General features: G+C 45.7%; 51 protein-coding genes and 7 pseudogenes (1 of these 58 running past the window's edge). 34 read left to right on the forward strand and 24 right to left on the reverse strand.

Annotated elements, in window-relative coordinates; genetic code table 11:
• A pseudogene (locus DA100_RS13670) lies at positions 1-650 on the reverse strand (transposase); the annotation flags it as partial.
• Positions 651-732: 82 nt separating this feature from the next.
• Here DA100_RS13670 and DA100_RS13675 point away from each other — a divergent pair.
• A pseudogene (locus tag DA100_RS13675) lies at positions 733-1,212 on the forward strand (tyrosine-type recombinase/integrase); the annotation flags it as partial.
• Between the two features lie 115 nt (positions 1,213-1,327).
• Here DA100_RS13675 and DA100_RS13680 read toward each other — a convergent pair.
• Positions 1,328-3,172: an ABC transporter ATP-binding protein gene (locus DA100_RS13680; protein WP_138972656.1), complete on the reverse strand. Its 1,845-nt coding sequence runs from the start codon at positions 3,170-3,172 to the stop codon at positions 1,328-1,330.
• Positions 3,173-3,486: 314 nt separating this feature from the next.
• Here DA100_RS13680 and DA100_RS13685 point away from each other — a divergent pair, with 314 nt between their 5' ends.
• On the forward strand, positions 3,487-4,464 hold the full coding sequence (locus tag DA100_RS13685; RefSeq protein ID WP_138972657.1) for an arginine deiminase-related protein: 978 nt from the start codon (positions 3,487-3,489) through the stop codon (positions 4,462-4,464).
• Between the two features lie 100 nt (positions 4,465-4,564).
• Here the strand turns inward: DA100_RS13685 and DA100_RS13690 are convergent, their stop codons facing one another.
• Positions 4,565-5,230 (reverse strand): Crp/Fnr family transcriptional regulator, encoded by a 666-nt coding sequence (locus DA100_RS13690; protein ID WP_138972658.1) that lies wholly within the window; start codon positions 5,228-5,230, stop codon positions 4,565-4,567.
• A gap of 212 nt (positions 5,231-5,442) precedes the next feature.
• Here DA100_RS13690 and add point away from each other — a divergent pair, with 212 nt between their 5' ends.
• Entirely contained in the window at positions 5,443-6,435 is a 993-nt protein-coding gene (gene add / locus DA100_RS13695; RefSeq protein ID WP_138972659.1) for an adenosine deaminase, read from the forward strand.
• A gap of 77 nt (positions 6,436-6,512) precedes the next feature.
• Here the strand turns inward: add and DA100_RS13700 are convergent.
• The 3 genes and pseudogenes from DA100_RS13700 to DA100_RS13710 all read right to left on the reverse strand — a co-directional run.
• Positions 6,513-7,061: pseudogene (locus DA100_RS13700) on the reverse strand (TonB-dependent receptor); the annotation flags it as partial.
• A 114-nt stretch (positions 7,062-7,175) separates the two neighbouring features.
• A pseudogene (locus DA100_RS21355) lies at positions 7,176-7,301 on the reverse strand (siderophore ferric iron reductase); the annotation flags it as partial.
• Positions 7,302-7,322: 21 nt separating this feature from the next.
• Complete coding sequence (locus DA100_RS13710) at positions 7,323-8,243, reverse strand: DUF368 domain-containing protein (protein WP_138972660.1); 921 nt, start codon at positions 8,241-8,243, stop codon at positions 7,323-7,325.
• Positions 8,244-8,899: 656 nt separating this feature from the next.
• Between DA100_RS13710 and gltS the strand changes: the two genes are divergently transcribed.
• Positions 8,900-10,126 carry a sodium/glutamate symporter gene (gene gltS / locus DA100_RS13715; protein ID WP_138972661.1) on the forward strand — a complete coding sequence of 409 codons (1,227 nt, stop codon included), beginning with the start codon at positions 8,900-8,902 and terminating at the stop codon, positions 10,124-10,126.
• A gap of 60 nt (positions 10,127-10,186) precedes the next feature.
• On the opposite strand, the gene DA100_RS13720 is transcribed toward gltS, so the two are convergent.
• Positions 10,187-10,921, reverse strand: a complete 735-nt coding sequence (locus DA100_RS13720) for a flagellar brake protein (protein WP_138972662.1) — start codon at positions 10,919-10,921, stop codon at positions 10,187-10,189.
• A gap of 498 nt (positions 10,922-11,419) precedes the next feature.
• On the opposite strand from DA100_RS13720, the gene DA100_RS13725 reads away from it, so the two are divergent.
• Positions 11,420-12,598: an MFS transporter gene (locus DA100_RS13725; RefSeq protein WP_138972663.1), complete on the forward strand. Its 1,179-nt coding sequence runs from the start codon at positions 11,420-11,422 to the stop codon at positions 12,596-12,598.
• Positions 12,599-12,615: 17 nt separating this feature from the next.
• On the opposite strand, the gene DA100_RS13730 is transcribed toward DA100_RS13725, so the two are convergent.
• Complete coding sequence (locus DA100_RS13730; protein WP_138972664.1) at positions 12,616-13,539, reverse strand: LysR family transcriptional regulator; 924 nt, start codon at positions 13,537-13,539, stop codon at positions 12,616-12,618.
• Positions 13,540-13,762: 223 nt separating this feature from the next.
• Here DA100_RS13730 and DA100_RS13735 point away from each other — a divergent pair, with 223 nt between their 5' ends.
• The 4 genes from DA100_RS13735 (at position 13,763) to DA100_RS13750 (ending at position 17,845) form a co-directional block, all read left to right on the forward strand.
• Positions 13,763-14,557, forward strand: coding sequence for a 2OG-Fe dioxygenase family protein (locus DA100_RS13735; protein WP_138972665.1), 795 nt, complete (start codon positions 13,763-13,765; stop codon positions 14,555-14,557).
• Complete coding sequence (locus DA100_RS13740; RefSeq protein ID WP_138972666.1) at positions 14,502-15,407, forward strand: DMT family transporter; 906 nt, start codon at positions 14,502-14,504, stop codon at positions 15,405-15,407. Before DA100_RS13735 ends, DA100_RS13740 begins: the two co-directional genes overlap by 56 nt.
• 130 nt (positions 15,408-15,537) lie before the next feature.
• On the forward strand, positions 15,538-16,536 hold the full coding sequence (locus tag DA100_RS13745; protein WP_138972667.1) for a succinylglutamate desuccinylase/aspartoacylase family protein: 999 nt from the start codon (positions 15,538-15,540) through the stop codon (positions 16,534-16,536).
• A 211-nt stretch (positions 16,537-16,747) separates the two neighbouring features.
• The gene (locus tag DA100_RS13750) at positions 16,748-17,845 is read left to right on the forward strand and encodes a YdcF family protein (RefSeq protein WP_138972668.1); all 1,098 of its coding nucleotides are present in this window, start codon (positions 16,748-16,750) and stop codon (positions 17,843-17,845) included.
• Positions 17,846-18,049: 204 nt separating this feature from the next.
• Here DA100_RS13750 and DA100_RS13755 read toward each other — a convergent pair whose 3' ends face one another.
• Entirely contained in the window at positions 18,050-18,988 is a 939-nt protein-coding gene (locus tag DA100_RS13755) for a helix-turn-helix domain-containing protein (protein WP_138972669.1), read from the reverse strand.
• A gap of 123 nt (positions 18,989-19,111) precedes the next feature.
• Between DA100_RS13755 and DA100_RS13760 the strand changes: the two genes are divergently transcribed.
• From DA100_RS13760 to DA100_RS13780, 5 genes are all read left to right on the forward strand, one after another.
• Positions 19,112-19,522: a rhodanese-like domain-containing protein gene (locus tag DA100_RS13760; protein WP_138972670.1), complete on the forward strand. Its 411-nt coding sequence runs from the start codon at positions 19,112-19,114 to the stop codon at positions 19,520-19,522.
• Between the two features lie 106 nt (positions 19,523-19,628).
• On the forward strand, positions 19,629-19,808 hold the full coding sequence (locus tag DA100_RS13765; protein ID WP_138972671.1) for a hypothetical protein: 180 nt from the start codon (positions 19,629-19,631) through the stop codon (positions 19,806-19,808).
• A gap of 9 nt (positions 19,809-19,817) precedes the next feature.
• Complete coding sequence (locus tag DA100_RS13770) at positions 19,818-21,026, forward strand: MFS transporter (RefSeq protein WP_138972672.1); 1,209 nt, start codon at positions 19,818-19,820, stop codon at positions 21,024-21,026.
• A gap of 78 nt (positions 21,027-21,104) precedes the next feature.
• Positions 21,105-21,833, forward strand: coding sequence for a sulfite exporter TauE/SafE family protein (locus DA100_RS13775; RefSeq protein ID WP_138972673.1), 729 nt, complete (start codon positions 21,105-21,107; stop codon positions 21,831-21,833).
• 142 nt (positions 21,834-21,975) lie between these two features.
• Entirely contained in the window at positions 21,976-22,404 is a 429-nt protein-coding gene (locus DA100_RS13780) for a YccF domain-containing protein (RefSeq protein ID WP_138972674.1), read from the forward strand.
• Positions 22,405-22,654: 250 nt separating this feature from the next.
• On the opposite strand, the gene DA100_RS13785 is transcribed toward DA100_RS13780, so the two are convergent.
• The 3 genes from DA100_RS13785 to DA100_RS13795 form a co-directional block, all read right to left on the reverse strand.
• Positions 22,655-23,521, reverse strand: a complete 867-nt coding sequence (locus DA100_RS13785; protein ID WP_138972675.1) for a glycerol kinase — start codon at positions 23,519-23,521, stop codon at positions 22,655-22,657.
• A gap of 166 nt (positions 23,522-23,687) precedes the next feature.
• On the reverse strand, positions 23,688-24,824 hold the full coding sequence (gene nagA, locus DA100_RS13790) for an N-acetylglucosamine-6-phosphate deacetylase (protein WP_138972676.1): 1,137 nt from the start codon (positions 24,822-24,824) through the stop codon (positions 23,688-23,690).
• Between the two features lie 108 nt (positions 24,825-24,932).
• A complete protein-coding gene (locus tag DA100_RS13795; RefSeq protein ID WP_138972677.1) occupies positions 24,933-25,940 on the reverse strand; it encodes a benzoate/H(+) symporter BenE family transporter in 1,008 nt (335 codons plus the stop codon).
• A gap of 97 nt (positions 25,941-26,037) precedes the next feature.
• Between DA100_RS13795 and DA100_RS13800 the strand changes: the two are divergent.
• Positions 26,038-26,577: pseudogene (locus DA100_RS13800) on the forward strand (XRE family transcriptional regulator).
• A 36-nt stretch (positions 26,578-26,613) separates the two neighbouring features.
• Here the strand turns inward: DA100_RS13800 and DA100_RS13805 are convergent.
• Together DA100_RS13805 and glgX are read right to left on the reverse strand one after the other, a co-directional pair.
• Positions 26,614-28,320 (reverse strand): diguanylate cyclase, encoded by a 1,707-nt coding sequence (locus tag DA100_RS13805; RefSeq protein WP_240800927.1) that lies wholly within the window; start codon positions 28,318-28,320, stop codon positions 26,614-26,616.
• 209 nt (positions 28,321-28,529) lie between these two features.
• Positions 28,530-30,484, reverse strand: a pseudogene (gene glgX / locus DA100_RS13810) (glycogen debranching protein GlgX).
• Between the two features lie 437 nt (positions 30,485-30,921).
• On the opposite strand from glgX, the gene lamB reads away from it, so the two are divergent.
• The 4 genes from lamB (at position 30,922) to DA100_RS13830 (ending at position 35,433) form a co-directional block, all read left to right on the forward strand.
• Positions 30,922-32,217 (forward strand): maltoporin LamB, encoded by a 1,296-nt coding sequence (gene lamB, locus DA100_RS13815; RefSeq protein WP_138972679.1) that lies wholly within the window; start codon positions 30,922-30,924, stop codon positions 32,215-32,217.
• 80 nt (positions 32,218-32,297) lie between these two features.
• Complete coding sequence (locus DA100_RS13820) at positions 32,298-33,194, forward strand: MalM family protein (protein WP_138972680.1); 897 nt, start codon at positions 32,298-32,300, stop codon at positions 33,192-33,194.
• A gap of 415 nt (positions 33,195-33,609) precedes the next feature.
• Positions 33,610-34,626 carry a porin gene (locus tag DA100_RS13825; RefSeq protein ID WP_138972681.1) on the forward strand — a complete coding sequence of 339 codons (1,017 nt, stop codon included), beginning with the start codon at positions 33,610-33,612 and terminating at the stop codon, positions 34,624-34,626.
• A 192-nt stretch (positions 34,627-34,818) separates the two neighbouring features.
• A complete protein-coding gene (locus tag DA100_RS13830) occupies positions 34,819-35,433 on the forward strand; it encodes a fumarylacetoacetate hydrolase family protein (RefSeq protein ID WP_138972682.1) in 615 nt (204 codons plus the stop codon).
• Between the two features lie 105 nt (positions 35,434-35,538).
• Here the strand turns inward: DA100_RS13830 and DA100_RS13835 are convergent, their stop codons facing one another.
• The 3 genes from DA100_RS13835 to DA100_RS13845 all read right to left on the reverse strand — a co-directional run bounded on the left by DA100_RS13835 (position 35,539) and on the right by DA100_RS13845 (position 37,465).
• Positions 35,539-35,847: an AzlD domain-containing protein gene (locus DA100_RS13835; protein ID WP_138972683.1), complete on the reverse strand. Its 309-nt coding sequence runs from the start codon at positions 35,845-35,847 to the stop codon at positions 35,539-35,541.
• Positions 35,844-36,563 carry an AzlC family ABC transporter permease gene (locus DA100_RS13840; protein WP_138972684.1) on the reverse strand — a complete coding sequence of 240 codons (720 nt, stop codon included), beginning with the start codon at positions 36,561-36,563 and terminating at the stop codon, positions 35,844-35,846. Before DA100_RS13840 ends, DA100_RS13835 begins: the two co-directional genes overlap by 4 nt.
• Positions 36,564-36,640: 77 nt before the next feature.
• Positions 36,641-37,465: an AraC family transcriptional regulator gene (locus DA100_RS13845; RefSeq protein WP_138972685.1), complete on the reverse strand. Its 825-nt coding sequence runs from the start codon at positions 37,463-37,465 to the stop codon at positions 36,641-36,643.
• A 223-nt stretch (positions 37,466-37,688) separates the two neighbouring features.
• Here DA100_RS13845 and DA100_RS13850 point away from each other — a divergent pair, with 223 nt between their 5' ends.
• The 6 genes and pseudogenes from DA100_RS13850 to DA100_RS13875 all read left to right on the forward strand — a co-directional run bounded on the left by DA100_RS13850 (position 37,689) and on the right by DA100_RS13875 (position 42,431).
• Positions 37,689-38,321, forward strand: coding sequence for a LysE family translocator (locus DA100_RS13850; protein ID WP_138972686.1), 633 nt, complete (start codon positions 37,689-37,691; stop codon positions 38,319-38,321).
• Between the two features lie 69 nt (positions 38,322-38,390).
• A complete protein-coding gene (locus DA100_RS13855; protein WP_138972687.1) occupies positions 38,391-38,810 on the forward strand; it encodes a GNAT family N-acetyltransferase in 420 nt (139 codons plus the stop codon).
• Between the two features lie 129 nt (positions 38,811-38,939).
• Entirely contained in the window at positions 38,940-39,260 is a 321-nt protein-coding gene (locus DA100_RS13860) for a hypothetical protein (protein ID WP_138972688.1), read from the forward strand.
• Between the two features lie 86 nt (positions 39,261-39,346).
• Positions 39,347-41,455: a protein-disulfide reductase DsbD domain-containing protein gene (locus DA100_RS13865; protein WP_138972689.1), complete on the forward strand. Its 2,109-nt coding sequence runs from the start codon at positions 39,347-39,349 to the stop codon at positions 41,453-41,455.
• On the forward strand, positions 41,455-41,955 hold the full coding sequence (locus tag DA100_RS13870; protein ID WP_138972690.1) for a protein disulfide oxidoreductase: 501 nt from the start codon (positions 41,455-41,457) through the stop codon (positions 41,953-41,955). The genes DA100_RS13865 and DA100_RS13870 overlap by 1 nt, the downstream gene beginning before the upstream one ends.
• A 9-nt stretch (positions 41,956-41,964) precedes the next feature.
• A pseudogene (locus tag DA100_RS13875) lies at positions 41,965-42,431 on the forward strand (DsbA family protein).
• 83 nt (positions 42,432-42,514) lie between these two features.
• Here DA100_RS13875 and DA100_RS13880 read toward each other — a convergent pair.
• Complete coding sequence (locus DA100_RS13880) at positions 42,515-44,221, reverse strand: phospho-sugar mutase (RefSeq protein ID WP_138972691.1); 1,707 nt, start codon at positions 44,219-44,221, stop codon at positions 42,515-42,517.
• A 364-nt stretch (positions 44,222-44,585) separates the two neighbouring features.
• On the opposite strand from DA100_RS13880, the gene coxB reads away from it, so the two are divergent.
• Genes coxB through DA100_RS13900 form a run of 4 tightly spaced genes read left to right on the forward strand, consistent with a single transcriptional unit; the run spans position 44,586 to position 48,867 of the window.
• Positions 44,586-45,719, forward strand: coding sequence for a cytochrome c oxidase subunit II (gene coxB / locus DA100_RS13885; RefSeq protein ID WP_276608346.1), 1,134 nt, complete (start codon positions 44,586-44,588; stop codon positions 45,717-45,719).
• Entirely contained in the window at positions 45,716-47,374 is a 1,659-nt protein-coding gene (gene ctaD / locus DA100_RS13890; protein WP_006878455.1) for a cytochrome c oxidase subunit I, read from the forward strand. Before coxB ends, ctaD begins: the two co-directional genes overlap by 4 nt.
• A 9-nt stretch (positions 47,375-47,383) precedes the next feature.
• Entirely contained in the window at positions 47,384-47,986 is a 603-nt protein-coding gene (locus DA100_RS13895) for a cytochrome c oxidase assembly protein (RefSeq protein ID WP_138972693.1), read from the forward strand.
• Positions 47,983-48,867 (forward strand): cytochrome c oxidase subunit 3, encoded by an 885-nt coding sequence (locus DA100_RS13900; RefSeq protein ID WP_138972694.1) that lies wholly within the window; start codon positions 47,983-47,985, stop codon positions 48,865-48,867. Before DA100_RS13895 ends, DA100_RS13900 begins: the two co-directional genes overlap by 4 nt.
• Before the next feature lie 18 nt (positions 48,868-48,885).
• On the opposite strand, the gene DA100_RS13905 is transcribed toward DA100_RS13900, so the two are convergent.
• Positions 48,886-49,131 carry a DUF2909 family protein gene (locus DA100_RS13905; protein ID WP_138972695.1) on the reverse strand — a complete coding sequence of 82 codons (246 nt, stop codon included), beginning with the start codon at positions 49,129-49,131 and terminating at the stop codon, positions 48,886-48,888.
• Here DA100_RS13905 and DA100_RS13910 point away from each other — a divergent pair.
• The 4 genes from DA100_RS13910 to cyoE are packed head-to-tail and all read left to right on the forward strand — an operon-like array spanning position 49,130 to position 52,358.
• Positions 49,130-49,870 carry an SURF1 family protein gene (locus DA100_RS13910; protein WP_138972696.1) on the forward strand — a complete coding sequence of 247 codons (741 nt, stop codon included), beginning with the start codon at positions 49,130-49,132 and terminating at the stop codon, positions 49,868-49,870. The two genes, DA100_RS13905 and DA100_RS13910, sit on opposite strands and share 2 nt — an antisense overlap.
• Positions 49,863-50,411 (forward strand): hypothetical protein, encoded by a 549-nt coding sequence (locus tag DA100_RS13915; RefSeq protein ID WP_138972697.1) that lies wholly within the window; start codon positions 49,863-49,865, stop codon positions 50,409-50,411. The genes DA100_RS13910 and DA100_RS13915 overlap by 8 nt, the downstream gene beginning before the upstream one ends.
• A gap of 17 nt (positions 50,412-50,428) precedes the next feature.
• On the forward strand, positions 50,429-51,469 hold the full coding sequence (locus tag DA100_RS13920; protein ID WP_138972698.1) for a COX15/CtaA family protein: 1,041 nt from the start codon (positions 50,429-50,431) through the stop codon (positions 51,467-51,469).
• Positions 51,462-52,358 carry a heme o synthase gene (gene cyoE / locus DA100_RS13925; protein ID WP_138972699.1) on the forward strand — a complete coding sequence of 299 codons (897 nt, stop codon included), beginning with the start codon at positions 51,462-51,464 and terminating at the stop codon, positions 52,356-52,358. The genes DA100_RS13920 and cyoE overlap by 8 nt, the downstream gene beginning before the upstream one ends.
• A 23-nt stretch (positions 52,359-52,381) precedes the next feature.
• On the opposite strand, the gene DA100_RS13930 is transcribed toward cyoE, so the two are convergent.
• The 4 genes from DA100_RS13930 to DA100_RS13945 all read right to left on the reverse strand — a co-directional run bounded on the left by DA100_RS13930 (position 52,382) and on the right by DA100_RS13945 (position 55,712).
• Positions 52,382-53,293: an amino acid ABC transporter permease gene (locus DA100_RS13930; protein ID WP_138972700.1), complete on the reverse strand. Its 912-nt coding sequence runs from the start codon at positions 53,291-53,293 to the stop codon at positions 52,382-52,384.
• Between the two features lie 61 nt (positions 53,294-53,354).
• Positions 53,355-54,194, reverse strand: a complete 840-nt coding sequence (locus DA100_RS13935) for a transporter substrate-binding domain-containing protein (protein ID WP_006878464.1) — start codon at positions 54,192-54,194, stop codon at positions 53,355-53,357.
• Between the two features lie 12 nt (positions 54,195-54,206).
• On the reverse strand, positions 54,207-55,001 hold the full coding sequence (locus DA100_RS13940) for an amino acid ABC transporter permease (protein ID WP_138972701.1): 795 nt from the start codon (positions 54,999-55,001) through the stop codon (positions 54,207-54,209).
• 3 nt (positions 55,002-55,004) lie between these two features.
• Positions 55,005-55,712, reverse strand: coding sequence for an amino acid ABC transporter ATP-binding protein (locus DA100_RS13945; RefSeq protein WP_138972702.1), 708 nt, complete (start codon positions 55,710-55,712; stop codon positions 55,005-55,007).
• A gap of 308 nt (positions 55,713-56,020) precedes the next feature.
• Between DA100_RS13945 and aroG the strand changes: the two genes are divergently transcribed.
• Entirely contained in the window at positions 56,021-57,076 is a 1,056-nt protein-coding gene (gene aroG, locus DA100_RS13950; RefSeq protein ID WP_138972703.1) for a 3-deoxy-7-phosphoheptulonate synthase AroG, read from the forward strand.
• A gap of 93 nt (positions 57,077-57,169) precedes the next feature.
• Here the strand turns inward: aroG and DA100_RS13955 are convergent, their stop codons facing one another.
• Positions 57,170-57,413 carry the 3' portion of an alpha-amylase gene (locus tag DA100_RS13955; RefSeq protein WP_138972740.1) on the reverse strand. It continues 1,784 nt past the right edge of the window, so 244 of the gene's 2,028 nt are visible here — the last part of the coding sequence; the start codon falls outside the window, past its right edge — the gene reads right to left on this strand; the stop codon is at positions 57,170-57,172.

Genomic DNA, 57,413 nt, shown 5'->3' on the forward strand with positions numbered 1-57,413 from the left:
CTGTAAGCTGTCACTCATAAAGTCAATCGACCAACACTGGTTAGCTACCATAGGCACATTAAGCGGCTCAGGCGAACGAGTTGGTAAGCGTTTTTTCGCTTTACGACGCCTATTGAGTTTGAGTTCGCAGTAAATCCGATATATCCGTTTATGATTCCAGCCATGTCCCCAGCGACGAAGTATTTTGAGCAATTTGCTAAAACCGTAGGCTGGATAACGCTCAACCGCCTTTTGCAGTTCAACAATCACTTCATGATCGTTATTCGCTTTAGGCTGGTATCGATAAACCGAATCACTAATGCCAACTGCGCGACAAGCAAGACGTAAACTGGCATTGTGCCGTTGTCTGGCATACTCAACCAGTTCGCGTCTTATCGCTGGCTTTACAGCTTTTTTTCTACGATGTCTTTGAGACTTCGATGCTCTAAGCTCAACTCAGCAAACATGGCTTTCAAGCGACGATTCTCCTCTTCTAAGTCTTTAAGGCGTTTGACTTCAGAGGCTTCCATCCCACCGTATTTTGCTTTCCAGTTGTAGTAGGTGGCATCTGAAATGCCGTATTCACGGCACACTTCATTGACCTTACGACCCACTTCCACTTCTTTTAAGATTTTGACGATTTGTGTTTCTGAGTAACGTGATTTTTTCATCGCGGGTTCTCCTTCTATGCTCAGTCTAAGCCGAAGAACTCTAAAATGGTATGCCACTAGTTTAGGGGAGGTTTACACTTTTCTTGAGAAGGTGCGCCAAGATAACAGCCCTTCAGCGGAGCAAATTCAACTGGCTTGCAAAGTATGTTTAGCGACAGGGGCGAGAATAGGGGAGGCTCTGAACTTGAAGCGTTCTCAGGTCAGCCAGTACAAATTGCTGTTTACAGAAACGAAAGGGAAGAAGAACCGTTCTGTTCCGATATCTCGCGCTTTGTATAGTGAACTACTCGATGTTGCGGTGAGTGAATCAGCAGTGTTTGACGTGACTTACTATGCAGCTTGGGAGTGTGTGAAACGTGCCTTGCCAGAGCATGTTCCAAGTGGGCAAGCGACTCATATTTTGAGGCATACATTCGCTAGTCACTTTATGATGAATGGAGGTGATATACTGGTACTGCAGCGTATTCTAGGCCATAGCAAAATTGAACAAACCATGGCTTATGCGCACTTCTCACCAGACCATCTTATGCAGGCTGTTCAGCTAAATCCCCTCGAAAACTAACAGAGAAAAAGTGGCGACAAAGTGGCGACAACTGTCAGTTAACCTCGGTTTTTGTCGGTTATTGTCAGTAAATCGCCACTATTCAGTTAAGCTAGTTTTCAATTAAATCAGCTATTTACGCTACATCGGTCTCTTCTGCTATGAATCCACCCGTCTGATGAGCCCATAGCTGGGCGTAGATACCGCCACTTTCAACTAGCTCTTGGTGGGTGCCTTGTTCAACGATTTCGCCTTTATCTAACACGATTAAGCGATCCATTGCAGCGATGGTCGATAGTCGGTGAGCAATCGCAATTACAGTTTTGCCTTGCATAAGCTCGTTAAGACTCTCTTGGATTGCCGCTTCTACTTCCGAGTCGAGAGCAGAGGTGGCTTCATCAAGGATAAGCAGCGGCGCATCTTTGAGTAGCACGCGAGAGATTGCGATACGCTGGCGTTGGCCACCCGAAAGTTTCACGCCTCGTTCACCTACTTGAGCATCGTAGCCCGTGTTACCAAACGGGTCACTGAGCGCTTGAATAAATTCATCAGCATGGGCTTGTTTAGTCGCTTTTAGAAGGTCTTCTTCTGACGCGTCAGGGTTGCCATACAAGATGTTATCGCGAATCGAGCGGTGTAGCAGGGACGTATCTTGCGTCACCATACCAATCTTGCTACGTAGGGAATCTTGAGTGACGTCTGAGATCACCTGACCATCAATTTTAATCTTGCCGCTTTCAACATCGTGGAAGCGCAATAGCAAGTTGACTAAGGTGGATTTGCCCGCGCCCGAGCGACCCACTAGGCCCACTTTTTCACCCGGCTTGATATTGAGATTTAAGTGGTTAATGACCCCTTTCTTTTTATCGCCGTAATGAAAACTGACGTCCTCAAATTCAATACCGCCTTGCTTAACTTCCAACGGCAGAGCGTTTGGCTTATCTTGGATATCAATTGGCTTCGCCATGGTTTTCATGCCGTCCACTACCGTACCCATATTTTCGAACAGTGCACCGACTTCCCACATGATCCACATCGACATACCGTTGATACGCAGAGCGAGGGCGATCGCAATCGCGATAGCGCCGATACTGATTGAGTTGTCCATCCATAGATAGATCGATAGGGCACCAATTGAGAAGACTAAGATGTAGTTAGTAATTTCAACCGCGACATCAAAGCCAGTGACCAGTCTCATTTGGCGATAAACAGTGTCAAGGAAACCCGTCATGCCTTTTTCAGCATATTCAGTTTCCCTTTTGCTGTGTGAAAACAGCTTAACAGTAGCGATGTTGGTGTAACTATCTACGATACGTCCTGTCATAGTTGAACGGGCGTCTGCTTGTTCCGACGCGACTTGCTTCAGCTTTGGTACAAAATAAATTTGGATGCAGATATAGCAAGCTAGCCAGATCACCATTGGGATCATCAGACGCCAGTCAGCTTGAGCAAGTAAGACGACGATAGAGGTAAAGTAGACCGAAACGTAGACGAACACATCCATCGACTTCATTACCGTTTCTCGCACCGCAAGAGAGGTCTGCATGACTTTCGTTGCCACACGACCAGCAAAGTCATCTTGATAAAAGTTGAGACTCTGTTTGAGCAGATAACGGTGTGTGAGCCAACGAATCGACATTGGGTAGTTACCCAGTAATGTCTGGTGTACCAAAAGTGAGTAACAGACAACAAGAATAGGCATCACTACCAGAAGCAACATTCCGTAGAAAATGAGCGCGCTCTGGTTATCTTGCCAAAATGTCTCTGGGTTACTGTTTGACAGCCAGTCAACCAGATTGCCCATCGCGCCAAACAGGGATACTTCGACGATCGCAACAATGGTTGACATGATCGACATGATAATCAGCGGGATTTCAAACCCTCGAGTATAGTGACGGCAAAAGGCAAAGATGCCCGTTGGCGGCTGATCTGGCTCCTGTTGTGGGAAAGGCTGAGTAAAGCCTTCGAACTTCTTAAACATATGTATTTCCTAAACACGCAAATAAAGCAGAAGAGATGCCGTAAGGCACGAGCGTTCGTCCATAAATAGGAAGGGTTCGGTTATGGTATACCCTCGTTCTATGAAATGTAACCAGTTTATTATTCTTTCCCTTGCATAATATTCATCGACCTCTGGATGAGTTTTGTTCTGGCAGTAACTTTAACTGTTATACGTGGCTGGCTCAGTTAAACTTACTGAAATGAATGCATAATAACAGGTCAATTCAGTAATCTTTCGTTTAACAATATGTCTACAATTGGCGTTAGTGAGTGAGATTAATTGAGTTTGTCACAATGTTGAAACAGCAAGCCATACTAAAAACTAAACCATCTTCAGTACAGAACGCTAACTGCGTGGTCATGGTTCCACCTAAAGAATTTGCGTTTAATGCTGAAACGGCAAAAGACAATGAATTCCAGCATCAAGTGTCGGAATCGACCAGTCAAGTGCGTGAAAAAGCAATGCAAGAGTTCACGACTATGGTCGATACGTTGCGCAAAGCGGGTGTTCAGGTTGTGGTATTTGATTATCCGCTCGGTGGTGTCGAAACACCTGATGCGGTGTTCCCAAACAATTGGTTTAGTACCACCGCAGACGGAACGCTTTACACGTTTCCTATGGCTTGTAAAAACCGTCAGCAAGAAGTTAAGACCGATGCTTTGGTTGAAGCGTTAGAGTTCGCGGGTCGCACTGTTTTAGGTCAGGATAGCCTGACTTCTTACCTAGCTCATGATGCTCATTTAGAGAGCACAGGTGTCATGGTAAAAGATCATGTTAATAAAACTGTCTACGCGGCGCTATCTCAACGTTGTGATCGCGAAGTTCTTGAAGACTACGCACAACGTATCGGTTATGACCGTGTGGTCTCTTTCCAAACCGCGCTGCCGTCAGGTAAGCCTATTTATCATACCAATGTGATGATGGCGATTGGTGAGAGCTTCTGTGTCGTTTGTGATGAAGTGATCCCTGAATTTGAGCGTCGTTTTGTGATTAAATCGCTGGCGAAAGATAAGCAGGTGATTTCAATCTCGATTGATCAGATGAACCAGTTCTGTGGCAACATTCTTCAGCTAGAAACGGTCAACGGTGAAAAAGTGATTGCGATGTCTCAGTCTGCATACGATGCATTTTCGCCAGCGCAACGTGCTCAGTTATCGAGCCATGGTAAGCTGTTGCCATTCAACGTAAAGACGATTGAAAACATTGGTGGTGGTAGCGTTCGCTGTATGCTGGGTGAAGTGTTTTTACCAAGCCGTACCCATCAGCTTTAAGCTGGGAACCGCAAATGAAACAGACAAAATCGACGCTTTTAGGGCGTCGATTTTTTGTTTTTCTGGCGGACGAATGTGCTTCGGATACTGAGTGTTCGTACTACTGGTAGTATTTTTCAAGATAGTCGCGCAATACGTCAATATCGACGGGGACAATCCCGACTTTATCAGGCCCTTTAGCCACTAGTCCTTCGCTGATCAGTTCATGGATAATACGTGTATACGCTCTTTCGGTGCAGCCAAAGCGTTGTGCTTCCTGATACATATAGGTATGGCCGGATGAACGGGCGCTGTTACTGTATCGACTGACGAGATCTTTGATGATGTTAAATTTAAGCGGATACAGCGAACGCTCTATCGCAATATGCATAGTATTGAGATAGATGTTGGACATTCTATGTGTCATCCAAAATGCGACACTGCCGTCAGAAATCAGCAGTTCAGCAAACTTATCCCGTGGGATCACGATCAGTTGTGCATCTGTGGTGGCGATGACGCTGAATGGGCTGGGGGCATCGGAGAAAAACTCCATCTCACCAAAAAAGTTATCTTCAATGTAATAGTCACCCAAACTGAGTGTTTTGCCATTTTCAGCGGTGTGCAGAACAGAAAATTGTGCCGCCTCTGACCAATAGACATCATTGACTTCGCTATGCTGACGTATGATGTGGTCGCCTTTTTGCACTTGAATAGTTCGGTATTGTTCATCTTTCACTAACTGACGGATTTTGTTCAGTCCATCATTTAAAATCTTGTTCTTATCCATAGTGAATTTTCTTTATTCAACAAAGTGTTGAATGATTTAGCCTCTGACCGGACAATTGTCGTGTTACTTATGTTAGATAATCATATAACATGAATTTTATTGTAATCAAAAACAAAGGATAAAGTGTGTGAATCACGATTATTGCTATAGTTGCAATAGCGTGTTGTTTTACCTCTTTATCGTATAAGCAGTGAAAGTTAGGACTGAACCCGATGAACTATTTTGATCTCCCGAAAATTGATCTCCATTGCCACCTTGATGGTAGCCTTCGCCCACAAACGGTAATTGATTTAGCTGCCGAGCAGAACATCGAGCTGCCAAGTACCGATGCGGATGTCATCAAAGAGATGATGGTTGCTCCAGAGACTTGTCCCAACCTGCAAGAGTACTTAGATCGTTTTGCACTGCCAATTAAAGTGATGCAAACAGCCGAAGGTATTGAGCGTATTTCGTTCGAACTGTTCGAAGATGCCGCAAAAGAGAACGTAAAATACTTAGAAGTGCGTTTTGCGCCACACCTTCACATTCAAAATGGTCTTAGCCATGAGCAGATTATTGAAAGTGCAGTAAAAGGTATGAAGCGTGCGGAAGCGCTGTATGACATCAAAGGTAACTACATTTTGTCTGCGGTTAAGTTCCTACCTTCAGACACAATCCCTCCAGTATTGGATGCGGGTGAAAAGTTCCTAGGTGATGGTGTTGTGGCGTTTGACTTGGCTGGCAGTGAGTTGGACAACTTCGCCCACGATTATGTGACTTACACTCAATATGCTCGTGACAAAGGCTACCGCATTACTATTCACGCGGGCGAGCAGGGCTGCGGTCAGAACGTTTATGATGCCATTGAATTGCTAGGCGCTGAACGTATTGGTCACGGTGTTGCCATTAAAGACCATGCGCAAGCTTACCAACGCGTTAAGCAAGATGCAGTGGGTCTGGAAGCGTGTCCAAGCAGTAATGTGCAAACGAAAGCGATCTCTGAGCTTAAGCTTCATCCGCTGAAAGATTTCCACAAAGACGGCCTACCAGTAACGATCAATACTGACAACCGTACGGTTTCTAATACCACCATGACTCAAGAAGTTGAAAAAGTGATGGAACTGTTTGAGCTAACGGCAGAAGACTATGCGCAAATCTACCGCGCAAGTGTTGAGCAGTGTTTTGCTAGTGAAGAAGTGAAACAGAAGCTGATGCAGTACATTTAAACGCTGAGGCTGAAAAGTGAACATGAAAACCGCCCCAAACAGGGCGGTTTTTTTCTTTTAGGTGATTAGAACTTCACTTGGTGATCTTCCCATCCTGCATCGGTTTTGGTTTGTGTTACGACATAGTGGCCAGACAAACCAAGTTGCAGCATGTCTGTGGCCCAGTAGCTGACTTGAGCTTCTGCACCGTAGACACGTTTAGGATCGGCCAGTCCAGAGATAGAGAAATCATCTTCGTACTGAACTGTTGCGCTAGAGTGTGAGTAGTAAATCGCTGATTGCAGTGACAGATTATCTAGGTCATTGCGATAACCAATTTCGTAGCTGTCTGTTTTGATTCCTTCGAGTTTAGATGCCGCGACATCTTGCGTCGCACTCTTGCCATAGTAGCGATACAACTGAGGGATATCGAAACCTTGCGAGAAGTTAGCCCAAACTTGAGATGTTGGATCTAAGTGATAAATCGTACCAAGGTTGAAGAGACCTTCAGCGTAGTCGGTTGCACCACCAGGAACAAACGTCGAGCTTGGTTTAGCTTGAAAATCGGCAACATCAATGTCCATGTATTGGTAGCGGCCTTGGATGTCATTGATTACATGAACTAAGCCGCCGGTCGCTTCGTTGCTTGCATTTCGTGCAACGATATCCGCCAATTATCCAATATATCTTTGCGCCATGTTCGCTATCGCGATCGGCATCCTTGCCTACTTCTTTGGACGGACTGAAGAGCTAAAAGCGTATTAGCGTTTGTTGTCTGGATGCCTAGGGCAGTCGCTGAACAGTTGGCGTCCACTACATTTATAAACCAGGCAGCAGCTGGTTCTGGTCAGTTTCAGCTCGCGAGATTGCGGTAGGTATCGAAGTGAGTAAAGCCGCTTTAAATTTGATTACAGATCGCGGTTCTCGGCGAATTTTTCTAGTCCGAGAACTAGTCCGATCGCACATAGCATTAGAATGATCGCGATACCCAGTTGCGCAGGTTGGGAGGTGAGAGCTTCAAAATCTGACGGGGAGAGGTTGTGCTGAATTAAAGGAACCTGTTCTCCTTTGGAATTAACACGCCAACTGATGGTCTCTTTCCATGGCCAGATCTTTGGCAATGTACCGAGCATGAGGCCAGTCAAGAACACCAATGTAAGGTCTCGGAAGCGCTTTAGCAGCCAAGAAAGAACGTGAGAAAAGCTCAGAAGGCCAATCACACAGCCAGACAAAAACAGCAGTAGGATTGGCAGATCAAAGGATTTTACCGCGCCGAGTACTGGGGTATACATCCCGATCAGAAGCAGGATAAAGCTGCCAGAAATTCCCGGTAGGATCATCGCACAGATAGCAATGCCGCCTGCGAAAAGGACGTTGATATTGGTCGGCTCTAACTGAAGTGGATTTAACACCGTAATGCTGTAGGCGAATGCTACCCCTAACGCGAGGAAGACTAAGCGGCTTAGGCTACGTTGTTCGATCTGTTTGAGCATATGGAACACAGAAACCAGAATCAGACCAAAAAAGAATGACCACAAAGGAATTGGATGAGTCACCAACAGCCAAGAAATGAGTTTTGCCAATGTCGCAATACTGGTCAGTACCCCACCAAACAGTGAGATAAGAAACAAACCGTTAATATGTTGGAAAGCCGCTTTGAATCCATCTCGCTTCCAAATCCCGATTGCCGATGGGTTAATGCGTCGAATGCTCTCAAGCAAGGTGTCGTAGATGCCAGTGATAAACGCAATCGTACCGCCCGAGACTCCAGGTACAACATCAGCCGCGCCCATCGCGATGCCTTTTAGAAAAGTCGTTAGATAGTTCATTATTGAAGGTTAACTAAATTTTGGTGCAGAGAGTATATCGGCTAAGAGATGAAAAAAGTATGAAAAATCATACTAGAGCCAAGTATTGATAAGAGTGTAGTTTAATATGCATTTGCAAATTATTGCAAAATGCAATTTTCATTTTGCATTTTGAAATGGTTATTTGGGCAAAAAGTGTGCTTTAGAACAAAAAACAACGTGCTTTTAAAGTTGGCACGTTAAGTGCACATATTAGAGTGACCCTTCTTAAGCCGAGGGTCACCTAGCCAACTGACGTTGTTAGTGAATGTATTTTGTTCACACTATATATAAGCCAATCGCACTATTGCGGTTGGCTATTTTTTTGCCTGTTTTGTCAGTTTTTCCTGCATAAAGTGTTATTTTATTCCCGTTTTTACCTAAGTTTACATAGTCACAAAGTGTGAATTTTGCGTCTGCACTCGACAAGTAGGGGCAATATTATTGATAATGTGCGCTTTCATTTTCAAAACCCGCGTCGTTTTCGTTGGGTTAACTGTTGAATCGAGCATCTTGAGGCTGTTTGAATAAGGACAAATTTCAATAGAAAAGTTGAACCATTGAGCAATTGCTCCTCAGAGTCAAATAGGGCTCTGTACTCGTTAAGGAAGATGAGTGAATAACTAAAAAGAGGTTATATGAATCAGATAATTTCAGTTGGACCGCTAGAATCTTTCTTAATCGCAATCAGCGTTTTATTCCTAGGGCACTTTGTAAATTCCAAACTTCCAATCTTGAAGAAGTTTAATATCCCTGAGCCGATTGTTGGTGGTCTTATCGTCGCAGTTATCATCACAATAATGCACTTCAATGGCATTAATCTCGAGTTCTCTCTGCCGTTGCAAAAAGTCTTTATGCTAATGTTCTTTAGCACCGTTGGTCTCGCTGCCAATTACACTCAGTTGATGAAAGGTGGAGCGAAGGTATTCATCTTCCTTGCAGTCGCTTCGTTTTATATCATCATTCAGAACGGCGTTGGTGTCTCGATGGCGACCGCGCTAGGCCTAGATCCTTTAATGGGTCTTATTGCTGGCTCGATTACTCTGTCTGGCGGACATGGCACTGGTGCCGCTTGGTCACAAACCTTTTCCGATAACTACGGCCTGACTAATACTCTCGAAATCGCGATGGCTTCTGCCACTTTTGGTTTGATTATTGGCGGTATTATTGGTAGCCCGGTTGCGCAGAAGCTGATCAATAAAAATGGCTTTGAATCAGAGTATGGTTCAGGTACACAGACTCACGCGCGCTTTCCGGAACTCGTGACATACAACGAATATGAAGAAGATAAAGTGACGGCCAAAAAGGTCATCGAGATTCTATTTATTCTGCTAATTTGTGTCACTGGTGCCAAGTATTTGGAGCAGTGGGTCGTGAGTTTCAACATCAGTTGGCTGATGATACCTGACTTTGTTTATGCGCTGTTTATTGGCGTGTTTATTACCAATGTATTGGAAGTGAGCAAAACCCATAAGATTGATGCTGAAACCGTTGATATTTTGGGTACGGTTTCTCTGTCACTGTTTTTAGCAATGGCGCTGATGAGTCTGAAACTATGGAACATTTTTGACCTTGCGATTCCATTTTTAGTCATTCTCGCTGTGCAGTCTGTGGTGCTAGGGTTTTTCTCTTATTTTGTGACCTTTAAAGTGATGGGCTCTAACTATGATGCGGCAGTAATGGCTGGTGGACATTGTGGCTTTGGTCTTGGAGCGACACCGACCGCGGTAATGAATATGGGGTCTTTGGTCAATAAATACGGTCCATCGCCACAGGCATTTATGGTGGTTCCAATTGTTGGAGCGTTCTTTATCGACATAGTGAACTTAATCATTCTACAAGGCTACATCTCGTTTATCGGTTAAACAAATCGGTAATTAAAAAACGCCCTGCTAATTGAGCAGGGCGTTTTTTTATATGTGAGATTAGCGCAAGGTTAGTTTGGTGCCATTGAACTTTAAGTGACCTAGGAGGATCTTGGCATTGTTCTTCCCATCATCAGTGAATGCGACACCATAGCGTGCGTAATGGAGTGAACGTTGGAGGTTACACACCTTGCCAAATAGGGGCTCAAAGCGTGGGCCTTTGGGAGTATTTAGCTGAACATGAAGAGAAATCTCTTCGCCAACTTGAAAAGGTCGACTTAACGGCGCCGTGATAAAGCGACAACCGCCTTTCGACAAGTCTCGAATTTCGCACTCTAGCCTGTGAGTGTTAGCTTCGACACGTGCTGAAAGATTCACTTCGAAACGAGGCTCTTTGCGTAATTGTGTCACTTGCATCGTTTTAGGTACAGACAAAGCGACCATTGGCACTGGAGCCGTCAGTACATGTTGCAGTTGTCCACGGAAGTGCACGATAGCCCCTTCACCGCGAGGTGAGATCGCACGTACAGTTGCCCAGAAACCTTCTTGAAAGAAATACTCTAAGTCATCATCAGAAATCTTTGGCAGTTCTGCTAACACAATGTTGTTGGAATGCGTGCCAATAAAAGAGGTTTTACAACGAAAGCTTGTACCAACAGGCGTTGAAATCCCGATCGTCAACTCACCACCATGTTCAATCATGGCTAGCGCATCGGTACTATTTAAAATAGAAACATTCTTATCGTTTGAGGAGCGAACTGTATGCTCCTTATGCGCCACCGCTGAGTTATTCATCTAGCCTCCATTGCTCCCACAATCATTATTCTTTTTACGTGTGGGTCTTTTTTAGTCATCTGACCTGTGAATTTTATATGGTCGGATAGAGTCAATTCTATGTGTGGTTTGCTAATTGTTCAAACATCAAATCTGACAATAAATTAGACGTGCGTATCATTTTTGAGAGATTCATCCAGCCAAAAGTGCAAGTAGTATGAATAAAACTCACAGTTTTTGCATGGGTTAAGGGAGTTAGTCACGACAAGGCTTGCCCCAAATGGTAAGCCTAACGTGTATTTACGCTTTAATTCGCGCCATATAGTAGGTGTCGATTAGTTCACCATAACGGGATTTAGATTCGTGATAAAGGCTTGTTTTAACATTTTTTTGACAGACGATTGAGGCTGACAAGTACTTAGAGACGGGTTTTGAGCCCTAAAGTAAAATTTGCAAATCTGATTGTTTCTTCTCTGCAAGCGATCTAATGTAACAACTTGTTTACTTGAGGAACCCGTCATGAATCAATCTGCGAGTTGGAAAACACCGCAAAACTTCCTGCTACTTATCTCGATTGTTGTCCCCATTGCTTTTTCTAGCTGGATGGCCTTGCTGAACAACTTTGTTATTGAAAGGGCGAATTTTGACGGTTCAGATATTGGCCTTTTACAGAGTGTACGAGAGATCCCAGGTTTTCTAGCCTTCACTGCAGTCTTTGTGTTGCTGTTTATTCGAGAGCAACGTTTTATGTTACTGTCACTTGGCGCCTTGACTATCGGTACCGCGATCACCGGATTTTTCCCTTCGGTTTTTGGTCTGTTGTTGACCACGTTGCTGATGTCTACGGGTTTCCACTATTTTGAGACACTCAAGCAATCCCTCTCTTTGCAATGGCTGAGCAAAGAGGAGGCACCAGAGATGCTTGGTAAATTTATCTCTATCGGTGCACTGGCTTCATTGGTGACTTACGGCGCGCTATGGATTTGTCTAGAAGTTTTGGTGATGGACTTTCAATGGGTCTATCTCACTTTTGGTGGGACGGGCTTCTTACTGGTGATGTGGATGGCATTTGCTTTTCCTCAGTTTGAGACGCATGTACAGCAAAATAAAAAGTTAGTGCTGCGTAAGCGATACTGGCTCTACTATGCACTGACCTTTATGAGCGGTGCTCGCCGCCAGATCTTCACTGTGTTTGCTGGCTTTTTGATGGTAGAGAAGTTTGGCTATTCAGCGGCAGACGTAACCATGTTATTCCTGATTAACTATTTGTTTAACTTCTTGTTTGCCAAACGGATTGGTAAATTTATCGGTCAGGTGGGTGAGCGTAAAGCACTGATGTTTGAATATACGGGCTTGATTTGTGTGTTTGTTGGTTATGCGTTAGTGGAAAGCGCAGAGTGGGCCGCCGCTTTGTACGTGGTTGATCACCTATTCTTTGCCCTGGCACTCGCAATAAAAACCTATTTCCAGAAAATCGCCGATCCGGCGGATATGGCATCGACCGCTGGGGTTTCATTCACCATCAATCACATCGCCGCTGTGTTTATTCCAGTCACCTTCGGCTTTATTTGGCTAGTGTCACCCGCAGCAGTCTTTTACATTGGTGCGGTAATGGCTTTCGTTTCATTTATACTGTCGCTTAACATTCCTAAGTTGCCGCAAGAGGGCAACGAAGTCCGTATTTTGAATTGGAGTTAAACAGCGATGGAAAGTATCTAACTTGATGGTTCTTGGTTAAATCTCGTTTGAAGATAGTCTACAAACGCTTTGATCTGCTTAGGAATGAACTTTGATTGGGCATATTGTGCGATAACTTGTCCCTGATAATTGCCGCCGATATGCCACTCTTCGAGCAGTTCAACAACTTGACCTGAGTCGAGGTATTCTTGAATCGCAAATTCGGGAAACACCGAGATCCCAATTCCCCTCAATACCGCCTCGCGACGAATTTCACTGTGGTTAACCGCGAACGAGCCTCTAGCGTTGATCGAATACTTTTGTTCACCTTGGGTGAAATCCCATACACGGTCACGAGGGTTCTCCCCTAAGCACAGACAGTTATGAGCGTGTATATCTTCTGGATGCTCAGGGATGCCATTTTTTTCCACATAAGCCGGACTTGCACAGAGTACTAGACGGCACTGAGTCAGAGTTCGTGCTACCAGGCCTATGTTGGGTTTATCCGTAATATGGATGATGACATCGACTTCATCGCCAATGGGGTCGATATAGTGATCGGCCACTTTGAGCTGTAAACTGACCTTGGGATACGCTTCGATAAAGTCGAGAATCATTGGCATCAAAATCTGACGGGAGAGCGCTTTGGGGGCGGCAATTCTCAGTACGCCAGAGACTTCTGATTTGTCTGTTTGCGCCGCAGACACGGCCATTTTGGCCGAATACATCATATCGGCGCAAAGACTATACACTTCTTGTCCCGTTACGCTCAGACGCATCTGACGTGTTGTTCGCTCCAGTAACTTTTCTTCCAGTGTGTTCTCTAGGCGTGTAATCGAGCGGCTGACCGAAGAAGGGGAGACGCCAAGTTTCTTCGCCGTTTTGGAAAAGCTGCCAGACTCCACTACGTTGACGAAGATGGCCATTTCCGAGAGCAGTGGAATAAGCTTATTTGTGTCCATGGTGCAAAAATCCTTTGCAATGCAGCCATATTGTTTCACTTAAGTTACTTATGGATACTAGTGTAGTCAACAATGAAATCCCACTTATGGAGCGACATTGTGGACAAGTTAACGACTTACTCAGTGATCAATTTTTCAGGTGTTGTGTATCGCCTGGTGCGGGTAAGGCCAGGGTTGTCAGGGCATCAAGCCTCTACCGAGAATAAAATCGGTGGGGTGTGAGATGGATACAGATCTATTTGAACGCCACTTGATGGCGATTGCCGGATTGCTTGAGCATCACCACTACGTTTTCATTAGCGGTCGTCAAATGACTCATATGCTGGAAACGAATGTTGATGAGGTCATCCGTTTTAAGAAATGTTGGGACAATCTAGAGCTGGATAAGTATATCTCAGGTGGCGCAATGTATCGTCATCGTCGATACGGTCAGTTTACAAAGCGCGCGACGCTTGAGGAGCTTACGCTGCTGCCGCATCAACCCTTCTACCAGCCTACGTGTTTCAACTCGATCAGCGGAGGGATCGAGCGAACTTTTGCCCCGTTGACGCAAACATTTGTTCAGTCACCAGTCCTAAACAAACTCTTACTATTGCTGAGCGTTATTTTTGATTTAGCAGAGAGTAAACCAACGGATTGGGTGATCGGAGTACATCCTCAGCGAATAGTGGCTGAAGGAGTCAATCAGGGGTTATCTACGCCAGAGGGACTTCATCGCAACGGAGTAAGTTATATCGCGTCCATGCTGTTAAAAAGAAACAATGTTGTCGGTGGGGATACGACAGTTACCGATAGCAAACACAATCTATTGGAGTGCCTCGCTTTAGATAATCCCTTAGATATGGTGTTGGCTGACGATAGACATACCATGCATGAGGTGTCACCCATTGCCTCATTATGGCGAGAAAGATGCGCGTACCGGGATGTACTCGTAGTGACCTTTACCAAGATGGAGAATAAATATGACAGCCACAACGGATCAACTGGAAAAAGGAACTTTCAGGCTACCGTTAACTGAGTTGATGTTGCTTCTTGTCGCCATATTTTGGGGAACCAGCTATGGTCTGACGAAAAGTGCTCTAGTGTATACCAGTGTTTTGGTATTCATTTCTATCCGTTTTTCGATCACTTTTTTATGTATGCTACCTGTAGTGATTCGAGACTTTCGCCGAGGGTTGAATAAAGACTGGAAGATAGCCCTCCCCACCGGTCTTATCCTGTCGGCGATTTTTTTCTGTGAAGTGTTTGGGGTTTCACAAACCTCAGCATCCAATGCGGCGTTTTTGATCAGTTTGTCGGTGATATTGACGGCATTTGCGGAGCTGGTCATTAATAAGAAAAGAGTTAGCAATACTTTATGGCTGCTGACACTCTGTAGTGTTGTAGGTGTACTGCTATTGACCAGTAATCAAGGTATAGAATTATCGCTAAACAGTGGCGATTACTTTATTCTGGCTGCCGCTCTATTGCGTGCCTTGATGGTGACATTGACTAAGCGTTTTACTGAAGGTAAAGAGATCACCACCAGTACCTTAACCTCCCTTCAATCTTTGGTTGTTGCTTGTGTGGCTATCGTCTGCGCGGTGACGTATTTGCCCGCCTCTGAGTTTGTGATTCCAACCAGTCCAGAATTTTGGATGACAGTAGCATACCTTGTCTTATTCTGTACTCTGTTTGCGTTTTATGTGCAGAACTATGCTGTACGTCGAACTTCGCCAACGCGAGTCTCGCTACTGATGGGAAGCGAGCCATTATTTGGTGCGATTTTCGCAATGGTGTGGTTGCAAGAGTCTTTAACCACTTTGCAAGTGGCTGGTGGGTTACTGATCTTATTCAGTGTCATCGTGACGTCGACCAAAGAAAGCTAGTCCTCTAATATTCAGGAACAAAAATTCAGCGTTGATGACTACTCTATTACATGGTTCCATATTAAAGTAGTCTCCAATAACAAACATAAGGCGTGCACTGGATGTACGCCTTTCTTCGCTGAGGATGAAAATGACCAAACCGCTGAACGAATGTATTGTGCCTATGTATCCAACGATTCAGGCTTTGGATGTCAATGCGCTTGAACCAGGAGAGCATAAGTTCTGGTTTGCGGTTGCTACGGATGCGATTGGTCATCCACAAACCCTGCCTGTTCGGGTGTTTAAAGGGACCAAGCCGGGTAAACGTATCATGATCACAGCGGGCGTTCATGGCGATGAACAAAACGGTATATTGACTGCGCAGAAGTTAGCTCGCGAACTGGAGGGACAAGAACTTTCGGGGTGCGTGACGATTGTACCTGCGGTTAATTTATCGGGTATTGCTCGCCATAGCCGCGATTTTCATTCCGCTGCACCAGACAGTTCATCAGCCAACCTCAACCGAGTTTTTCCCGGTAACCCTCATGGTGATGATGCTAGCCGTTATGCGTATAGCCTGTGGGAAAACTTACTAAAACCCAATGCGGATCTGGCTATTGATCTCCACTCTCAAACCAGTGGTAGTGCTTATCCTCTTTATGCTTTTGCCGATTACCGTATTGAAGATGCTATTCGAATGGCACGACTCATCAACCCTGATGTGATTCTCAACGATCCGGGCGATCCTGGCATATTGGAAACGGTTTACAATCGCGCTGATATTCCATCCATTACCATTGAAGTGGGAGTGGGTCGGTACACTGATCTGGAGATGGTAGAACGTGCTACGACAGGTGTGCTCAATGTTTTGCGTTGTTACCAATTGCTTGATGGTGATGTTGCAGAGACAAACAGTGAGTGCGTGGAAGGCAATACGATTACCAGTGTCAGAGCAGAACAAGGGGGATTTGTAATTTGCCATGTTGAGTTGCTGGAAGCGGTCACACTCGGTCAGAAACTCGCGACTCAATACAACAGTTTTGGTGATGAAATACAGACCTACTACTCACCAACAGCGGGTGTGGTCATTAGCCATAACGTGGAATCTGTGCGTGCGCCAGGTTCTTTGGTCGTTCGATTGATCCACTAAGTTGGGGATGATAGTGCCGACTTTCTTCAATTCACTGGATAAGATCATCTTTGCCTCCACTCTGTCACTTTCGTGATCCTAATTCTGAAGTTGACCAATAGTGGAAAATCACCAAGCTGAGTTGAGAGTCCTTTCACAGTTTATTAATCGTTTGAATTTAAGCTACAAAATCACCTGTCTTACTATTCAAAATAAAAACTAGGATTTCTCTATGAAGAAAAAACTCCTTGCCCTCGCTCTTGGTAGCGTCATTTGCTTAGCTTCTGCCCCACACACTTTTGCTGCTAATGATAGAGCAATTGTCTCTGACAGTGACTACGCCCAACTTATCACTAAACGCCAAGTTGTAGACCAACTACTCAATGACGCAGTACAGGCGTTTAAATCCCCAGCCCGTATTTCTCATGCTGGGTTCACCGCCAAAATGCCAAGCAATATGGAAACCGTCACCGACCGTTTACTAGAAGCTTACCAACTGGAACCGTACCGTACTGATTTGCTTATCTCGGCAGCGAATGCGCAGATCTACAACAAGAATGTAGATAAAGCGATTGAGCTATTTGAACAAGCGCTATCCGTTGCGCCACAAGACGTCGACCTGCACGCTTACCTTGCGGTTTGGCAGCGCTTTAACAACAATCAAGCTGAGTCAGAGAAGCACATGGAGACACTCGCTAAGTTAAATGCAGGCAAAGCATCAGACATAAAGCGAATCTTTGAAACCGTTGATCGCGTGTTAGCTACCCCGCTTAAAAAACAAGCCAACAAAGGTCAACTAGGTGATCATGGTGCTATTGTCACTTTAGGTTATGCATTGAACCCAGATGGCTCTATGCATCAGATACTTATCGAGCGCCTAGAAACGACATTACAAATGGCGAAGGACAACCCAGACGCCTTAATTGTATTGACCGGTGGCGTGCCTAAAAATCATAAGACCGAAGGTAAGCTAATGGCTGACTGGTTAATTGAAAAAGGCATCAAGAAAGAACGAATTATTGAAGAAAATTACGCGACCAGCACGGTGGGTAATGCGCTCTTTAGTAGCTATGCACTAGCGCGCCACAATATTCAACATGCGACTATTATTAGCTCCGCAAGTCACGTTCGCCGTGGTCAAACTCTATTTGAGATTGCTAGTTGGCAGACTGGTCCACAAGACATTACTTTTGATACGGTCAGTTACCCAGACAAGCCACTTAAAGAGCTTGAACAAGCCAGTAACAGTGAACTCCTTGGAATCTATCGCGACGCTTTAAGAACATATGGTATGTGGAGTTATCGTTCATACCCACTTGAATCACGTTAAGCCGCACGGACGCTAAAAGAAAAAACCAGCCTCTTTCGGCTGGTTTTTTAATGCCCATACGCTTAACGCCACCCCTTTGATAATGAACTGAGTGAGAAACTCTGCCGCCTGGGGGGAATCTTTTCAATACGCCAATCTTGGTAACCCAGTTCACTCTGAGTTGATTTACTTGAATTGAACACGCGACAGAGGACTTGGTGGCTGCTACTTGCCATTGAACTGTGCTCGATACTGTTGTGGTGACACTCCAACAAGACGACGAAAGTGATGGCGTAAGGTCGTCGCATTTTCAAATCCAGACATGTTCGCGAGTCGCTCGATTGAATGTGCTTCTCCCTCCAACAGTCCTTTTGCTCGCTCGATACGTTGTTGAGTTAGCCACTCTTTAGGCGATAGGTTGAAGCTGGCGCGAAACTTACGGTCAAAAGTGCGTCGTGACATATTGGCTTTGTCAGCTAGGGTGTCAACCGTGATGCTTTTATCAAGCTGACTATTGGCCCAGTCGATTGCGGCTGAAAACTGATTGGGTACTTCTAACATAGGGGTTTCGACGAACTGTGCTTGTCCACCTAAACGGTGAGCCGAGATCACCAGTCGCTTTGCCACTTGATTGGCAATGTTATAGCCGTAGTCGCTACGAATTACAGCGAGGCCAAGGTCGAGTGCTGCCGCACTTCCCGCAGAACATCCAATGTTGTCGTCAAAGACGTAAAGCACATCTGGCTGATAGTGAACAAGAGGGAATTGCTGGCGAAACTTCTGCTCGTACATCCAATGTGTGGTTGCTGTTTTTCCATCAAGCAAACCTAATCGTGCTAGTAAAAATGAGCCAGAACATAGTGTGAGTACTTGCTTACCTTCTTGTATGAACAAGGTGATTTGTCGTTTGATTCTATCAGGAATCGGGTAATCCCAAGTGGGCCATCCAGGAATGATCAGCGTGTCGTAAGATTGCAGAGATTCAACGTATTGAGCGCGAAACAGCAAGTTTCCAGTGGTCTGAATGTCGCTGTCTTGCAAATTGACAACGTCAGTTTGGTACCAGTTTTCGAACTCAGGTCTTGGTAGAGCAAACAATTCTATCGCACACGACATTTCGAACAGAGTGACATGTGTATGGGCGAGGATCGCGACTTTTTTCATCTTCATTCCTTGAGATAACCAGCTTGGCTGAAAATTAACGATAACTGTCTTTTACGCCAATGTCACCTGCTACGATTTGACGGCAAGATAGTATTGTCATCAATCACACAAGGAGTACGTAATATGTCGAGTGCAGTATCAAGAGTGGCGGCAGCGAACAGCCAAGAGGCGTTGGCTCATTTTGAGCAACGACTAAAGTTTGAAACAGATTGTTGGGATGTGCACCACGCGTTGACCAATGGATTACAGGATTTTGTCTTAGTCGATGTCAGAGCGGAAGTGCTGTTTGAACAAGGACATGTGGATGGGGCGATCAACATTCCGCATCCAAGGCTCAATGAGAAGCGCTTGGCTGAGTTTCCATCAGAGACGTTGTTTGTGGTCTATTGTGCAGGACCACACTGCAATGGGACGGAAAAAGCAGCGATACGATTGGCTAAGTTAGGACGGCCGGTCAAGAAAATGATTGGTGGTGTTACGGGTTGGCTAGATGAAGGGTTTGAACTTGTTCCCTGTTTGGTTGAACAGCAGTAAACATGCAGCCAATGCATAGTGGAATTGACCAAATGTCATTTGAGTCATTGCGCGTCGATCCTTACACTTCGCGCTCTTTGTTAAACCCACGCTGAGAATTTGAATCATGTTTTCTCAATCACTTTTCGCTCAGCTTGTGAGAATGAGCTTGTTGCTAATACTGTCCCTGATTGTTGTTCACCACTCTCCAACTTTGTTGGATCTGTTGGCACAACAAGCCGTTGATAGTGGTTGCCACCAGACGTTAGGCGATCAAGCCAGCCATTCTCATGATCATCATCACTAAGGTACTGCGATGAGTATTTTTCGATTTCCCGTTATGGTTTGGCTAGGTATTGCCATTCTGATTATCTGTCTTGGGATTAGACAATCTTTCGGTATCTTTATGATGCCAATTTCTGAACATTTTCAGACAGGACGCGAATTTTTTAGTTTTGCTATTGCGTTGCAAAACCTATTATTTGGCGTGTTTCAACCGGTTGTTGGCATGGCATCAGATCGATATGGTGCTAAGCGCATCATTATCCTTGGTGCCATCGCCTATGGCTTAGGTTTATACCTGACCTCTATCGCTATGGAGCCTAGCTTGCTTTACCTTTCTCTTGGGGTATTGGTGGGCTTAGGTTTAAGCGCAACCAGTTATGTGATTGTTTTGGGGGCTGTCGCTAAAGTCGTGCCTGCTGAACATGCCGCTAAAGCGTTTGGCCTGACTACGGCGGCGGGTTCATTTGGTATGTTTGCCATGATTCCAGGAGCACAAGTTTTGCTAACGGATTTTGGTTGGCAAACCGCGCTTCAAGCTTTCGCGCTTTTGTGTAGCACTATGATCGCGTTTGCACTGTTTATGAAAAACAGTACGCCGAAGCAAGCTACGTCCGTCGGCAGTGTTGAAGAGAATCAGACGCTGAAACAAGCATTGCAAGAGGCGTTTTCTCACAAGGGGTATTGGTTGATCCACCTTGGCTTCTTTGTTTGTGGTTTTCACGTTATGTTTATCGCCACTCACCTGCCAAGCTATCTTGCTGACAAGCAATTACCGGCTTCCGCAGCCGCAATGGCTTTGGCGTATGTGGGTATATTTAACATCTTTGGCTCCTATTTTTGGGGAGTAATGGGTGACCGATTTAATAAGCGTCATGTAATGGCTGCGCTGTACATCATGCGTACCTTGGTGATCGGAGCTTTTGTAACCTTGCCTGTTACTGAACATACTGCCGTTATATTTGGTGGGGCAATTGGCTTTTGTTGGTTGGGAACCGTGCCTTTGACGTCGGGGCTAGTGCGCCAGATCTTTGGAGCCAAACATCTCTCCACCCTGTACGGCTTGGTATTTTTTACTCACCAAGTAGGGAGTTTTTTGGGGGCTTGGGCTGGTGGCCGTATTTACGATTACTACGGCTCCTATGAGCCAATCTGGTGGTCGACTGTGGTATTGGCTTTTGCTGCTGCGCTGATTCATCTGCCAATTAATGATAAGCCAGTACAACGTTATGCCGTTGCGTAATAAATGAAAATAGTGAGTCCGTTTTAATCAAACTTCGATTATGATGGACTCATTCTAATTCTCATCTTTGTTATTTATATGTTCGCTGAATGGGTCTCGTCAGAGGCATTGATTGCTGCTTTTCTTATCTTTTTGGGGTCGTTTGTTCAAACGGCGATAGGATTTGGTTTAGCGATTGTTGCTGCGCCACTGTTGATTTTAGTTTCACCTGATTATGTCCCCGCGCCTATCTGTTTGGTGGCTCTGTTTATTTCAATACTCAATGCACTTAAACATCGTGCGAGTGTCGAGATTGGTGGTCTAAAAATGGCGTTGATAGGGCGAGTTCCGGGGTCTATTGCTGGTGGCGTATTGTTAGTCATGGTGTCCACTGATGTGATGACACTCTGGCTCGGGTTATTGGTGTTGTTCGCGGTGGTGGTGAGCCTGCTCCCATTCCGTATCGAGCCGACGCCAATGCGAATGGGCGTCGCTGGCTTTTTCTCCGGTTTTTTTGGCACGAGTTCAGCGATAGGCGGCCCTCCAATGGCATTATTGCTGCAACATCAGGAAGCGAATCAACTACGAGGCAATCTTTCTGCGTTTTTTGTCTTTAGTTCGTTTATTTCATTGCTTATGCAAATGCCGGCAGGGTTTTTGACACTCCATCACCTCTGGATCAGCGTGCCACTCATCCCAGCGGCTTGGATCGGTTACATGCTCGCTCAGTTGACGACTCACTCATTGCCAAAAGAGAAAATCCGTTTTGGTGCGCTATTGTTGTGTAGTATCAGCGGCGCAACCGCAGTCTGGCAGGGTTTGTCTTAAACTGTTCATGTTAGGTTAAGGAACGATCCTGATACTGGTCGCTAGTAAGGAAGGCACGTTCAAGCTCATTTTATACACCCTTCCTAGTACTGAAGTACGATGATTGCTCAGTGGCTAAGGTTTTTCACAAAGGAGAGAGTCAGTGTTAAGAACACTTGGAAACATAATTTGGTTCCTGTGCGGTGGTATCGTCATGGGTTTAATGTGGTGGTTTTTTGGATTGCTGGCGTTTATCAGTATTATTGGCATCCCTTGGGGACGAGCGTGTTTCGTTATGGGCAACTTCTCTTTCTTCCCGTTTGGGCAAGAAGCTATCGCTCGTGATGAGCTGACTAATGAGACAGATATAGGTACCAGCCCGTTGGGACTGGTGGGTAATATCATCTGGTTTGTTTTCGCCGGTATTTGGTTGGCGATAGGACATATCATGTCCGCAGTGGCCTGTTTTATTACCATCATTGGTATTCCTTTCGCGCTCCAACACTTAAAGTTGGCGTACATTTCTCTCGCGCCAATTGGTAAAACAGTGGTGCCGAAAGAGCAGGCTGCGTTAGCAAGATACTCTAAGTAGCAATTAGCCTGTTGATGGCGTCATTGAAGAAAAGATCCCTAATGGGATCTTTTCTGTTTTTGGCGATTATTAGGCGAAAAGTCGAACCAGAAACCGCTCAAACTTTATTCATTTAGTGCGGGGGATGAGCTAAGCAAATGATTGCTTAGGTTTTTTATGGTCAAATCTGAGCAGTGGATACTATCTGTTGCTGCCCAAGCATGAAGAGAGTACACGCATCAGGTTGATTGGCTGGTACAGTGAGCGACGATTAATACGCCTTGATACCAAAAGGTTTTAGTTTAGCTGGCAGCACTTCGTCCAGCTTGTCTATCTCATCAGGGAACACCTCTATTAGTGCAAAATGATGCTCCTCATAGATGGCTCTAATTTTATGCTGCTGTTTTTCTGGAGTTGTCGCGTTGTCGTCACCCCAATATTGAAGATAGACTTTTCCGGTTGGCAGATAAAAATCACTCAGTACATCTTGTTCAATCGGTAGCTGACGGTCATAGGCATGGACGACACCATTCATGTAAAGCCAATTATCGATGATCAGTTCTGCTTTAGAGCGCACATAGTGCCCGTCTAGCGTGCGATGCTTAGCTTCGAACTTTTGCCTGAAACTCGACAACGACTTGTCCGTAGCGTGCGCTTGGGCATCTTGCCCTGAGAACTCAATAACTGACTGCCTCAAACGTTTGTTGCGAACAATCGAGTCATGCCAAACGACAAAGTGTTGTTCACGCTCTTTGTCTTCGCGCTGATAACCGCCTACAGTGAGACCAGACGCAGTGACATGCCAGCCATTGTCGCCTTTGGTGACCCAACCCAATTCCTGTAGTAACTGATTGACCTTTTTCGCGCTGAGAGAAAAGCGTTGACCAATTTGGGTGGCGCTCATGGTTTTACCGCTGGTGGCGGTGGAATCGATAAGGAGGTTTTCTGGCCAAACAATAAACTGGCCAAATTTAGTATGATCGATGTACTCACCACCAAATTTAATCCCAAGCTCTGTCAGAACCCAGCCATCATTTGAGCGATTGATATACCCTGCAACTTTAAGGTCGCTAAACAGCTTCTTAGCATCCATTTCACGTTGTTTTGCCAAGGCGGTGGTAGAGATTTTGTCTGACATTCTATTCTCCTTATCATTGATGCTATTGTTAAATCAAAGCCCCGTTTAATCAAGAAGATATAGGAAAATAATAGACTTGCTGTCGACAATGTAGTGCGCTAAAAAGTGTCGGTTAGAGCCTGATGGGAGTTGCACAGAGCCAAGGAGGAGAGTCCCTCCTGACTCACTATTGATAGAGTATCCCGTCAACCATTACGGCCTGGCTTTGGTAGTCGTCATCCAGTATGGTTGCGGCCGCACGGAAATGGGGCTGGAGCATTCCAAGATCGTCGCAATGAAGCGCTTGAGCTGGGTAGGTTGCGGCCATTTTTAACGCTTCTTCTTCGTCAATTCCCCAACGGATGACATTCGCCACTGATTGATCCATGCCAATATGAGCGCCTGCCAGACTACCGTTACTATTAACCAGTTTGTTGTCGACCACTTTGATGGTTTCACCGTCGAGAACAAACTGATTGGTTTTGCTACCCACTGTCGCCATTGCATCCGTAACGATCAGCAGTTTCCCTTGTGGCTTCGCCTTGTGAGCAAGCATTACGTTTTGAGGATGAACATGGATCCCATCAGTAATGATCGAGCACCAGCTATGATCTGAGTAGAGTGCTGTACCAACCACGCCCGGCTCGCGACCTTCTAAGGGAGACATTGCATTAAATAGATGGGTAAAACCATCGATAAGCAAGCGTTTTTCATCTGGTAGTTGAGCCGCTTTGGCGTTGCTGTGACCACATGACAGAATAACCTGATGCTCTTTCATCCACAGTAGTGCGGAGCGGTCGATATTTTCTATCGCGGCGGTGACCAGAACCTTGCCTTGTTTAGGCCATTGGAATGATTCGAGTTGCTCTACCGTTGGTGAGTAAAACAAGTTGGCATCGTGCGCCCCTTTCTTCTCTTCATTTAACCACGGCCCCTCTAAATGAACACCCAGTACACCAGCAACCGACTCTTCCATCGCCTGCTGCATGGCGTTGAGGGCATGTTGAATATTTTCAGGTGTCGAGCTAATGAGTGTTGGCAGTAAATAGGCAGTACCATGTTTTCTATGGGCTTGACATATGGTTGCCATCCCGAGTGTTGTGATGTCATTGTTGAACATCACATCGCCACCACCATTAACTTGTATATCGATAAATCCAGGGGCGATTAAACCCGTCGGAAAATGTTGATGCTCTATTTCATTAGGCAATTCACCAACAGGGAGTATCGAGGCTATCTGGTTTTCCTCCCAGACTAAGGCGCAATTATAGTGGTAGTGGTTTCCATCGAAAATTCGTGGTGCAGATATCGCTTTAAGCGTCATGATTTACTCTCCAAACATGCTTTTAAGTTACAGCATAGTAGCGCAATGGCTTGTGCGCTTTGTTGAAATTAATCATTTAGTTAATGGTTCATTATGATGCTCAGAGCGTCAGTCAGACTTTCGCTTCCGCATAATAAACACATATAACCCACCGACTAACAGCCCCCAAAGTGTCGAGCTAATACCAAGTAGACTCATTCCTGAAAGAGTAACCAAGAAGGTTAATAGGGCTGGTTCACGTAGATCGTCACTCTGAAACGCAGTTTGCAAACACATCAGTAATGTACCGAGTAGGGCGAAGCCCGCCAGCATATGTGTAATCTGTAAAGGCAGTGAGACGAATAGTGCGACAACGGAGGAGGCGAGTATCCCAGCGACCAAATAGAAACCTCCAGCCCACAACACTGTTTTATAGCGCACATTTTTATCTCTATCGACGTCTTCAGTCATACAGAGTGCGGCTGAAATAGCCGCGAGATTGAGACTGAGTCCACCAAATGGAGCCGATAGGAGATTGGTTATCCCAGTACCGAGCAGTATGGGTTTGACCGGCGCTTGATACTGATAACTTCTCATCATGGCGATACCCGGCAAATTTTGTGAGAGCATGGTGACTATGTACAAAGGTATTGAAATGTTCAGCACGGTCGATAGGTCGAATTGTGGCGTGACCCAGTTTGGCTTCGCTAGTTTCAAGACCGATGTACTCAAGGCTGCTTGGTCTGACTGAAACGCGAAGAATAGACCAATGAGCAGTAAGATAAGCATGGTGTACTTAGGCACAAAACGTTTGCTGACAAGATAAGCCGAAAACATTACTCCAAAGATGATAGGCATGGTCATGACAGGCTCAAATGCTTTCACACAGAAAGGCAGTAAGATTGCCGCTAACATTGCGGTTGCGAGTGGAGAAGGAATACGTTGCAGTGCTTTGGAAAGGGGCGAAATTAAACCAGTTACAAATATCAGTAGTCCGGTTACAGCAAAGGCCGCGACTAGTGCTGGTAACGAATATTGCGACGCGGAACTGACCAATATCGCCGCTCCAGGTGTCGACCAAGCCATTAAGATTGGCATTTTGTAATACCAAGAGTAACCGATGGATGTTACTCCCATTGTGATTCCACTCTCTATGGTAAGCTATGCCGTGCGTCATAACGCACAGTTGCCAAGATAGCATTGTGCGCTATAGCGCACAATAGGAGTTGTATTAATGAAAGAGACGATTTTTAAGTCGCAAATTGCCAATCATTTAAAGTCGGAAAGAAAAAAGAAAAAGCTGAGCTTAGATGCAACGGCCAAGCTGACTGGTGTATCTAAAGCAATGCTAGGTCAAATAGAAAGGGAAGAATCAAGCCCTACGATTGCCACTCTTTGGAAAATTGCCAGTGGTTTGGAGACCTCTTTTTCGGCTTTTTTTGCCAACGAACCTAATTTGCAGTCACCGGATAGGGTGTTTCCTGAAGATCCGCGCATGAAGGTAAAAACGTTGTTCCCATATAAAGAAGATACCGGTCTTGAAGTATTCGAGATTACTTTGTCCCAACATCATCAACAGATGTCTGATGCTCACAGTGCTGGAGTCGTTGAGCATGTACATGTAATCAAAGGTGAAGCGAGGATTTACTTCGATCAAGAATGGCATTCGCTCAACGAAGGCGAAAGCTTACGCTTTTACAGCGATTAACCTCACGGGTATCAAGCTGTCTCGGAGAGTATGGTTTTTCACAATATTGTCTGTTATCCGAGGTAATGAATGTAGTGTAGGGAAGTGCATGTCCACTTCCCGTTAACATTCCTGAAAGGTATTCAAGACCACTTGATTGCGGCCAAAGCCTTTGGCTTGATACAAGGCTTTATCGGCTCGGCTTATCGTACTGTGTGAACTAATTTGGCTGTCGGTGATACCAATGCTAATGGTATAGCTGATATCAGACTCATCCAGTTCTACGCGTGACTGTTCCACCATCTGACGTAGCAGTTCACATTGCTCATAAGCGTGGTTTTCATCATTGGCATGAAACAAAATACAGAATTCCTCGCCACCATATCGAGACAGGCTGAGTGAACCTGGCTTTGGAAAACAACGCCTCATTAAATCGGCGGTATGATAAATGACTTTGTCACCGCCTAAGTGACCGATGTTGTCATTGATGGTTTTAAAATGGTCGATATCAATCATCGCAAGGTACAAACCATGACGCTCAATGTTTTGTTCAATGTGCTCCGTCAGCGCCAACTTGTTGTCTAGGTGTGTCATCACATCACTATTTCGTAGCTGTTGGTGAAGTATTAGGTTCGACAAGGCGATTTCAGAGTAATCTCTGATCATGGTCAGTATCGTGCGGTAGATTGGTATATTGGCATTGATGTACATCACTGCGATTAAGTTGTCTTTGTCAAACAACGGGATCGTATAGTGTCGAGACGCGATGTGCAGTTTCTTTGCAAGTGGATCGACATATTGCCTTGTCGTGTAACTCATCGAATTCGGAGAAAAGCACTTAGCCAGAGTAGAGTCAGTCAGCACGACTTTTGTATTGCCATGATAGTCTATCGTGGTGAAGTGTCCGTAATCCGAATCATAAAAACATAGTTGCATTCCTTTGTGGTGACAGAAACGATCCAGCACGGCTTTTAAATAGTGTTTAAAGTCCGCCAAATTTTCTCGGTTATTCAATTGTGCAAGACTTTTGTTGAGTTGATACGTGAGATAGTTAATCGCGACTGCTAACAGCATCAGTGAGGCAATAACAATAGCAGACAGCGCAAACTGATAAGAAGTGGCTAAGATATTGGCTCGATCGGTACCTGCGATAAATACCCAGTTATGTTTATTATCAGCACTAAAGACGGACATCTTATACTGACCTTGGTAATAATATTCATGCTTGCCGAAATAGAGCCCACTACTGATCAACTCACTAATGCCAGCAAGGTAACTGATTGATGGTGTACCTAGTCGCTTTGGATCTGGGTGGAAAACCAGCCTTCCGCTAATGGCGTCAACGACAAACACATATCCACTGTCTAATGTCCGCAGAGCACGCAAACTTTGTGTGGCAGATTTGAGGTCAAATTCTATCCAAATTTCGCGATACTCATCCGGTATATACCTGACGGCAAATACCCATTGATTGGACGCTTTAGGGTAGATAGAGGACACGGTGAATTTTGTAGAGATTTCATCCAGCGGTTGCCAAACGATATCCGAGTGTTGCTCTGAATAAGTCGCTTTGTGCTGTATAGATTGATATTTGGTGTGCTGCTTATTTCTGTAAATGATATCATTGTAAGCTGGGGTATATTTGAGAATACGTTGAGCTGTAGAGACAAAATCCTCCTCGTTAGACGAATCGGCTAAGAGAAACAGTTTACTGGAGGCTGCTTCGAGTTGTGAAGATACTAAGTCGGAAGCGGTTTTTATATTCACAAATGATTGCTGGTAAGCATTGTATTCCGACTGTTTAAGTTGCTGAAAAGCAGCATAGACCATACCTATAACTAATAGAATGATGTATGGCTTTAAGGTTCGAATTACCAACTTGGGTAATGCCATGGATTGCCAACTGATGTTTTAGGGGAACGGACGATGGCCGATAGTTTAAACTGATTTCATATTCACATCAATCAACACAAGTCCAGATTTTTTGTAGGAAAAGTGTTAAAAATTAGCGACATATCACTATGTCGCTAGATTGATCATTAGGCTTTTAAGTGGAAGATGGCTAAAGATGCAGGGGCCACCAAAGCTTGTTTATGATCTATGGTTTGATGGAGCTCGTGTGAGTCGGTATTGCACACCATTACCCCTCTTTGCCATTAGTCTCTGGAAGCGTAAATCGAGCGGGCGCATTGGTTTGGTTGATACAGTAGAACAACTCATCACCATGTTTGCCAATGCCCAGATGCAAGGCGACTGAACTGAGGCGATTCCAATCATCGTGTTCCATGAAACTGCCATCAATTCTGCGCCAGAAAATACGGTTGTTATTGCGTTTTGCACCACTGAAAGCACGAATAAATGGCACCATATATTGCTGGCGAGCTTTTACCATATCGGCTAACCACGACTTGAAACTCTCTTTGTCTGGGGTTGTATGCCAGTTAATCCAGCTTAACTCGTTATCCTGACAATACGCGTTGTTGTTGCCATTTTGAGTATGGGAAAGAACGTCGGCGGTCAGAATATGTGGAATACCAAAAGCAAACAGTAGGCTGGCCATAAAGTTACGCTTCTGCTTTTCACGCTTCTCTATGATCACCGGATTGTCGCTCTTGCCTTCCACACCATAGTTATCCGAACGGTTGTCACCGTGTCCATCACGGTTCTGCTCCCCATTGGCCTCATTGTGCTTGTGCTTGTACGAGACAAGATCCTGCATACAGAAACCGTCATGGTATGTGATGTAATTGACCGTCAGTTTATACGGCCAGTTAGCGGCACTGTAGAGATCTCGTGACCCCATTATTCGAGTGGCAAACTCCTTTAGAAATCCTTGATCGCCACGCCAAAAGCTTCGCGTGATATCGCGCAAACGGTCATTACATTCATTCCAACCAAACGGAAAGTTTCCTACCTGATAACCGTTAGGACCAATATCCCAAGGCTCTGCGATCAGTTTTACTTCTTTCAGAATCGGGTCTTGAGCGACGGCTTTAAAGAACGCAGCTTCAGGGCTAAAGTGTTCACCGTTGCGACCGAGTGTGGCGGCTAGATCAAAGCGGAATCCGTCGATTTTATATTCGCTAACCCAATAGCGCAGCGTATCCATGACCAGATTCAAACTTGCCTGATAGGATAAATCGAGTGTATTGCCACAGCCTGTATAGTTGGTGTAGTGATCGCCCTGTTTAAAGTAATATCGCTTGTCTAAAGCTTTTAAGTTAAAGATTGGGCTATCAGCGCCACCTTCGGCGGTGTGGTTATAGACCACATCGAGAATCACTTCGATCCCGTTTCGATGTAATTCACGGATAGCGGTTTTTAGTTCCGTGACAGCATCGTGAGCCGCATATCTAGGGTCTGGCACCATGAATAGGTAAGGGTTATATCCCCAGTAGTTGACCTTATCCATGTTCAACAGGTGTGGCTCGTGCATGCAGGCGGCGACAGGGAGTAGCTGGAGTGTATTGATGTTCTGTTGTTTATAGAAATCGAGCATCGCATCACTGACTAAGCCCAGATAGCGCCCTTTGTGACGCTCTTCGACTTGTGGATGCAGCTTTGATACGCCTTTTACGTGCGTTTCAAACAGGACCATTTCGTCACGAGGTCTGCGTGGGCTCTCCACTCCCTGCCAGTCAAAACTGTCATCGACAACCACACATTTTGCCAGAGCAAAGCTCTGTTCGCTGTTGAATGGCACTTGATAAAACAGTGGTTTTTCTAAGCCTTTGGCATAAGGATCTGAAATCAGATGTGGCTTACCGTTGCGCTGCACCACATACGCATACTTTTGGCCTTTGCGAATTTGCGGAACAAAGGTGAAGCGTATGCCCGCGTACTCTCCGTCCAAAGGATAGGTGGTGATCTGATCCTTTTCATCAAACAGCGCAAGCTGAATAGATTTCGCATCAGGAGCAAAGATAGAGAAATTACATCCTTCGGTGCTAAGGGTGGCACCTAGAGGATAGGGACGAGAGCACTGCATCATCATGACTTATTAAAATAATTTATCGTTTGATCTTTAGTAAATAGTTTTGCAATGAATTGGTCAAGCGCCTCTGAAAAAAATAATGATTGTAATTTTATTTCATAATTATGACGCTCTGGCGTGGTTAAGTGAGCTATCTAACATTTGGCGCGAGATATTTTTGTCAGAAAGTTATTTCTCACCCTAATTTTTGTGATTGAAGCCTAAAAAACATTGTCCGGTATGATTTCTCATCCTTTCTCATCCCCCCTAACTATTTTTCATCTGGATGAGTTGCCATTTCTACTCCCCCGTTAATCTTGCAGCAGTTGAAACAAACGGGGACAAGGGCTCTAGCCTGACTCCCATCTTACCTCTCTTTTATTAACAATCTGTTTCTGCCTTTACAGAGTGAGCCAAGAAGAGAGCCAAAGAATAATAATCCCTAAATGGAGTTAATAATGAAAAAAGTAAGTTTAATTGCTGCTGCAGTGGCGACGACTTTATCTGCTGGCGCATTCGCAGCCGACGTGGACTTCCATGGTTATGCGCGTGGTGGTGTAGGTCTGAGCGGTGAAGGTTCTCATGTCACTTATGAAAAGAATAAAGTAGGCCGTCTAGGCAATGAAGACGACCTATATGCAGAAATTGGTCTTAACGCTGAGTTGTACAACAAAGACGACGTAACGTTCAACCTAGAAACATTGGTTGCATACGGTCAGGCTGGTAACAATAACTGGGAAGGCAATTCTAACGCTCTGCGTGTTATGAATGTTCAAGCTAAAGGCCTTTTCGAATCAGATAAAGAAGCTGTACTTTGGGCTGGTCAACGTTACTACCAACGTAAAGATATCCATATCACAGACTTCTACTTCTTAGACACGTCTGGTGGTGCAGGTGGCGGTATCGAAAATCTGTCAGTTGGCGGCGGTAAACTATCTGTAGCTGTAATGCACGATGATGGTACTCAGACAGTTGATGATGGCACGGCTTATGTTTTTGACAAAGATCTAGCTGGCTGTGATGGTAAACCAAGTACTGATGCGTGTTACAAGTCTGAAGCTCAAACGAAAGACGAAACCGTTTCTGGCTACACATTGGACCTTCGTTACGCAGGTATCAACTTGTGGGAAAATGCTAACCTAGAGCTAGCGGTTGCTTACGATTTTGCTTCTGAAGCGAAGAACCAAAATGTTCAAGCTGATGATGGCGTTCTTTTAACTGCGGTGATTGGTCAAGGTTTATCTAACGGCTTCAACCAGACTGTTCTTCAGTACGGTACGGCATCATACGGTAAGCAAATGGCTACGTACGGTGGCGGTGGTTGGTATGACCGCAAAGGTGGAAACAACGATGCTGATGGTTTCCGTATCATCAACTGGGGTGTAACAGGTCTAGGTGAGTCATGGGAACTAGGTCACGTAGTAATGTACGCTCAAGCATCTGATACTAACGATGGTGATATCACAGCTTACAATGCGGTTGTTCGTCCAGTGTACAAATGGGATGAAAACATGAAAACTGTATTTGAAGCAGGTTACTTCGCTGATGAAACTAAGAAAAGCGGAACAACCAAAGACGCATCAGGTTCTAAGTTGACTGTTGCTCAAGCATGGTCTGCAGGCTCTAGCTTCTGGGCTCGTCCTGAAATCCGTGTTTACGGTTCTTACTTCATGGATCATGAAGCAGACAGCTTTGCAAAAGGTACTGACGATTCTGAGTTCAGCGTTGGTATTCAAATGGAAGCTTGGTGGTAATATAGTTTCCGAGTCCTATAAGTCCTAAGTAATAGCCGGCTTACTTAAGTCGGCTTTTTTCGTTCAGTGGAGAGGTTTAGATGAAGCATTTAGTTCTAGGCTGCGCAATTAGTATGGCCCTGTTAGGCTGTACGGCAACAGAAACGGTTGTATTTGATACTCAAAATGTATCTCAAGTCGCTGAGTCTTATTCAGAGATAGAATGGGTTAAAGTTGAGCCAACCAAGCGAATTAACTTCTCAATTGATGAAAAGAACCAGAATTATCAATTTCCTACGGGTATGAGTCCAATAGCGGCTTTCGATATTAATACTCAAGGAAAAGAACTAGAACTCGAAATTATTAGCCATTTCAAAAAGAGTGTTTTCTATCCAAATGCTCTGCTTTTGAATGAAAATAACCAAGTATTAAAAGCATTCAGCACAGAAGATTTCGAGTATAAACATGCCTACGGATTAGAAGGCGACAGACTGACCACAGAGATCACTATCCAGCCAGTAGGGCAGCAACGCGTTAAGTTACTAATTTACACAACGCCTGAGTTGACCAAAGGAAAGTCGGAAATCCTTCATCCCGTTAAGCTTGATGCGATTGCACGTGGCAACTACCCACCAGACGTTCCAAACCCTATCATTCCTCATGCTCAGCATGGGCTATTGAGTATTGTCGCGAAAGTTGACAGTGCAGTTGTTGTTGAAGAACCATTGACTGTTTCCAGCACGGATACTGCCCAACAGAAGTTCAAAGGCGAGTTAGCTGCTCAAGAGAAACAGAGCACGGCGACTCGCTCGGTTGTTGCTTCAAGTGATGCCTCATTGTCGCTTTCGGTTGAACAGCAGCAGTTTTATCTGACTAGTATCGAAAACGCGGTGAAAGTTGGCATGTTAGACAAAGCCCTTGCGCTACTCGAAGAAGCAAAGGCTCTCAATGTTGAAGGTGCTCAGCAAGTCTTTATTAAAGCCGTTAATGCAAGATAGCAGCGAATAATCTCTCACCTTCTCTACACCCCGTTAAATAATGATTGGCGGGGTGTTTTATTTCATTTCTCGTATCCTTTTCTCTCTTAAATGTTTTCCGTTGGCCTATTCATGGGCATTTTCCGATACGCTTATTACTTGGCGGTTTATGAAAAGTTCCCATTAATTTATAAAAATGTGATCTTGATCGTCATTTGATGTGGGTGATGATCGCGAAGTAGAAAGTTTAAATAATTTATATGCTTAACTGGTGATTAATTTTTTTGAAGTGACGTTGTGACAAAATAAATCACCTCTTAAGCACTCAGTTGCACTTAAATTTTTGAAATTCCGTACTAGGGTTTAGATGTTCGTGCAGTAATTAGTCACTAAGTGCTAATTCGGACACTGGTTAAACCAAATACGGACATTAATTATGAAAACTCAATTATTAGCCGCGGCTATCGTGGCAGCAGCAAGTGGTACTCACGCCTTCGCGGCAGAAATATACAGCAGCGAAGGTTCGACAATTTCAATCGGTGGTTATGTCGATGTCGGGATCGGCGAGTACGATAAAGGCACTTCAACCCGTCCAGCGAATCAGGACGTCGACGTCAATCAAGTCTCCCCTCGAATTAACATTTCCGGTACGCAGGATCTTGGCAACGGTGTGGTGGTTGACGCCAAAGGTGAATGGTCACTTAACTACCTTGATGGTGGAGAAAATACCTTCTCTACACGTCTAGGCTACTTAGGTATCACACATGAACAGGCGGGTCGCCTTGTGGTCGGGACTCAGTGGGCTCCCTATTATGATGTGGCGGGAGTTGCAGATTTGCCTATCGCCTTCGCGAATGATTATCTCTATGAAAACCATAACCTACTAGGTACTGGACGTGGTGAGCGAATGGTCAGCTACAGAAAGTCGCTTATGTTCAGTGAAGATGGTGGCGTTGATTTCGGTTTAGGCTGGCAAGGTGAGGAGACTGAATCTAACGCTGATGCAAGAGTACAAGTTGCTCTGAAAGCCCACTTTATGGGTATTGGGCTGGGGTATACCTACTCTGGTGGTGACCTTGAGATCTCTAGTGTAAAACGAGACGCTAACTCCCACATGTTTGCGCTGAATTACGGTAGCTATGGTAACGGCCTGTATGTGGCGGGTGTCTACGGCATGAATGAATACTTCTACGATGGCTTAGAAGAGACCGTTCAAGTGGAAGGTTTGTTGGCGTTTGGGATGACAAACGGCATTAACCTTAGCGTTAACTATGAGGCGGTAGAGAACGATAAAACGAATTTTACCCTTTACAGCCAGACCGCGATTCAGGCGGAATATTCGATTACCGCTAACTTAGTCACTTTCGCTGGATATGAAATCGATTTGGGTGATGACGATCCAACCACCAAAGATGATGACAAGTGGATAGTAGGAGCGCGTTACTTCCTTTAACCGAAAGTCTAGATTTTAAATACGGTATCGTATTTACGCCTATCTGTTATTGGATAGGCGTTTTTCTCCTTGTTGACCTAAGCGTCAGTAATAATGGGCAGTGGTTCTGATATTTTTACCTAAATCATTTTTTTATTAGCCACTTAGACTAGAATAGCCTTTCTCTCAAAAATATCAGTCAGGGATGGTGACATGAGTTCAGTAAAGCTTGGAGAATCTTTGGTCCAACCGACCAAAATATTGTGTGTTGGTCGAAACTATCTAGAGCATATCCAAGAGTTGAATAACGCCATTCCAGAGCAAATGGTGGTGTTTTCCAAGCCGCCAAGCTCGATAACGACCCAACTACAATCCTTTCACCAAGAGCCGCTCCATTACGAAGGTGAAATCTGCTTTCTTGTTTCAGAGGGCAGATTATCGGCTGTTGGTGTAGGTCTTGATCTAACAAAGCGAGAGTTGCAATCGAGACTCAAGTCGAAGGGATTACCGTGGGAACGAGCGAAAGCGTTTGATGGCTCCGCGTTGTTTAGCCGTTTTATTCCTCTTGAAGGACTAAAAATTGAACAGTTAGAAATTGAGCTATTTATAAACTGCGTAAGAGTGCAAAAAGGCTCAGTGACGCAGATGATGTACTCTCCACAAACGATAGTCGATGAGCTCTCTACTTTTACTACGTTGTGCGATGGCGACATTATTATGACCGGTACGCCACAAGGGGTTGGTGAGGTACATCCATCCGATGTATTTTTGGCAAGATTAAGAGAAGCAGACAAAACCTTGATTGAAATAGAGTGGGTTGCGCACTAAAAAGCACGTTACTTTACCCCTAGGACACGGACCAACCTCCAATTGACGACTCAATTGGAGGTTTTTTATAGCCGTTGTATTGTTTCTGTTCGCGGCTCTGTTCGGTTAAAAGAGTTTAAGACATAGAAACAGCACCATACTGACAATGGTCGTCAGCAGTACGTTTTTGGTTTTCCAAGCCAGTACCGCCGCAACGAGAGCACCAATCAGGTAAGGGTTGTCTGCCGATACCCAAAGCTCCTGCTCAGGCATAAATACGATAGGCGCACAAATCGCGGTTAGCACAGAAGGGCTGGAGTAGGCCAGTAGTCGCTGAGCTTGTGGGTTGAGTCTCAGTGGTAAACGAGGCTCCAAGAACAGGTAGCGGCTTAAAAATACCAGTGACGTCATTGCCAAAATAGATAACATAATCATACGATACGTCCTTTAAGTGACTCGGCAATATAACCTGCGAGCATACCTGCAATACTGGCTATCATTAGCCCCGATTCGATACCCGACAAACTGCACATTACGGAGGTCGTTAAAGAGACGACCACCGCGACTAAGACGGGGGAGGATTTAATGTTGGGCACAACCAAAGCGATAAAGGTTGCTGCGACGGCAAACTCCAATCCAAGTTCATTCATCGCCGGAATGTAACTGCCAGCGACAATGCCGACCAAGGTGGCGAGGTTCCAACAAAGATAAAAGCTAACACCGGCACCAAGCGCATACCAGCGATTGAACTGCTTTTCAGACTGTTGACCGCAAATAGCAAACAGTTCATCGGTGAGCAGGAATCCTAGTCCAAGTCGCCACTTGAGTGGTAGCGGGCTGATTTTGCTTCTCATCGATACACTGTAGAGAAAGTGCCTTGAAGTAATAAAAAAGATCGCTAAAAGCATGGTGGTCAAGGTTGCACCTGCCTTAAACATGCCTGTCGCGACTAGCTGTGCGGAACCTGCAAACAAGATGGCGGATAGCGCTTGGCTTTCAACGACAGTCAGCCCGGACTCCAATGCAAAGGAGCCAGCTAGCACGCCCCAGGGGATAACGGCAATACTGAGTGGCACCATTGCGAGCGTACCTTGCCAGAACAATTGGGAGCGACTGATTTGTGTGTCTATATCTATGGTCATGCTACTCATGTTTCTTTCTACGTGTGGTGATAGTGACATTCATTTAGTCACAGTTAAGTAATCGGCGGCTTGTACGTTATTGCTTTCTATTTACTGCCAATAAACTGCTTAGGTGTCACGCCCATTGCCCGTTTAAAGTGACGATGAAAATGGCTTTGATCATGAAACCCCGTTTCTTGCGCTACGTCAGAAATAGTCATTCCTTGGCGAAGCAGTTGTTTTGCCACTCGAAGTCGTGCCTGAATTTGGTATGCATGGGGTGGCAGCCCAAACTCCTTTTGAAAATTACGTGTTAGGTAATAGGGGCTTAGACCAGCTAGCTTAGATAGATCTTCCAAACTGACGTCTGCTTGGGGAAAATCGTCGAGAAATTCCTTAACCATAGCCAGTTGTCTTTGACTTCGGGTTTTGGGCTCCCAATTAACTCTGGTTTTACTATGGCGAGAGACCAACTTGACTAAGGTGCCATAGACCAAGGTTTCTCTGAGCAGCTTATTGTCAGACTGTGCCAGTGTATTGAAAACCAGTCTCAGTTGTTGAGCCAGTTCGGGGTCATAGACTACGGGTTCGGTAAAGTAGGGAGCGGCGAGTCCAGCACACAAGCCTTGGCTGAGTTGTTCAAACTGTTCAGGCAGTGGGTACATAGCCTTATACTCCCAGCCGTCTTCGGTTGCGGTTTGGCCATTATGAACCTCATCTGCATTAACAAGAATAATGCTGTCTTGTGGTGCGATATGGTTTCCGCCAGTTCGATAGAAGCGTTGTGCGCCTTTTTCAATCACACCTATGGTATAGCCTTCATGGCTATGGCGAGAAAAGTTCTGATTCGTATATTTTGCATCTAGCAGCTCCAAACCTCCCAGTTCACTGGCAAGTTGGAAATTGGCTGACTCTTTTACACGCTTTGCCATTCGCTTTCCTTGCAAAATACGTTGTTAACAGATCGTTGATTCAGTCTAGCTTATAGCGGTTAGTTATTTTTGTACAAAATTGCTCTAATGTTGTTTTTAATACCTCTGTTTTGTGGTTGTTATTTGTTCTGAATTTTGGATGTTTGCTTTTGTTTTATGTATGGATTGTGATTGATGTTTGGGATAAAATCCCGCGCTTTGCTGCTGTTGTGAAATTATAAAAATGATTGATATAACTGTCCTACCGCTTTATTTAACCGCGGTAGTCGCTCTGCTGTTGTTGCCGGGGCCGGATATGCTGCTGATTGCTAGCTCAAGCATGAGCTATGGTCGAAAAGTGGGTATTTTTGCCAGTTTAGGTAACGCGACTTCTGGGATCATCTTGACTCTATTGGCGGCGTTGGGCGTTTCGGCCTTGATCGCGATGAGCCCAATTGCACTCAAGGCATTGCACTTACTTGGTGGCGCGTATCTGCTGAAAATGGGCTGGGATTGTTTGCGCGCCAGTGCGGCTGATTCGCCTGAGTTGGAAGGCAGTAGTAAAGTGGCGACAACCTTCTATCAACGAGCTTTGGTGAGTAATTTACTCAACCCTAAAGCACTCGTCTTCTTTATGATGTTTTTGCCTCAATTTGTGTCTAGTAATATCAGCGCAACCTCTGGTGAACAGATGTTGGCACTTGGATTACTGTTGAATGTGTTTGGCTTACTGTTCAATTTATTATTGGTTGGACTCGTGGGAACTCTGGGCAAGCCATTGTTAGAAAATGAAAAGTTTCGCACTTATCAGCACAAGTTTATGGGGTTGATATTTGTCGTGCTTGCTATTTGGATGCTAAGCTCATTTGCAAGCTAAGTAGTCAGACAGGTCAGCAGTTAGCTGGCCTTTTTTGTGCCAGAAATGTTGTCGAGATGAGGAAGTCATATGAATGTGCAGTTTGTTCTCAATCCGCCTAAAAACATTAAAGACGTGATCTATAGTGGTCTGAAATCTTTTAATATGCGCCACCTGCCTGACGAGGAGGTCCAGACACTGGCATGCTACGTTGAGGACGATGAGGGTAACTTTGCTGGTGGCCTGACGGGCGACATCTATACCAATACTCTGTTTGTTGAGTTTCTCTGGGTTGATGATAAACATCGCAACTCTGGAATAGGTTCGATGCTAATGGAACGGATAGAGGCGGAGGCGAAAGGATTTGGTGTTACACATCTCTATCTTGATACTTACAGTTTTCAAGCGCCCGATTTTTACGCCAAGTTAGGCTTCGACGAAGTGGGGCGATATAGTGGATTTCCCACTGCCGGTACGGACAAGATTTTCTTACAAAAGAAAATACAGTAAGACTTTTCAGACATTACACTAACATTGGTTGCCAATCAGTCTGATAACATTCATCGTTTAACACAGAGAAGCCGATAAGTTTTGATATCTAGCCCTAATACTCCTGCCAGAACATCTCGAATCACCCTGATGCTTATCGGATGGGTGTTTGCTATCTGCCTTATGCAGAACTCAGGGCTATTCAGTGTGTGTCAGTTTAAGCAGTCTGTATTAGCGAATAAGGCTCAGATAACTGAGCAAAAGTCAGACATCGGTGAGCAGTGCGATTTAACCGAAAAGCTACTAAACAGCGCCAAGGTCAATCTTGAACATATTGTTATTACTAGCTTTATTGCTCTGTTGGTCATTGTCGCCTGGTTAATTTCAACCCGACCTGTCGCCGCGCAATTTACCGAACCGATTGTCCCTAAGTCCCGGCTTCATCTTACTTTATGTGTGTTCAGAGAATAACGATTGTCCAAACTGATCAATGAGATCAGACAAGGTTTGTATTTGTTATTTTTTACCCTGAAATCAGGGTGCTATTGGACACATAAATGAACAACAAAACTCTCTATGCACTGCGCACCATATTTGGCCTCTGGCTGTTAGTTGCGAGCGTGCTCTTTTCTGCAACCTCTCATGCAGAGGTTGATACTGGCTGGATGACAAAGCCAGAACACCCACCAGTCAAAACTCGTTTCGTCTTAACCGGACAAGTAAACCCGAAGGAGAACACCGTCGAAGGCTTTTTACAAATCGAGCTTGATGGTGACTGGAAAGCCTATTGGCGCTCCCCTGGTGAAGGCGGTATCGCTCCAAGCATTGAATGGAAAAATTCTACCAATCTTGAGTTAGTTGACTGGCATTGGCCTTACCCACAGCAGTTTAACCTGCTTGGTATTCATACCTTAGGCTATAAGAGCGCCACTGTCATACCGATGACGCTACACATCAAAGATTTCAACCAGCCAGTAAAGCTGGATGCTGATCTCACTCTGTCATCATGTACGACTATCTGTGTGCTAACGGATTATCCATTCTCTCTGACGTTTGTGCCGAGTGAACTTGAGGTGTCTGAATCGGCAATGTTCACCCACGCCCAAGCGATCAGTCAGGTACCCAAATCGTCGCCACTGATTGAACAGCAAAATGCTACCTGGGATCCGAACAGCAATCAGTTACAAGTCACCTTAACTAAGCCGCTTGGTTGGCGCTCTCCTGAGCTGATAGTCGATAGTCGTAATGAAGTGATTAGTGATTACAGTTATCAGCTTAAATCGGTTGAGGTGGATGGTTCAAAGCTGGTGGCTCTGTTTGATGTCTCGACATGGTTAGGTGAGATTGACCTTAGTGGCCAATCGGTCGATGTGACGGTGAAAGACAATGACTTCTTTGCTGAACAATCGACATCGGTGAGTACTGGCGCGATCTCAGCAGTCAGTGGCGGTTTCAGCTTGATCGAAATGGTCGGCTTTGCACTACTTGGTGGTTTGATCCTTAACGTCATGCCTTGTGTATTGCCTGTATTAGGCATGAAACTCAGTGGCGTGATTCACGCTCAGGGACTGGCGAGGAGCAAAGTACGGCTGCAGTTTATTGCATCATCAGCGGGCATTATTACCTCGTTTTGGTTACTGGCTGCTTTCCTATTGATATTGAAGCTGACAGGTAATGCGATAGGCTGGGGTATACAGTCCCAGAGTCCATGGTTTATCGGCCTTATGGTAGCGGTCACTGCACTGTTCGGCGCCAACATGTTGGGACTGTTTGAGTTTCGCCTCTCTGTCAATACCAATACATGGTTGGCGTCGAAAGGAGATGATTCCTATGTGGGTCATTACTTTCAGGGGATGTTTGCCACCCTACTGGCTACCCCATGTTCAGCGCCTTTTCTTGGCACAGCTGTTGCTTTTGCACTGGCGGCGAGCGCGCTGGAAATGATACTGATATTCACCGCCTTAGCGTTAGGTATGGCCTTACCGTGGCTTGTTGTCGCTGCCTTTCCTGGAGTGGCAGCATACTTGCCTAAACCGGGAGCGTGGATGAATAAGGTTAAGTTGCTGTTTGGGGCAATGATGTTAATAACCAGCGTCTGGCTGCTTTATCTGCTCACTAACCATCTACCGCCTTTTTGGGTAGTGGTCATTACTGTGGTGATATTTGTTGCCTTGTTGGCAAAGACCAAACGTGTCTATGGCGATAAGGCCTTGGCAATCTCAGGTGGAGCGTCGCTTATTGTGTTAGTTGGCGCGCTGATCGGTGGCAGTGTGACGGCAAAACACTGGTCAACACCACTGCCGCAAGATCTGGCATGGATGCCATTATCAGATGAGATCATCACCAGCTCAGTTGCGCAGGGTAAAACCGTATTTGTTAATGTTACCGCAGATTGGTGTGTGACCTGTCAGGCCAACAAAATTGGTGTGATTCTGCAAGATCCCGTTTACTCGGCGCTTAATCACAGCAAGGTGGTGCCGGTACAGGGAGACTGGACTCATCCCGACGGCGCTGTGACGGATTATCTGCGTGCCAATGGTCGCTTTGGTGTGCCATTCAATATTGTCTACGGACCTTCAGCGCCGCAGGGGATCGCATTACCTGTGATTCTGACCAGTGATATGGTGATGTCAGCACTTGAACAAGCGAGTGGAGAACGCAGTTAATGAAAAAACGCGCCCTTTACTGGTTGAAAGAGATCACCAAGTATCTGGTGATTGCTATTGTGATCACTAGTGCGGTGGATATCTACCGCAGTCAGGATATCGCGACCGAAAGTGCCCCACACATAGTGGCTTATCACAGTGACGGAACTGAACTTGACATCATTGAGATGAGCTACCAGACGCCCGTGGTGATCTACTTCTGGGCTACCTGGTGTCCGGTGTGCAAATTTGTTAGCCCGACCGTCGACTGGATAAGTCAGTACTATCCAGTTGTTGCGGTCTCCGGCGCATCGGGCTCCGAGGCGAGAGTCGAGGCGTTCAAACAAGCTCACGGCTATCAATTCAACAATATCAATGATCACAATTCATCCCTGTTTCGACAATGGGCAATCTCGGTCACACCGACCATTTTTATCGTTAAAGACGGCAAAATTGAATCTGTTACAACTGGCATTACGACTCCGCCAGGGTTACTTGCCCGTCTTTGGCTGAATCAATAGGAATTTATTATGTTTAACAAGTTAACCTTACCGCTACTTGTCAGCGCGCTATTCGCAACACCGGTACTCGCTGCATCAGACAAGCATAAAATTGAAGAAATTGTTGAGATGCTGGAGGCCAATCCTGAGATTGTGGATGGTCTGCATGAAAGTCTGGCGATGTATATCAAACAACAGCAGCCTATGCGCTTAACGTTTGGAATAATCAGCGTGATAAGTTCGAGCAGGTGAATCAATTACTGATTGCTAAACCGGGTACTCATAATGCAGCTTCACTGATGAAGATTGCGCAGAAAACCGGTACGACAGAGCAACTTAATGTCAGTGACTCAGTGGAAAAACAGTTAGAGAATAACTATGCGATGTTTACTGGCTTAGGTCTGAGAGGGACGCCAGCTCTGATTGTGGGTGAGCAGGTGATTCCGGGTTATGTGCCTTATCAGCAGCTTGAGCAAGTGCTCAAAGAGCAGCTGTAAACGTCAACGCTGACTTAGGTTTATTAATAATAAAGCCCCACACTGTTGAGTGTGGGGCTTTTTTCTCACTCAGGTAATGGATATCAAAGCAGACTGTGTTGATGCTCTGAGATCAACATTCCCATCGATTCTGATGCTTTATCGAAGACTTGCTCAAACGTGTCCGATTCAGCGAAGGCTTCGATGACTTCATAGTAACATTTGAGTTTAGGTTCTGTACCAGAAGGGCGAACAATCACACGAGCGCCGCATGAGAGGTGGTAGATCAACACGTCACTGGCTGGTAGGTCGATTCGCTGCTCAGTTCCATCAGCAAATCGTTTGGTCTGAGTTTTGAGATCTTGTGTAACTTCCACCTTGCTACCTGCGATCATGGTTGGTGGATTTGCTCTTAGCTTGTCACCCACTGGTGGAGATTTTGGATCAAGAGCAATACTGCGTTGAGCATTGAGATACATACCATGTTGACGATAAAGTGCTTCCAACTGATCCCAGATTGTCTTGCCCTGACTTTTTAGCTCTGCGGTTAGCTGAGCAAAAGCGACCAGTGCCGACAGACCATCTTTATCCCACACTTTATTGCCCACGGTGTAGCCCAGAGCCTCTTCATAGGCGAACAAAAAAGGTTGCTCATCGGTTTGCTTTTGCATCGCGACATTGGTTAGCCATTTAAAGCCTGTCAGAGTCTGGTAGTACTGTGCGCCATGAGCCTGAGCAACTTTATCCAGCAGGGTAGACGATACGATGGTATTGCCGACCAGAGGTGTCGCGCTGTCTGATTGTGACAGTAGATAATGACCAAACAGCGTTCCGACCTGATCGCCTGTCAGCATCTGGTAGTCACCATCCGCTTTACGTACCGCAACAGCAAATCGGTCAGCGTCTGGGTCATTGGCGCAAGCGAGTTCAGCACCGTGCTCTTTGGCCAGCGCAACCACCATATCCATTGCCCCTGTTTCTTCTGGGTTAGGGAAATTGACGGTAGGGAAAGTGCCGTCTGGATCTCGCTGTGCAGCAACGCTATAAACCTTAGTGAAGCCGGCATCTGCGAGTAGGGTTTCTGCCATATCCGCCCCTACACCATGCATGGCTGTATAGGCAATAGAGATACTCTCGGGTTGGGTATGATTGCCTAGCAGAGGATTGGCATTCATCGTCTTGCGGTAGGTTTGGTAATAGTCATCTTGTAGCCACTCCAACAAACCGTTTTGCTCGGCGTCACTCAATGTCATCATTGGAATTGCACGTGTTGCCGCGAGGTCTATTTGAGCAGCAATGCCCGAATCATGAGGCGGAATTATTTGAGCACCGTTTTGCCAATAGACTTTAAAACCATTGTATTCCGGTGGGTTGTGGCTAGCAGTAACCACGACGGCGGCAGCTGCATTAAAGTGTTTTACGCCAAATGCGACGATAGGAGTCGCGGCGACGTCATGAGTTAACAACACTTTAATACCAAGAGCGGTTAAAGCACTGGCGGTATCATGGGCGAATTGTTTTGAGTCGGTTCGACCATCATAGCCAATCACGACACCACGAGTCTTGGCACTCTCGACTTGTTGGATAAGGTACTGACCAAGTCCACTCGCGGTCTCTTGAATCACCAGTCGGTTCATTCGGTTTGGGCCACAGCCAACTTTGCCACGCAAACCTGCGGTACCAAATTCAAGTCGTTGGCGAAAGCGATCTTCTAGATCAGTTAAAGCCTGCTGGTCGATTAATTGTTGCAGCTCTTCACGAGTTCGTGGATCAGGATCTTTTTCTAACCAACGAGTTACTTGTTCCATCATCTTGCTTTACCTTCTTACTAGCTCAGACCTATTGATAACTTAAGTCTATGTTATGTTCCAAATTACGCTTAACTTTAGTTGATATTGATTATCATTTGCGAGATCGCAATCGCTAAACAGAACGAGATTTTTTCCTAACTCAAATCTGATAGGACTTTCTTGCACATTTCAAAAACGCCAACTAACTTTTATTAACATAAATATAACAACTTACTAAAAAATTACTGGTTATAAGGAATTTTCCAAGTCCAAAGGCTGATTGGTACTTTTTTGCGCATGACGAGGCTTATGTCAAAAAAGTGACCAGCATCACGGTTGATGACTCTGGCAAAGGGGAGGTCTTTTGAATAGTTTACAGGTTTCACTGTGGCGACTGAGTAATGTGTCGTTGGTTGGATTAACGGCGTCTGCGCACGCAGAGCAAAGCACTTATAACATGACACAAGGTGTCACGGATATTAGCGAACAGGTTTACGATTTGCACATGCTGATATTCTACATCTGTTGTGCAATTGCAGTTGTCGTGTTTGGTGTGATGTTTTACTCCATGTACCACCACCGCAAGTCTAAGGGTGCCGTTGCCGCCCATTTTCACGAAAGCACCAAAGTTGAAGTTATCTGGACGGTGATTCCTATCGTTATCCTTGTGCTTATGGCGATACCCGCGACCAAAACCTTGGTTGCTATGGAAGATACGTCTCAGTCCGATCTCACCATCAAGATAACCGGCTCCCAATGGAAGTGGCACTACAGCTATTTTGATCAGGATGTTGAGTTCTTTAGTCTGCTCGCGACCAGTCAGAAGGCAATAGATGGTATCGAAGAGAAAGGCGCGAATTATCTGCTTGAAGTGGACAATCCGCTTGTTTTGCCGATCAATCGTAAAGTCCGTTTTCTGATGACATCCGATGATGTGATTCACTCGTGGTGGGTACCGGACTTTGCCGTTAAAAAAGATACGATTCCTGGTTTTATTAATGAAGCATGGACACGGATTGATAAGCCAGGGGTTTATCGAGGTCAGTGTGCCGAACTGTGTGGTCGGGCGCACGGATTTATGCCAATCGTCGTTCATGCGATGGAGGAACAAGAGTACGACGCATGGCTGATTGCCAAGAAAGCGGAAATCGCTCAGGCCAAGCAAGAAGCGGCGGCTTCTCTGACGGCTTCCCTGTCTCTTGAAGAGTTAATGACCCTAGGCGAGAAAATCTACTTAGATCGATGCGCTGTGTGTCACCAAGCAAATGGTGCGGGGATCCCTGGCGCATTTCCTGCCATTACCGCAAGTAAAGTGGCAACAGGGGATGTGACTGGACACATAGATATTGTGACTAATGGTCGTGCGGGCACCGCGATGCAGGCTTTTGCTAATCAATTGACTGACAAGGAAATTGCCGCCGTGGTGACTTATCAACGTAATGGCTTGGGCAACAGTGTCGGAGACTTGGTTCAGGCAGCGGATGTCAACCAATTTAAGGCGTCTAAGGAGGGGCAATGAAAACGTCCAAACCTGATTCTATCGTAGAAGATAAATCCAAATCAGCGCCTGTTGCAGACGCCGATATCAGTCGAGCCAACAGCACGATTGCGATTGATGAACATGAGCATCATGAGGCTCCGAAAGGGATTACTCGTTGGCTCTACTCAACCAATCATAAGGATATAGGCACACTTTATCTCTGGTTCAGCTTTATTATGTTCCTGACTGGTGGGGCGATGGCGATGATCATTCGCGCCGAGCTATTCCAGCCTGGCTTGCAATTGGTTGAGCCACAGTTTTTCAACCAGATGACCACGGTTCATGGTCTGGTGATGGTATTTGGTGCAGTAATGCCAGCATTTACCGGACTGGCAAACTGGATGATCCCAATGATGATTGGCGCTCCGGATATGGCACTGCCACGAATGAACAATCTTAGTTTTTGGATCTTACCTTTTGCCTTCCTGATCCTACTCGCGTCACTGTTCACCGAAGGAGGCGGTCCGGACTTCGGCTGGACCTTCTATGCGCCGCTGTCGACCACTTATGGCCCAGACAGTACTGCGTTGTTTGTCTTTTCAGTCCATATCATGGGCATCAGTTCGATCATGGGTGCGATTAACGTTATCGTAACCATAGTGAATATGCGCGCTCCGGGTATGACCTGGTTTAAAATGCCAATGTTCGTCTGGACCTGGTTAATCACCGCATTCCTTCTTATCGCGGTTATGCCAGTGCTGGCCGGAGCGGTGACCATGGTTCTGACGGACAAGTACTTTGGCACCTCATTCTTTGATGCCGCGGGCGGTGGTGACCCGGTCATGTTCCAGCATATTTTCTGGTTCTTCGGCCACCCTGAAGTGTACATCATGATCTTGCCGTCCTTCGGTATCATCTCAGCGATTATTCCTGCCTTTAGTGGTAAGAAACTGTTTGGCTACCACTCGATGGTTTACGCGACCTGTAGTATTGCCCTGCTGTCATTCCTTGTCTGGGCGCACCATATGTTCACTACCGGTATGCCAGTTTTTGCTGAACTGTTCTTCATGTATTGCACCATGCTGATTGCGGTACCGACCGGGGTTAAGGTGTTTAACTGGGTTGCGACCATGTGGCGAGGTGCAATGACGTTTGAGACGCCGATGCTGTTTGCGATTGCCTTTATCATTCTATTCACCATCGGTGGTTTTTCTGGTCTGATGCTGGCGATTGTTCCGGCAGATTTCCAGTATCACGATACCTACTTTGTAGTGGCGCACTTCCATTATGTTCTGGTATCTGGTGCGGTGTTTTCCATCATGGCAGCGGCCTACTACTGGTTACCGAAATGGACAGGGCATATGTATGACCACAAGCTGAGTCTGTGGCACTTCTGGTGTTCGGTAATTTCAGTCAATGTGCTGTTCTTCCCAATGCACTTCCTCGGTCTGGCAGGTATGCCACGTCGAATCCCGGATTATGCGATTCAGTTTGCCGATGTGAATCAGATCGTTTCCATTGGTGGATTTGCCTTTGGCCTATCGCAACTGATCTTCCTCTGGTTGGTGATTAAGTGCATCAAAGGCGGCGAGAAAGTTTCTGAGAAACCATGGGAACGTGCTGAAGGTCTGGAGTGGACCGTGCCAAGCCCGGCGCCGCATCATACTTTCTCCACACCACCGAAGATCGACTAGGAGCGGGTCATGCAAGGACAAGCAAAATCGCATCGAACTCTGACACTCAAGCTATGTGCTGCGGTAGTGGCTATGTTTGGCTTCGGTTTTGCTTTGGTCCCGTTATATGACGTGATGTGCGATGCATTAGGAATCAATGGAAAAACCAACAGTGAGTCTGTGCTACAACCACAAGGTATGGTTCCTGACACATCACGTCTCATTCGGGTCGAATTTATGGCCCACAATAATCAGGGTATTCCCTGGTCGTTTGTCCCTGAGCAAGCGTTTATGGAAGTGCATCCGGGGCAAGTTATTCAGACTGCCTATCATGCAAAGAACCTTTCGCCAAAAGATATAGTTGGCCAGGCGGTCCCATCGGTATCGCCTGGGTTAGGGGCTACCTATTTCAATAAAATTGAGTGTTTCTGTTTTAACCAGCAGCCGTTACAGGCAAATGCCCAAGCTGAGATGCCACTGATTTTTTATATTGAACCGGATATTCCCGACACCATCCATACCCTGACTTTGTCCTATACCCTTTATGACATTAGTGAAAAAGTAGCGACAACAGAGTTAGCCAAGGTCTCATCAAATGCGGTGGATGAGACAGTGCAAGGAGCGACACAATGAGTTCTAAACATCAACCCTACTATGTCCCAGCGCAAAGCAGTTGGCCTATTGTTGGCGCAGTCTCTCTCTTTCTTATTGCCGTCGGTGCCGGTTTGACGGTGCAAAATATGGCGGAGGGGGGAGATGGCAGTGTGTTCGGAAAACTGATCCTGCTGGCCGGGTTTATCTTCCTGCTATATATGTTCGCTGGCTGGTTTAGTAGTGTGATTACTGAGTCAATGAGTGGTAAATACTCAGCTCAGTTATCGCGCTCGTTCAGGCAGGGAATGAGTTGGTTTATCTTCTCTGAAATCATGTTCTTTGGTGCGTTTTTTGGCGCGCTTTTTTATGCGCGAATGATTTCGGTACCCTGGTTAGGTGGTGCGGGCAACAATGCCATGACTCACGAGGTGATTTGGCCTGCCTTTGAAGCCTTATGGCCGTTGACCACGACTCCAGACGGGACAACGACAACGGCAATGTCGTGGCAGGGTATCCCATTAATCAATACCATATTGCTGCTCACATCGTCAGTGACTTTGCACATGGCACATATCAGTCTGGAGCAGAACAAACGTATGGCGCTGATTGTGTGGCTGGAAATTACCATTGTTCTGGCTGGCTTCTTCCTCTACTACCAAGGCGTAGAGTATGTTCACGCCTATCAGGATCTCGGGCTCACCTTGCAGTCCGGTGTTTATGGTAACACCTTTTTCCTACTGACCGGCTTCCATGGCATGCACGTATTGCTCGGCACCCTATTCTTAATTGTATTGCTGGCAAGGGTGGCGAAGGATCACTTTACGCCAAAGGAACATTTTGCCTTTCAGGCTGGCAGTTGGTACTGGCATTTCGTCGATGTGGTATGGCTGTGTCTCTTTGTGTTTGTTTACGTTCTTTAACACTTGATAGTGCGCCCGTTAGTAGGGGCGCACATTTGGCTCAATTAAGCCGCTTAGCAGAGCGGCGACCATCAACACGACTGCGAGAGCAGAAAGGAAAACACGACGACCGAGATAGAAACTCATCGGTTTGTCATCTTCAGGGGGTTCGTTGGAGTCTTCATTTGAATCAGGCCCTTTGACCATCTCAAACATCGCTCGACCGAGGTTGATTAAGATGAAAAGTAGCAGCAATACCAATACCAGTTTGAAGATGAATACCATGAGACGGTCCTTTGTTTCTCACATAAGAATTGGGCGAATTATTGTTGTTTGTGCATTAACTGTGGTTGCCTTTTCGATATTGGTCAACTTGGGCTTGTGGCAATTATCCCGGGCAGAAGAAAAAAGCGAAATAGAGCAACAGGTTAATCAGAGAGAACAATTTCCGGCGATTTCACTGGAGCAATTGAGTGACCAAATGGTAGTAAATCCAGTCGGGATCAGAGTCCATTTCAACGCTCAGCCAATCAAAGGAAAGTACTTGTTACTGGATAACCAGAATTTTGAGGGAAAAGTGGGGTATCTGGCATTGCAGCTGACACGGAGTGAAGGTGGCAAGATGGTTTTAGTTGAGAGAGGGTTTGTAGCTGCCCCCGCGTTTCGCAGCGACCTCCCTGACGTGAGCTGGCTGGATCACCCTCAAGCATTGAATGGACGTTTGTATCGTAAGTCAGCGAACCCACTGAGTCATGACTTGCTGCTTGAATCAGGCTCTGTCAGTCGTATTCAAAACCTTAACTTTGAGCAGTTAGAGCAGCATTGGCAGGTGAGTATTGAACCCTACGTGATTCAGCCGATGAGTGAAAGTTGGCCGTATCCGCAACCTTGGCAACCAGTGTCGATGAACTCAGAGAAACATCGAGGTTACGCGGTACAGTGGTTTGCGATGGCAGCGGCGTTAGCTGTTCTCAGCGGTCTGCTACTGCTGCGTACCATCAGAAAAGGAGCAACACATGATTAATCCAGTTTATCGGGGAAGAATTATTTTCATTGGTTTAGTTGTGATGTTCGCTTTACCTGCGATTATCGCTAAGACTGTACTGTCACAGCATTGGTATCAATCTGGAGTGACCAACAAAGGTGAGTTGATTGAGCCTGTCGCGACACTGGAGTCGCTTGGTATTGCCAATCCGTACCAACAGAGTCAATGGCAACTTGGTTATGTGATTCCCCCTGAGTGTGATGAGTTTTGTCAGCAGCAGGTCTATCTGCTAGGCCAGAGCCATTTAGCACTAGGCAAGTATCAGCAGCGTGTTCAGCCGGTATTGTTGGTGACAGGGCAGAGTGCCGCTATTGAGGTGGAAAAGGGCAAGTACGCGCAACTTATGGTGAATCAGGACTTTGAGCAGATCGTTCACCCATTTGAATACGTGATTGTTGATCCACTCGGGCAACTGGTGATGCGTTATCCACGTGTGAAATCACAATCTGAATTGGTGTCCCAGAGTAAAGGGCTGCTCGCCGATTTACGCAAATTGCTTAAGTTATCTCGTGTAGGCTAACCGCAAGGAGTGCGGATATGAAGTTAATACACTTAGTTAGATTCAGCTTAATCCTGACCTTTATTGTCGTCATGTTAGGTGCATATACACGTCTTGCTGACGCAGGACTGGGCTGCCCCGATTGGCCCGGTTGTTATGGACATCTGACCGTGCCCAACGAACAACATGAAATCGCCCTTGCACAGTCACTCTACCCCTCACTGACTGTTGAAGCGGATAAAGCCTGGCTTGAGATGATCCATCGCTACTTCGCGGGCACACTAGGGCTAGTTGTATTTGCCATTAGCGTTATCGCGATCAAGAGTCGTCAGCTATCGTATCTGCTCGCTTCGTCGATATCCGTCGTGGTGATATTTCAGGCCCTACTGGGTATGTGGACTGTCACTATGAAACTGATGCCGATTGTGGTGATGGGCCATCTGCTCGGAGGGTTTACTCTGTTTAGCTTATTGGCCATTACTCACTGGAAACTTCAGGCTAACGAACGTACTGACGCACCACCGCAGACGAGTAACGACAACGGCTTGAGACTCTTAGCTGGTGCGACCTTGCTGGTGGTCATCGGTCAGATTGCTCTGGGTGGCTGGACATCGTCTAACTATGCTGCGTTGATGTGTACCACATTGCCGATTTGTCAGGGAGATTGGGTCGCTCATCTCGACTTCCCGCGAGCATTTGAGTTGATTCAGCCTAAACAAGAAAGTTATGAATTCGGAACGCTGGATTATGGTGCTCGAATGACGATTCATGTCACCCATCGCTTTGGCGCTCTGTTGGTTACCTTAATGGTGACGGCTCTGGCCTATCGCTTATGGGCAACCCAAGTAACCGATTTTCGTAAGGTCACCATCTCATTATTGATTATGTTAGTGGTGCAAATTGCACTAGGAATTGGCAACGTTGTGCTGAGCTTACCTCTCGTGGTTGCCGTCGCACATAACCTTGGTGCGGCAATGTTGCTGATCATTGTATTACGGACTAACTATCTGCTTTGGCAATCTGAATCGCTCACTTCACCTAGTGCACGCCTGTACCGTAAGGAGAATGCTCATGAGTAAATCTATTTCTGCCACCCATGTGGAACCGCGAGCATTATGGCGCAGCTATCTGGCGCTAACCAAACCGAAGGTGGTGGTGCTAATGTTGCTGACTGCCTTGGTCGGGATGTGTTTCGCAGTACCGGGTACTTTGCCTGCGACTTATACCATACTTGGACTGACCGGAATTGGACTGATGGCGGGCTCTGCCGCCGCATTTAACCACCTTATTGATCAGCGTATTGATGCCATTATGGCTCGAACCTATCAGCGTCCACTGCCTTCTGGTGAGATTAAATCGAGCCATGTATTTATGTTTGCGCTGGCGATAGGTGTTGTGGGGTTTGTTGTGCTTTACGCCGGAGTGAATGCATTAACGGCTTGGCTGACCTTCGCTAGCTTGCTTGGCTATGCGGTGGTTTACACCCTCTATTTAAAACGAGCGACACCGCAAAACATTGTTATTGCGGGTATCGCTGGTGCGATGCCACCGCTATTAGGCTGGACCGCAGTGACCGGCGAGCTACATGCTCATGCCTGGTTGCTGGTGATGATTATCTTCATCTGGACGCCACCACACTTCTGGGCTTTGGCGATCCATCGTAAAGAAGATTATGCCAAAGCAGATATTCCGATGTTGCCAGTAACTCATGGGGTCGAGTACACCAAAACCTCCATTCTGCTCTACACGATTCTGCTGTTTTTAATCTGCTTGTTACCGTTTTTGGTCGAAATGGCAGGCGTCTTTTATCTTACGGCTTCATCGATACTCTGCTCGATGTTTGTATGGCATGCCTGGAAACTTAAGTTTAGCGATGAACCAAGTCGGGCGATTAAGACGTTCGTGTTTTCTATCTACCACTTGATGCTACTGTTCGTCGCTCTATTGATTGATCATTACTTTATGTAATCGCTGGTCTCAGGTTGAAGTGGTTAGCGCTGCAGATGCATGAGACTGCGCTTTTCAATACCCTTAAACAGCAGCGACAAGGACATACACAGGGTGAAATAAGCCAGTCCGACGATCAGCCAGATTTCAAAAATTAAGCCAGAAGAGTTGGCAATTTCGGTACCGACAAACGTCATTTCCTGAATCGAAATCAGTGACACAATCGAGGTGTCTTTTATTAAGGATATTGCCTGTCCCGCCAGCGCAGGGGTGATCGCTGCTAATACCTGTGGTGCAATGACGTAGCGGTATTTTGCCCAACAAGATAAACCTAAAGAGTCAGCCGCTTCCCACTGTCCCTGGGCGATGCTGCTCAGGCCAGAGCGCACCACTTCGGCAACATACGCTGAAGACAACAGACCCACACATAGAATCCCTGACAGGAGGTTTTCCCACAGGCTTGCCGGACCAAACAGAAAGTTCTGAACCACGTTTATGTCGCCGCTGTGTTGGCGAAGTATCTGGTCAAGTCCAAGTAAAGGGATTAACTGGTTAGAAATAAAGAAATAGAAAATAAACACAAATACCAAAGGTGGTATGTTGCGAATTAACTGAACGAATGCATTGTAAGGCATGCGCAAGATTGCAATACTCGAATGTCTTGCTATACCCAAGGCGATGCCTAAGCTCAATGCCAACAACATTCCCCAAATACTAATGCGCAGTGTCGAAATCAATCCCTGAAAAAAGTAGGGCAGTGAGCCATCTGAGCGAGGAGTAAAGATTAACTCAATCGCATCATGCCAGCGCCAGTTATAGTTTACTCCCGCGACAGAGCGTTGATAGAGCCAGAACCCAGCAGCTATCAAGATCAGAATCAGCATAATATCGAGCTTGTTAAATGTGCGTTTCGTCGCGGCTAATGATGGCTGAGGGAGTGATTTCGCTTTAGACACCTAGTGTTACTTCCTAGTTGTAGCCCTAGTCACTTAATATAAGTGACCAGGGCTAATGTGATTATTGACCTGAGGCGATTTGGTTCTGCCAATCAAGAGTAGAGAACCAGTACTCGTAACGCTCTTTCAACCAGCCATCTTCAGTACGTGCCTGAATCCAACTATTAAAGAAAGCTTCTTTGTCACTTTCACCTAAGCGCACGGCAAATGCTTCGTTACCCTTAGACAAACGATCGGTGAAGGGAATAAAAAGCTTATCGCTGTTTTTCACTGTTTCATGTTCAGGCTTAGGGCTCGACGCTATTACCGCGTGCGCGTTGCCGTTAAGCACTTCCTGGAACGCTTGTGCATCGTCATCAAACTGAAGAATTTTCGCTTTCGGGAAAGTTTCTCGTGCTACCTGTACAGTAAATGCCCCACGGCGAGCGGCGATTTTTACCCGGCGAGAATCGAAGTCACTCAGCTGAGAAAAACCTTCAGCTAACTCTTTGTTCGCTGCTACCTGAACGCCTGAATGAGAATATGGAGAGGTGAAAAGGACACTTTTTGCGCGTTCAGGAGTAATGCTCATACCACCGATGATAACGTCGAACTTCTGAGCCAATAGCGCTGGAATAATGCCATCCCAGGCTGTAGGGACAAACTCAACTTTCCAACCTGAATCGGCTGCCAGTCGGTTAGCGACATCAATTTCAAAGCCGATTAAATCACCCTGTTTATCTCGCATTGCCCAAGGGACGAAAGTCGACATACCAACTCTTAGGGTTCCGCGCTCATTAATCTTATCAAGATTCGGAGTGTCAGATGCCAGACTCGGCAAGCTAATAGCCAGGCCTAACAGTGCGGTAATTGCGGCTTTAAAACCTTTACCCCTTAATAATGCTCTTCCAATGTTTCGCATAGTAATTTTCCTTTATTGTGTACGCCAACTAGCGCCAAGTTTATGTTCCATCCAAGCAGAAAGCCCTGACAGCATGAGTGTCAGAGTGAGATAAATTGCAGCTACAGTGAACCAGATTTCAAATGGCATTGCTGTTTCAGAAACGATATTTCGCCCTTCAGTCGTTAAATCAAAAATCGCCATTACACTAACGATTGAAGAGTTTTTGATTAAAGAAACGACTTCATTGGTCAACGGTGGTAACGTCCGTTGTAAGAGTTGCGGTAAAATCACATCATAGAAAGTGAAAAATCGACTCAGACCCAGTGATTTTGCTGCTTCAAACTGACCTTTGGGGATGCTGTTTAGTCCGCCACGAAAGACTTCCGCTGTATAGGCTCCCTGGAAAAGAGAGAGTGCTAATACCGCGGTGGCAAATCGATCAAGACCGATTACGGGACCGAATATAAAATAGAGTAGGTAGATCTGAACCAGTAGCGGTGTATTACGGATCACTTCGATATAAATGTTGGCCAGCCCTCGACCAACCCAAGAGTCGGAAAGTTTTAGTGCTGCGGTTGTCAGCCCGATCAAGAGCGTGAAAGCCAGGCTTAGCGCTGATAGTTTAATTGTAACGAGCAGACCTTCTAACAGTTCGGCAGGCCACCACTCTCCATCTTCGAAAAACAGGATGTAATCTGGCACGCGATGCCACTGCCATTGGTAACCGATACTTTTGGCGCCAGAGTCTAGTAACCAAACTATGCCGACTAGCAAAAGAGCGATTTGTAGCAAAGCTGATAACACAGGTTTTAATACTTTTCTCATCGACTAGTGACTCAAAATCTGTTGTAGGAACTGTTGAGTTCTCGGGTGATTTGGTTGAGAGAACAGTTGCTCTGGTGAGTTGATTTCCAGAATCTCGCCCTGATCCATAAAGATCACCCTGTCAGCCACTTTGCGGGCGAAGCCCATCTCGTGCGTCACACACATCATAGTGATACCGTCGTTAGCCAGATCAACCATAACGTCGAGCACTTCCTGAATGGTTTCTGGATCGAGAGCTGAGGTAGGTTCGTCGAAGAGCAAAATCTCAGGCTGCATACACAGAGAGCGTGCAATTGCCACCCGCTGCTGCTGGCCCCCCGACAGTTGTACTGGATATTTATCGGCTTGCTGTTCAATGTTTACCCGACTGAGAAAGTGCATTGCTCGCTGGTTAGCTTGTGCTTTTGATAAACCGAGTGTTCTGATGGGTGCCAGGGTCAGGTTTTCGAGCACAGTCAGGTGAGGGAACAAATTAAAGTGTTGAAACACCATGCCCACTTTGGGCAGGGATTGGTCGTCACCGAGAACGGAAATCGTTCCGTTAGAAATCGATTCAAGTCCATTGACTGTGCGGATTAAGGTTGACTTACCCGAACCTGAAGGTCCGCAGACGACCAAAATCTCGCCTTTAACCACACTAAGGTTAATGCCCTTCAGTGCGTGAAACTCACCGTACCATTTATCGACGTTACTAAACTCAATGGCTTTCATGCCTGATCTTATCGTGATTTTAATTATCTACTTACCTTAACAATATCAGCAACGTATTGCATCTTGTACGTAAGAGTATTACTACAAAGACCAGTGGTATTGGTTGTTCTTATTGGGTGTAATTATAACTTTACACATTTTGTGAAATGTAAAAATGCCAAAAATATTGCCTTTTATTTAAAATAGTGGTTGCAACCTTGGTTTTTGATAGATAAGTTACAGGGAACAGGAACAAGAAAAGCTGAACGTTTTTTCACCACCCAATTTTGGTGTAGCGTTCAACCAAGAGAAATAGGAAGAAGTAAGCAATGTTTCAGACAGATGATGTACGAATTAATAAAGTAAAAGAGTTATTACCGCCAGTTGCGGTTTTAGAGAAGTTTCCAGCGACTGAATCAGCTTCTTCGACCACGTTTCGCTCGCGTGAAGCCATCTCGAATATTCTAAAAGGCGAAGATGATCGCCTGCTGGTTATTATCGGTCCATGTTCAATTCACGATCCTGACGCAGCAATCGAATATGGCAAACGACTCAAAGTTCTTCGTGATGAACTGGGAGATCGTCTAGAAGTGGTGATGCGTGTTTACTTTGAAAAGCCACGTACAACCGTTGGCTGGAAAGGCCTGATTAACGACCCGTACCTAAATGATACCTTTAAAATCAATGATGGTCTGCGTATGGGTCGTAAGCTACTGCTTGATCTTACGGATATGGGCATGCCGACGGCGAGTGAGTTCCTTGATATGATTTCACCGCAATACGTGGCTGACTTAATCAGTTGGGGTGCGATTGGGGCACGTACCACTGAGTCTCAAGTTCACCGTGAGTTGGCTTCGGGTATCTCATGTCCGGTAGGCTTTAAAAATGGTACAGACGGTAACATTAAGATCGCTTCTGATGCGATTCGTTCAGCAAGTGCATCACACCACTTCCTATCTGTAACTAAGTATGGTCATTCAGCGATCATTGAAACAGCAGGCAACCCTGATTGTCATATCATCCTTCGTGGTGGTAAAGAACCGAACTACAGTGCTGAACACGTGAGTGCAATTAAGCAAGAGCTAGCGCAGTCTGGCCTGCCTCAAAAAGTGATGATTGATTTCAGTCACGCAAACAGCTCTAAGCAGTACCAGCGTCAGATGGTCGTGGCAGAAGATGTCGCTAACCAGGTTGCTGGTGGTGAAGAGGCGATCTTTGGCGTCATGATCGAGTCGCATCTGGTTGAAGGTCGTCAAGATTTGGTTGAAGGTGAAGAGTTAACCTACGGCCAGTCTATTACCGATGCTTGTATTGGTTGGGAAGATACTGAAAAAGTGCTGCGTCAATTGGCGGATGCGGTCGCAGAGCGCCGTAACAGCAAGTAGCCATCACTGTATAGTGAGAAAAAGCTCCCTAGGGAGCTTTTTTTGTTTGTTGGCTAATCGTTGCCCGCCAACGTCTGGCTTTAGCTCTAATGACTATCGGCCCATATAGGCTACAATCACCTTATCTTCACCTAAGGTTCTTGAAAATACGTAAGCGTTGTCATTCATAATTTGTAGGTGTTTGCCCGCGCCAATGGCAGGATGTTTTTGACGGAACTGACCGAGACTCTGCCAGTGAGAAAGCAGTTGTTTTCTTTCACTATCCAATTTCCACACCATGTCAGAGCGAGTGCCTTGATGAAAATCATCCGCATAAGGCCCAAGCTCACGGCCCACT

Origin of the sequence: Vibrio sp. Hep-1b-8 (assembly GCF_006124995.1) — a bacterium.
In the GTDB taxonomy this organism is placed as follows: Bacteria; Pseudomonadota; Gammaproteobacteria; order Enterobacterales; family Vibrionaceae; genus Vibrio.

Excerpts from the sequence above, each read along its gene's own strand:
- DA100_RS13795 (WP_138972677.1), bottom strand. The coding sequence starts at position 25,940 with ATGGGAGTAACATCCATCGGTTACTCTTGGTATTACAAAATGCCAATC.
- DA100_RS13835 (WP_138972683.1), bottom strand. The coding sequence starts at position 35,847 with ATGATTATGTTATCTATTTTGGCAATGACGTCACTGGTATTTTTAAGC.
- DA100_RS13770 (WP_138972672.1), top strand. The coding sequence starts at position 19,818 with ATGAGTATTTTTCGATTTCCCGTTATGGTTTGGCTAGGTATTGCCATT.
- DA100_RS13680 (WP_138972656.1), bottom strand. The coding sequence starts at position 3,172 with ATGTTTAAGAAGTTCGAAGGCTTTACTCAGCCTTTCCCACAACAGGAG.
- DA100_RS13690 (WP_138972658.1), bottom strand. The coding sequence starts at position 5,230 with ATGGATAAGAACAAGATTTTAAATGATGGACTGAACAAAATCCGTCAG.
- DA100_RS13720 (WP_138972662.1), bottom strand. The coding sequence starts at position 10,921 with ATGAATAACTCAGCGGTGGCGCATAAGGAGCATACAGTTCGCTCCTCA.
- DA100_RS13830 (WP_138972682.1), top strand. The coding sequence starts at position 34,819 with ATGAGTTCAGTAAAGCTTGGAGAATCTTTGGTCCAACCGACCAAAATA.
- DA100_RS13900 (WP_138972694.1), top strand. The coding sequence starts at position 47,983 with ATGAGTTCTAAACATCAACCCTACTATGTCCCAGCGCAAAGCAGTTGG.
- DA100_RS13945 (WP_138972702.1), bottom strand. The coding sequence starts at position 55,712 with ATGAAAGCCATTGAGTTTAGTAACGTCGATAAATGGTACGGTGAGTTT.
- DA100_RS13750 (WP_138972668.1), top strand. The coding sequence starts at position 16,748 with ATGAAGAAAAAACTCCTTGCCCTCGCTCTTGGTAGCGTCATTTGCTTA.
- DA100_RS13820 (WP_138972680.1), top strand. The coding sequence starts at position 32,298 with ATGAAGCATTTAGTTCTAGGCTGCGCAATTAGTATGGCCCTGTTAGGC.
- DA100_RS13870 (WP_138972690.1), top strand. The coding sequence starts at position 41,455 with ATGAAAAAACGCGCCCTTTACTGGTTGAAAGAGATCACCAAGTATCTG.
- DA100_RS13940 (WP_138972701.1), bottom strand. The coding sequence starts at position 55,001 with ATGAGAAAAGTATTAAAACCTGTGTTATCAGCTTTGCTACAAATCGCT.
- nagA (WP_138972676.1), bottom strand. The coding sequence starts at position 24,824 with ATGACGCTTAAAGCGATATCTGCACCACGAATTTTCGATGGAAACCAC.
- DA100_RS13740 (WP_138972666.1), top strand. The coding sequence starts at position 14,502 with ATGACAGCCACAACGGATCAACTGGAAAAAGGAACTTTCAGGCTACCG.
- aroG (WP_138972703.1), top strand. The coding sequence starts at position 56,021 with ATGTTTCAGACAGATGATGTACGAATTAATAAAGTAAAAGAGTTATTA.
- DA100_RS13825 (WP_138972681.1), top strand. The coding sequence starts at position 33,610 with ATGAAAACTCAATTATTAGCCGCGGCTATCGTGGCAGCAGCAAGTGGT.
- add (WP_138972659.1), top strand. The coding sequence starts at position 5,443 with ATGAACTATTTTGATCTCCCGAAAATTGATCTCCATTGCCACCTTGAT.
- cyoE (WP_138972699.1), top strand. The coding sequence starts at position 51,462 with ATGAGTAAATCTATTTCTGCCACCCATGTGGAACCGCGAGCATTATGG.
- DA100_RS13765 (WP_138972671.1), top strand. The coding sequence starts at position 19,629 with ATGTTTTCTCAATCACTTTTCGCTCAGCTTGTGAGAATGAGCTTGTTG.
- DA100_RS13855 (WP_138972687.1), top strand. The coding sequence starts at position 38,391 with ATGAATGTGCAGTTTGTTCTCAATCCGCCTAAAAACATTAAAGACGTG.
- DA100_RS13685 (WP_138972657.1), top strand. The coding sequence starts at position 3,487 with ATGTTGAAACAGCAAGCCATACTAAAAACTAAACCATCTTCAGTACAG.
- DA100_RS13920 (WP_138972698.1), top strand. The coding sequence starts at position 50,429 with ATGAAGTTAATACACTTAGTTAGATTCAGCTTAATCCTGACCTTTATT.
- DA100_RS13895 (WP_138972693.1), top strand. The coding sequence starts at position 47,384 with ATGCAAGGACAAGCAAAATCGCATCGAACTCTGACACTCAAGCTATGT.
- gltS (WP_138972661.1), top strand. The coding sequence starts at position 8,900 with ATGAATCAGATAATTTCAGTTGGACCGCTAGAATCTTTCTTAATCGCA.
- DA100_RS13710 (WP_138972660.1), bottom strand. The coding sequence starts at position 8,243 with ATGAACTATCTAACGACTTTTCTAAAAGGCATCGCGATGGGCGCGGCT.
- DA100_RS13860 (WP_138972688.1), top strand. The coding sequence starts at position 38,940 with ATGCTTATCGGATGGGTGTTTGCTATCTGCCTTATGCAGAACTCAGGG.
- DA100_RS13915 (WP_138972697.1), top strand. The coding sequence starts at position 49,863 with ATGATTAATCCAGTTTATCGGGGAAGAATTATTTTCATTGGTTTAGTT.
- DA100_RS13725 (WP_138972663.1), top strand. The coding sequence starts at position 11,420 with ATGAATCAATCTGCGAGTTGGAAAACACCGCAAAACTTCCTGCTACTT.
- ctaD (WP_006878455.1), top strand. The coding sequence starts at position 45,716 with ATGAAAACGTCCAAACCTGATTCTATCGTAGAAGATAAATCCAAATCA.
- DA100_RS13865 (WP_138972689.1), top strand. The coding sequence starts at position 39,347 with ATGAACAACAAAACTCTCTATGCACTGCGCACCATATTTGGCCTCTGG.
- DA100_RS13730 (WP_138972664.1), bottom strand. The coding sequence starts at position 13,539 with ATGGACACAAATAAGCTTATTCCACTGCTCTCGGAAATGGCCATCTTC.
- DA100_RS13840 (WP_138972684.1), bottom strand. The coding sequence starts at position 36,563 with ATGAGTAGCATGACCATAGATATAGACACACAAATCAGTCGCTCCCAA.
- DA100_RS13785 (WP_138972675.1), bottom strand. The coding sequence starts at position 23,521 with ATGTCAGACAAAATCTCTACCACCGCCTTGGCAAAACAACGTGAAATG.
- DA100_RS13745 (WP_138972667.1), top strand. The coding sequence starts at position 15,538 with ATGACCAAACCGCTGAACGAATGTATTGTGCCTATGTATCCAACGATT.
- lamB (WP_138972679.1), top strand. The coding sequence starts at position 30,922 with ATGAAAAAAGTAAGTTTAATTGCTGCTGCAGTGGCGACGACTTTATCT.
- DA100_RS13775 (WP_138972673.1), top strand. The coding sequence starts at position 21,105 with ATGTTCGCTGAATGGGTCTCGTCAGAGGCATTGATTGCTGCTTTTCTT.
- DA100_RS13755 (WP_138972669.1), bottom strand. The coding sequence starts at position 18,988 with ATGAAAAAAGTCGCGATCCTCGCCCATACACATGTCACTCTGTTCGAA.
- DA100_RS13850 (WP_138972686.1), top strand. The coding sequence starts at position 37,689 with ATGATTGATATAACTGTCCTACCGCTTTATTTAACCGCGGTAGTCGCT.
- DA100_RS13805 (WP_240800927.1), bottom strand. The coding sequence starts at position 28,320 with ATGGTCTATGCTGCTTTTCAGCAACTTAAACAGTCGGAATACAATGCT.
- DA100_RS13905 (WP_138972695.1), bottom strand. The coding sequence starts at position 49,131 with ATGGTATTCATCTTCAAACTGGTATTGGTATTGCTGCTACTTTTCATC.
- DA100_RS13845 (WP_138972685.1), bottom strand. The coding sequence starts at position 37,465 with ATGGCAAAGCGTGTAAAAGAGTCAGCCAATTTCCAACTTGCCAGTGAA.
- DA100_RS13735 (WP_138972665.1), top strand. The coding sequence starts at position 13,763 with ATGGATACAGATCTATTTGAACGCCACTTGATGGCGATTGCCGGATTG.
- DA100_RS13760 (WP_138972670.1), top strand. The coding sequence starts at position 19,112 with ATGTCGAGTGCAGTATCAAGAGTGGCGGCAGCGAACAGCCAAGAGGCG.
- DA100_RS13935 (WP_006878464.1), bottom strand. The coding sequence starts at position 54,194 with ATGCGAAACATTGGAAGAGCATTATTAAGGGGTAAAGGTTTTAAAGCC.
- DA100_RS13880 (WP_138972691.1), bottom strand. The coding sequence starts at position 44,221 with ATGATGGAACAAGTAACTCGTTGGTTAGAAAAAGATCCTGATCCACGA.
- DA100_RS13910 (WP_138972696.1), top strand. The coding sequence starts at position 49,130 with ATGAGACGGTCCTTTGTTTCTCACATAAGAATTGGGCGAATTATTGTT.